Consider the following 55713-nt stretch of genomic DNA (forward strand, 5'->3'; position numbering starts at 1 on the left):
TACACCTGCACATCGAAGGCACCCTGGAGCCCGAGCTCGCCTTCGAGCTCGCCGCCCGCAACGGCGTCGAGCTGCCGTACGCCGACACCGAGGAGCTGCGCACCGCGTACTCCTTCAGCGACCTGCAGTCCTTCCTGGACCTGTACTACGCGCTGATGGCCGTGCTGCGCACCGAGGACGACTTCGCCGACCTCGCCGACGCCTACCTGGCCCGGGCCGCCGAGCAGGGCGTGCGGCACGCGGAGATCTTCTTCGACCCGCAGGCGCACACCGCCCGCGGAGTGCCGCTGGGCGTGGTGGTGGACGGGCTCACCCGGGCGCTGTCGCGCAGCGAGGAGCGGTACGGGATCAGCACCCAGCTGATCATGTGCTTCCTGCGGGACGAGTCCGCCGACTCCGCGCTGGAGACCTTCGAGGCCGCCCGCCCGTACTTCGACCGGATCGCGGGCATCGGCCTGGACTCGGCCGAGGTCGGCAACCCGCCGGCGAAGTTCCGCGAGGTGTACCGCCGGGCCGCCGAGGCCGGACTGCGGCGCGTCGCCCATGCGGGCGAGGAGGGCCCGGCCTCGTACATCACCGAGGCGCTGGACGTCCTCGGCGTCGAGCGGATCGACCACGGGCTGCGCTGCTTGGAGGACGGCGAACTGGTCGCCCGCCTGGTCCGCGAGCAGATCCCGCTGACCCTCTGCCCGCTCTCCAACGTCCGCCTGCGCTGCATCGACACGATCGCCGACCACCCGCTGCGCGAGATGCTGGACGCCGGCCTGCTGGTCACCGTCAACTCCGACGACCCCGCGTACTTCGGCGGCTACGTCGAGGACAACTTCCGTGCCGTCCGCGATGCCCTCGGACTGGACCGGGAGACCCTGCGCCGGCTGGCCGCCAACTCCTTCCGCGCCTCGTTCATCGACGACCGGCGCCGGGCCGAACTCCTGGCCGAGGTCGAGGCGTTCACCTTCTGACCGGCCCGGATCCGGTCGCCGTCGGCGGCCCGTCACCCGTCGAGGGGTGACGGGCCGTTGCGCGTGTAGTGGAGCAGGGTGACGCCGTTGGTGAAACGGTGGGTCTCGGTGACGGTGAGCGGGGTGGGGTGCTCCGTCGGGCGGAAGAAGAGCGTGCCGCGGCCGAGGACGACGGGGTGGACGTAGAGGCGGAACTCGTCGATCAGGTCCTGGGCGAGGAAGGACGCGGCCAGGTTCGCACCGCTGAGGCAGAGGTCCCCGCCCGGACCGGCGGCGAGCGCGGCGATCGACTCGGGGGTGACCTCGCGGACGACCGTGGTGTTCCAGTCGGCGTGGTCGAGGGTGCGGGAGAAGACGAACTTCGGCATCGCCCGCCAGATGCCCGCGAACTCGACCATCGGGGCGTCGGCGTCCGGGTCCTGGTCGGCGGTGGGCCAGACCGAGGCCATCAGCTCGTGCGTCACCCGGCCGGACATGAAACCACCCATCCGGGCGAGTTCCCGGTTGAAGTGGGTGTGCACCTCGTCATCGACGAGGTTCCAGCTCAGGTCGTGGTCCGGGCCCTCGAAATAGCCGTCGACCGAGACGGACACGAAGAGGACGATCCTGCGTCGCATGGCGCCCCACCAGGAGGAATGGTCCGCCGTCCGCCCGTGGCGGGAACGGGAGGACGGCGGACGGGGGATCAGATCAGGGTGCTCCAGTAGTACCAGAACCGGTTGAGGATCAGCAGCGCGATCACCGCGTACCACAGCGCCGGGACGACCCAGTGGTAGCGCGCCGCCTCCCGGACGACCACCCGCAGACGCGGACCCACCGGGATCACCCCGGTGCGCAGGTTGTGCAGCGTGGTGTACCAGAACAGCGGGATCACCGCGGCCCACACCACCATGCAGTACGGGCAGAGCGCACCGATCCGGTAGAGCGCCTGGTACATCAGCCAGGTCACGAAGCCGACCCCGAAGACCGTCCCGGCCTGCAGACCGAGCCAGAACCAGCGCCGGTACGCCGCACCCGCGAGCAGCCCGGCGCCGGCGGCGATGACGACGCCGAAGGCCACCAGCCCGATCAGCGAGTTGGGGAAGCCGAAGGCCTCGGCCTGGTCGCTGCGCATGATCGAGCCGCAGCTGATGATCGGATTGATGTTGCAGTTGGGGACGTACGACGGGTCCTTCAGCAGCCGGATCTTGTCCAGCGTGAGGACCACCGAGGCGAACAGGCCGACCGCGCCGCCGATCAGCAGCAGCCAGGCGAAGGGGCGGCTCGCGCCGTGGGCCGTCCGAGCGGCAGGGGCCTTCCGAGCGGTGCGGGCGGCGGGCGTGCGGGCGGCGGGCGTCACCCGGTCACCTGCTTGACCATCGCGGTGAACTGCTCGGGCGAGACGGCCTTGCCGTTGCTGAGGACGTCCAGCTTCCTGCCGTCCAGCTTGACCGTCGGGGTGCCGGTGACGTCGCTCTTGTTGAACTCCTCGTTGACCTTGGCCGCCCACGGCGCGTAGGTGCCCTCCCGGACGGCCTTCACGAAGCCGTCGGTCTTCAGGCCGGGCACCTGGCCGGCCAGGTCCAGGATGTGGTTGACGTCGCCGAAGGCGTCGCTGCGCTTGTCCGGCTGGTTGGCGTACAGCACGTCGTGGAACTGCTTGAACTTGTCCACGCCCTCATTCAGCGCGGCACCGGCGGCAGCCAGCGCGGTGCGCGAACCCTTGCCGCCGAGGTTGTTGTCCAGGAACGTCGCCAGGTGGTACTCGATCTTGTACGTGCCGGCGTCGGCGAGCTGCTGGACGGCCGTACCGGTGGTGGTCTCCAGCTGCTCGCAGAACGGGCAGCGGAAGTCCTCGTAGACCTCCAGGGTGTGCGGGGCGTCGGCCTTGCCGTAGGTGATCACCGTGCCGCCGGCGCCGCTCGCGTTGGCGGGGACGACCAGCGGGCCGTTCGCGGCGGCACCCGAACCGGAGCCGGAGGAGCCGCCGACGGCGACGGCCACACCCGCGGCGAGGGCGAGCACGGCGGCGAATGCGGCGCCGACCACCACCCGGCGGCGGATGCGGTCGGAGCGCTCGGCCTGGGCCCGGGCGGTGCGCATGCGGTCGGTGGCGGAGGTCTTCCGGTCGGACTTGCGGGTGTTGCTCATGGGTGTCGTCGTCCTGTGCTCTCGGGCGTGCGGGGGTGCGGGCGCGGCCGGGGTCGGGGCCTGCGCCGGGGGTGAGAGGACCGGCGGAGCGCAGCGGCTCGAGTGGAGCGCAGCGGCTCAGGCGGCCAGGGCGAACACCGGCGGACCGCGCCGGACCGCAGGACGGACGACGATGTCCTCGGCGGGGACCAGCGCACGGCTGGCCGGAGGGAACGGCACCCGCGCCACCGGCCGGGCCGGGACGGGCGCGGCGAGCAGCAGCAGCCAGCGGGCGGCCGCCGGGAAGTGCCGGTGCAGGAACTCGCCCAGCATCCGGACGGTACGGGCCGTGCCGCTCAGCGCGGCGTCCGCGCGGCGCAGCCAGTACGCGCCGACCAGCGCGATCACCGTGTGCAGCAGCAGGAGCAGCAGTACGCCGGTCTGCTGGGAGACGCCGTGGCCGAGCAGGAAGCCGCCCAGCGAACCGCCGCCGCACAGCAGCGGCTGAAGGCCGTGCCCGGCACCGGGCGGCAGGGAGGGACAGGTGGTCTGGGCGACGTCGAACAGCGCGCTGACGCCCAGCTCCAGCGGCAGGAACACCGCGGCGATCGCCGGGTAGCCGCGCTCACGGCCGGCCGGCGCGAAAGCCACCGCGAAGACCGCGACCGAGGCCAGGACCATCGGGCCCACCGGCAGCGCGCGCCCGGTGACCAGCACCTGGCCGAGCCCGGCGAGCAGCACGACCAGCGCGGCGAAGACCGCCGCGCGGAGCGTCCTGGTGACCGGGCCGATGTCCATGGCATCCGAGTCTGCCACAGGTCGAAAGCGAAACGGCCGGGCCGGAAGGGCCCTGTGAACAGCCTCACCACCCTCGCTGAGCTGGGCTTATGCGCCCCTTACGGCTCCTCACGGCTCCTGCGGGCGGTCGTCCGCGGCGCTCACCCTGGCCTCGACCAGCTCCCGGAAATGCCGCAGGTCCTCACGGACCGTGCGCTCGATCGCCCCGGCCAGGGCGAAGCCCCGCGGCCCGCCGAACACCAGGTGCACGGCCTCGGGGTCGTACTCCACCCGGATCTGCACCCGGGTGTGCCGGGCGTCGAGCGGCAGCAGCGCGAAGGCACCGCTCAACCGGAGGGAGTCAAGCGTCCGCCAGGCCATCACCCGGCCCCGCCCGCGGTCGGTGATCTCGGTGTCGACCGAACGCTCGGCGCCGCCGACCTCCACCCCGAGGTGCGCGAGGTTCCGCCCGTGCGGGTGGGCGCTGCGCACGCCGTCGACGAACCGCGGGTACTCGTGCACCCGGTGCAGCTGCTCCCAGGCGGCGAGGACGGGGACGGCGATGTCGATCTGTTCCTCAAGGGTGCTCATGGCGGCGCGGCACCTCCTCCGTTCCAGCCTGCGCTCCGGGGGCGAGGGTGGGCAAAGGGATGGGGGCGGGGCGCGGAGGGGCAAGGGGACGGGGCAGGGCGAGGGGAGGGGGACGGAGGGGACGGGGCGGTCTGGGCGAAGGGGCGGGAGGCGTGAGGGGGCGAGGGGACGGGGGCGGGGCGAGGGAGGCTCGGGCCAGGGCGCGCGGTGGGGGGTGGGCTGGGGGAGACTGGGCGCATGCCGGAGCTGCCCGAGGTCGAGGCGTTGAGCACCTTCCTGTCCGAGCGGCTGACCGGACGGGTCATCGCCCGGGTACAGCCGGTGGCGATCAGCGCGCTGAAGACGTACGACCCGCCGGTGACGGCGCTGGAGGGGCGGACGGTCGGTCCGGTGACCCGGCGCGGCAAGTTCCTGGACATCGAGGCCGGCGGACTGCACCTGGTGGTCCACCTGGCCCGGGCGGGCTGGCTGCGCTGGAAGGACAGCCTGCCCGCCGAGCCGCCGCGGCCCGGTCCGAAGAACCCGCTGGCGCTGCGGCTGCGCCTGGAGGGCGAGGCCGGGGACGGCTTCGACCTCACCGAGGCCGGGACGAAGAAGGGCCTCGCGGTCTACGTGGTGAAGGACCCCGCGGAGGTGCCGGGTGTGGCCAGGCTCGGTCCGGATCCGTTGGACCCGGGCTTCACCCTGGAGGACTTCGCCGCGCTGCTACGGGGCGACCGGCGCCGGATCAAGGGCGTGCTGCGCGACCAGAGCGTGCTGGCGGGGGTGGGCAACGCCTACTCGGACGAGGTGCTGCACGCGGCCCGGATGTCGCCGTACAAGCTGGCGTCCGCGCTGACCGAGGAGGAGACGGCCCGGCTCTACGAGGCGCTCGGCAGCACGCTGCGGGACGCGGTGGAGCGCTCGCACGGGCTGGCGGCGGGGGAGCTGAAGGCGGAGAAGAAGCTCGGGCTCCGGGTGCACGGCCGGACCGGCCTGCCGTGCCCGGTCTGCGGGGACACCGTACGGGAGGTGTCCTTCGCGGACTCCTCCCTGCAGTACTGCCCGACCTGTCAGACCGGCGGCAAGCCGCTGGCGGACCGCCGGATGTCGCGCCTGCTGAAGTGAGGCCCCCGGGGCCTCGTGCGGGCGTCGGACACCGGCGCCGGCCCCGGACGCGGGGCCCGGGGCCGGTCGGACGGGGTTCAGCGCTTGATGGCGACGCCGCCCCAGTAGTACGCGGCCTTCGGGTCGGCCGGCGGCTCGCGGTCCGGGCGCCAGGCCAGGACCGGGGCGACGCCCGGCTCGATCAGCTCCCAGCCGTCGAAGAAGCGGACCACGTCGTCGTAGCCGCGCGGGACCAGGGTCATCCCGCCGGCCCGGGCGGCTTCGGCGACCTTGCCGACGGCCTCCGGGTCGAAGTCCGGGGTGGGGGTGGTGAGGGCGAGGCAGCTGCCGACGGGCAGGGCGTCGCGCAGCGCGGCGACCCGGCCCCAGGGGTCGTCCTCGTCGGCGATCAGCATCAGTACGGCGATCATCAGCAGGCCGACCGGTTGGGTGAGGTCGAGGGTGGAGGTGAGCGCCGGGTCGGTGAACAACTCCTCCGGCTTGCGCAGGTCGGCGTGGATGTAGGTGGTGCGGCTGGCCGGGCTGGAGACCATCAGCGCGCGGGCGTGGGCCAGCACGATCGGGTCGTTGTCGACGTAGACGACCCGGGTGCCGGGGCTGACCGCCTCGGCGATCTCGTGGGTGTTGGGCGAGGTGGGGATGCCGGTGCCGAGGTCGAGGAACTGGCGGATGCCGTGCTCCCGGCCCAGGTAGCGGACGGCTCGGCCCTGGAAGGCGCGGTTGGCCTTGGCCATCTCCTTGACGCTCGGCACGGCCTGCTCGATGGCCTGCCCCATGGCGCGGTCCGGCGGGAAGTTGGTCTTGCCGCCCAGCCAGTAGTCGTACACGCGCGCGGAGTGCGGAGTGGTGGTGTCGACGCCGAACCGTTCCCACTGGGTCAGCTCGGCGGCGTCCTGCTGCGGGCCCTGCTGGGGGGAGTCCTGACTCGTCGTCATGGCCACGTCCTCTGATGGCAGATCATCACACTGGGGAAGGCACAGCGTAGCGGTCCGGACGGGAGGCGGAGCGACCGGTCGGGGGAGTGGCGGAGGGTGCGGGGAGCGGGGTGAGCGCCCGACTGCTCTCGGGCTCCCGTGGGCTGCTCCTCGGGCCGTCCTCGGGGCGGCTTCGGGTCGCCTTTGGGCCGTCGGAGTGGTGATCGGGTCCGTAGGAGTTGCCCCCGGGGAGGGGCGGTCGCGGCCGGGGCAAGCATCAAGAATGCTGTCAGATCGTCAGATTACTTCGCGAAGATTGCTGCTGGTCGCGGCCGGGATGTCCCTGCTGGGGGCGGCCGCCGGTTGCCGCAGTCCCTGGAGCGGCGACGCCGAGGGCGGTTCCGGGGAAGGGGTGGCCGAGAGCGCCCTCCCGGTGGCGCCGGCCGGGCCGGAGGGCGCGCCGGGCGCGGTGCCGGCCGCGCCGTCCCCGACGGCCTCGGCGGCGCCGCCGTCCGCCGTCCCCTCGGCCGCCTCCCCCTCCGCCGCCGCGCCGAGCGTGATGCCCGTGCACAAGATGCTCACGGAGGCGGAGAGCAAGCCGGTGTACGAGCTGGACGCGGCGCGGCGGGTGGTGGCGCTCACCATCGACGACGGGCCGGACCCCCGGCACACGCCCACCGTGCTGGCGCTGCTCCAGCAGTACGGGATCCGGGCGACCTTCTTTCTGATCGGCGAGAACGCGGTCGAACACCCGGCCCTGGTGCGAGAGATCGCGGACCGCGGCCACCACATCGCCAACCACACCTGGACCCACCCGGACCTGCGGAACCTGTCCGACACCAAGGTGCGGGACGAGCTGCAGCGCACCTCGGACCTGCTGCAGAAGACCACCGGCCGGCTGCCCACCTGGTTCCGCGCGCCGGGCGGGGACTGGTCCCCGGCGTCGCTCAAGGTGGCCGCGGACCTCGGGATGCGGAACATGGGGTGGTCGGTGGACCCGAGGGACTGGGCCCGGCCGGGGACCTCGGTGATCACGGACCGGATCCTCAAGGACGTCCGACCCGGAGCGATCGTGCTCAACCATGACGGCGGCGGGGACCGGTCGCAGACGGTGGCGGCGCTGAAGACCTACCTGCCGGTGCTCATCGACTCGGGGTACTTCTTCACGGCCCCGCCGAACTGAGAGCACCTCCAGGGGAGTCGGGGTAGCGGGCTCGGCGTTTAAACCACTCGAACGGGTGGATTGGGAGAACCGTTTCTGCATATTTGGGGGCTCTAGGGTGATCTCGCACCAATGAAACCGGGTACCGCCGGGTACCACCTGAAAGGCCCTCATTCATGCGTCTCCGTAATGCTGTTCTCGCCGTCGTCAGTGCCGTCGCCCTCGTCGTGGCTGTCCCCACCTCCGCCAACGCCGCCATCGGCGACTTCCGGTCTTCCTCGACTTCGACTGCAGCGGTGACACCTTCTACGCGATGAACCCCGGCAAGATCCTCGGCGACCGGCTGAAGCTGCGCTCCGTGGTCTTCTCCTGAGCCGCCTCCGGAGCCCCGCGCCACCGGGTGGGGTGGCGCGGGGGGACGGCGTAGCGTGAGCAGGGGGGGTGTGCCGGCCCCGCCGACGGAGGAGGAACGATGTCCGTACGGGAACTCGACACGGAGAAGCAGGAGGCCTTCGCCGGGCGTGTGGTGGAAGTCCTGAACGACGCCTGCCTGGGGCTGATGACCAGCCTCGGCCACCAGACCGGGCTGTTCGACCTGATGGCCGGGCTCCCAGCCTCGACCAGCGGGGAGATCGCGCGGGCCGCCGGGCTGGACGAGCGCTACGTGCGCGAGTGGCTGGGCGGCATGGTCGTCGGCGGGTTCGTCGAGTACGACCCCGAGCGCGGCACCTACACGCTGCCGCCCGAGCACGCGGCGTCACTGACCACGGCGGCGGGGCCGGACAACCTGGCGGGCATGATGCCCTTCCTCGCCATGATGGGCGAGGTCGAGCAGGAGCTGCTCGGCCACTTCCGCACCGGCGGCGGGATGCCGTACTCGGCCTACCCCCGCTTCCAGCACCTACAGGCCGAGGAGACCGCCCGGGTCTACGACCTGGCGATGGTGGACGAGATCGTGCCACTGGTGCCCGGGCTGGCCGAGCGGCTGCGGGCCGGGATCGACGTGGTGGACGTCGGTACCGGACAGGGGCACGCGATCACGGTGCTCGCCAAGGCGTTCCCCGCGAGCCGGTTCACCGGGATCGACATCTCCGCCGAGGGGATCGCCACCGCCCGCGAGTCGGCGGCCGAACTCGGTCTGCACAACGCCTGGTTCGAGGTCGCCGACGCCGCCGAACTGAGCGGCAAGTACGACCTGGTCACCGCCTTCGACGTGATCCACGACCTGGCCCGCCCGACCCGCACGCTGGCCGCCATCGCGGGGGCGCTGCGGCCCGAGGGCGTCTTCCTGATGTGTGACGTCGCCGCCAGCAGCAAGCTCGAGGAGAACATCGACCACCCGCTGGCGACCGCGCTCTACACCTTCTCGACCTTCTACTGCATGACCGTCTCGCTCGGTGAGGGTGGGGAGGGGCTCGGGACGGTCTGGGGCGAGCAGATGGCCCGGCGGATGCTGGCGGAGGCCGGGTTCCGGTCGGTCGACGTGAAGCGGGTCGAGGGGGACGTGCTGAACCTGTACTACGTGGCGCGGCTGGACGCCACGGCGGAGGGCTGACCGGAGCCGTTCCGGCCGGGGTGGCCCGGGCCGGGCGGGCGGCGTAGGTTCGAACTGTCCGGCCCGGTCGCCGGTGCCGACGCGCGTGCGCCGCAGTGCTCGTCCGCGTGCAGGCCGGAGCGCACACGACCGGGCGCACGTCCGCGCACGTCCGTACGTGCGGGCGCGGCGACGCGGGACGCCCACGGCAGGCAAGGAGGGCCTGGGATGACCGGCAACGGCTACGCACACCCCGAGACGCTGGTCCAGACCGAGTGGCTGGCCCACCACCTGGACGACGGCACCATCCGGGTCGTCGAGGTGGACGAGGACACCACCGCGTACGACCGGGACCACATCCCCGGTGCGGTCGGCTGGAACTGGACCACCGACCTGCACAGCCGGGTCGGCCGCGACTACGTCGACCGCGAGGGCGTCCAGCACCTGCTGCGGGCTGCCGGGGTGGAGGACGACACCACCGTGGTGCTGTACGGCGGCAACAACAACTGGTTTGCCGCGTACGCCTACTGGCTGCTGCGGCTGCGCGGCTTCGGGCCCGTGCGGCTGCTGGACGGCGGGCGCAAGAAGTGGGAGCTGGAGGAGCGCGAGCTCACCTCCGAGGTGATGGACTACCAGCACACCTCCTACCGGCTGACCGGGCCGGAGCGGCCGGAGCTGCGGGCGCTGCGGGACGAGGTACTGGCCAAGGCCGAGGTGTTCGCCAAGCCCGGGGCGGACGCGGTGCTGGTGGACGTCCGCTCGCCGGCCGAGTTCCGGGGCGAGCTGATCGCACCGCCGCACCTGCCGCAGGAGCAGGCGCAGGTGCCCGGGCACATCCCGGGCGCGGTCAACGTCCCCTGGTCGCAGGCGGCCAACGACGACGGGTCGTTCCGGTCGGCGGAGGAGCTGCGGGCGCTGTACGCGGGCAAGGGCGTGGAGGCGGAGCGCGAGGTGATCGCCTACTGCCGGATCGGCGAGCGGTCCGCGCACACCTGGTTCGCGCTCACCGAGCTGCTCGGGTACCCGCACGTGAAGAACTACGACGGCTCGTGGACGGAGTACGGCTCGCTGGTGCGGGCGCCGGTGACGCTCGGTGCCTGAGGCGCGCGCGTGGCGGGCGGGGTTCGGGTGAGGAGGCGACGGGTGGGTCCCGAATGACGGATGGGGCGGGGTGACGGCGTCGCGGCATTGCTGCGACGGCGTCATTTCGGCGCGTTTCTTTTCATGAACATCTCACAATCAGGGAGTGGAACGGGGACCTCCGGGACAAGGATCGATCCGACCCATCGTTCCGGTGATCCCTGGAGGACCACGTGCGCAAGAGGCTGATCGTCTCTGCTGCCAGCGCCCTGAGCCTGTTCCTGGCCGTCCCCGCCTCGGCATCCGACTTCCAAGCCGGCGCGGCCGGGGTCGGCGACTCCTACTACCCGACCTACGGCAACGGCGGATACAACGTCTCGCACTATGACATCCGGCTGAAGTACCAGCCCGCCACCGACGAACTCGAAGGCACCACCACCATCCTGGCCACCGCCACCCAGGACCTCTCCCGGTTCAACCTCGACTTCGCGCTGAACGTCTCGGAGGTCCGGGTCAACGGGCGGCTCGCGACCTTCGCCACCAGCGGCGAGCAGGAGCTGGAGGTCACCCCCGCCCGGCCGCTCGCCAAGGGCAGCCAGGTCACCGTCGTGGTCCGCTACAAGGGCGTGCCGTCCAGCGTGAAGAAGTACGGCTTCACCGCGTGGCTGCGCACGCCGGACGGCGGGGTGGCGGCGGGCGAGCCCGAGGGCGCGTGGTGGTGGTTCCCGAGCAACGACCACCCCAGTGACAAGGCCACCTTCGACGTCTCGGTGCTGGTGCCGGACGGCAACCAGGTGATCAGCAACGGCATCCTGACCGGCACCTCCTCCCAGGCCGGCTGGACCCGCTACAGCTGGCGCGAGAACAAGCCCCAGGCGACATATCTGGCCACGCTCGCGGTCGGCAAGTTCGACATCATGAAGGACACCACGCCGAGCGGACTGCCGGTCTACAACGCGTACAGCAAGGACCTCGGCGACAACGCGGACGCCGCCCGGGCGAGCGTCGAGCGCACCGGCGAGCTGGTCGACTGGCTGAGCGGCTACTTCGGCGAGTACCCGTTCAGCTCGGTCGGCGGCTACGTCCCCAACGTGCCGACCGGATACGCGCTGGAGAGCCAGACCCGGATCTTCTACAGCCCCCGGCAGTTCGCCAAGGGCGCCAACACCTCGGTGGTCGTGCACGAGCTGGCTCACCAGTGGTACGGCGACAGCGTCTCGCTGTCGCGCTGGAGCGACATCTGGCTGAACGAGGGCTTCGCCCGGTACTCGCAGTTCCTCTGGTCGGAGCACGAGAACGAGGGCACCGCGCAGGAGCTGGCCGACTACGTCTACGCCTCGCACCCGGCCGACGACCCGTTCTGGACCGTCAAGCCGGGCGACCCGGGCCCCGACGAGCAGTTCGCGGGCGCTGTGTACGACCGTGGGGCGGTGGCCGTCCAGGCGCTGCGCAATGCCGTCGGGGACGAGAAGTTCTTCCAGATCCTCAAGGGATGGCCCACCGAGCGCCGCTACGGCAACGCCACCATCCCGGAGTTCCAGGCGTACGCGGAGAAGGTCTCCGGCAAGCCGCTCGGCGACCTCTTCCGGACCTGGCTGTTCACCGCCGCGAAGCCCGCGATCGGTCCGGTGCCTGCGGGTACCGCGGCTGCGGCTTCGGGTGCTGCCTCGGCTTCGGCCTCGCTGGCGCCGGGTGCGGGCCAGGCGGACGGGCAGCTGCCCGCGGAGCCGAAGTCCTGGAAGAAGATCCAGGAGGCCAACTCGGCGCACGGGCACGGGCGCTGACGCCGACGCCCGGGCGTCCGGTGTGGTGGTGAGGCAAACGAGGTGAAGTGACGGGCGTGGCCCGGTCGGCCGCTCGGGCGCGAGCGGGCGGCCGGGCTACGCCGCTCCGGGGCCGTCCGTCGCCAGCAGCTCGGTGAGGCGGCGGACGGCGAAGGGTATGAGGTCGCGGACCGGGATCAGCCGGCAGGGAGCGTCGCCGACGAGCACCTCGCGGATGCCCGCCTGGGCCTCGAACTCCCGCCCCACGCGCGGGAAGTGGGTGTCGTTGTCGTCACCGACGTCCGGTGCCTCGATCCAGACCCGCTCGCCCTGGATCGCCATCGGGAAGCGGCGGAGCTTGAGTCGGCGGTTGGGCGCGAAGGTCTCGGCGTAGTGCAGGAAGGTGTTGCGGTTGTGCCCGACACCGACCAGCAGCACGTACCCGCCGAGGTCGTGGAGCGCGCCGAACGGCGACTCGCGGCCGACGGCGAAGCCGAGCGAGCGGCGGGCGGTGACCTCCCGGGCGTGCGCCCCGACGGCGGCGACCGAGACCTGCGGGTGCGTGCTGCGGCGGCTCTCCGGCAGGGCCCGCAGCGCCTCCGCCACCGCGCCCGTGCGGGAGGGGAGATCGGGCTGGAACAGCGGGACGGAGGCCCGGAGTTCGGCGATCTCCGGCGTGGGCAGGCCAGCGTGCCCGGGGGCCGGATCGCGGACCGTGTCGGTGGTGAAGGTGGGCACCACGACCGTGCCGGACGGCCCGACCGCCTCGCGCAGGCCGGCCACCACGGCCGCCGCACCGCCCTCGACCCGGCCGAGGCTGGACAGCGAGGAGTGCACGATCAGCGCCATACCCGTACGGACGCCCACCCGGCGCCAGCCCTCGACGAGGTCGGCGGTGGTGAGCGGGGTGGTGCCGGGTGTGGTCATGGTGCCCCCTGGTGAAGCCGGTGTCGGGCCCGCCGGAGCGGGAGGTGGTGCCGATGCGCCGATGGTGCGGTGGTGGTGCGGTGGTGGTGCGATCGTTCGGGGTCGACCATAGCGGGTGGCACTGACAGTGGGTCAGGACTGGGGTGCCTTCCGTCAGTCCACGACCGGGCTGCGGCGTTCGAGAAGGACGACGTCGCGCCAGCGGCCGTCCAGTCGGCCGATCCGTTCGCGGGTGCCGACCACCCGGAAGCCCAGCCGTCGGTGGAGGGCGAGGCTCGCGGTGTTCTCGGGGAAGATCCCGGCCTGCACCGTCCAGATCCCGGCGGCGTCGGTGGAGGCCAGCAGGGCCTCGACCAGGACGCGCCCGACGCCCCGGCCCCGTGCCGCCGGGGCGAGGTAGACCGAGAGATCGACCACGCCCGCGTAGGCGGAGCGGCCCGACACGGGGGAGACGGCGGCCCAGCCGAGGACGCGTTCGGCGCCGTCCGGGTCCGCCGGGGCTTCGGGGGCGAGGGCCACCAGGCGGTGGTCCGGGAGCTTGGCGGCGTCGAAGGCGTCCCAGGTGGGGGCGGTGGTCTCGAAGGTGGCGTTGCCGGTGTCGATGCCCGCCTGGAAGATCGCCAGGACGGCCTCGGCGTGCTCGGGGCGCAGCGCGGCGATGCGCGGGGCGGCGGTCGGGCCGGGGGCCGGGGCGGGGGTCATCGGGCGCCCGCCCCGGCGAGCACCGTGGCCGCCTGGTCGCCGTGGTGGGCGGTGACGCCGAGGAGGAGGGGGATCCGCATGGGCCCCACGGTAGGGCCCGGTGTCAAGCGAGGTGGGTGGGCTCCGGTCGGGCGGTGAGCCTCGGGTAGTCGGTGAGGCCGGTGGCCGTCTGGCCGTAGAGGTGGGTCGGGTCGACGGGGGTGAGCGGGGCGTGGGCGGCGAATCGTTCCGGCAGGTCGGGGTTGGCGATGAAGGCGCGACCGTAGGAGACCAGGTCGGCCAGTCCGGCGGTGAGCACCGCCTCGCCGCGCTCGCGGTCGGTGGCGGCGCGGTTCTCGCCGACGTTGCCGATCAGCGGGCCGGACCAGCGGGGGCGCAGGTCGGCCAGAGCCGGGTAGTCGTCATTGTCGGTGAGGTGGAGGTAGGCCAGGCCGAGGCCGTCCAGTTCGGCGAGCAGCGCCCGGTAGACCGGTGCCGGGTCGGCCTCCGCCATGCCGAACTGCGGGTTGCCGGGGGACAGCCGCAGGCCGAGCCGGTCGGGGCCGATCGCGTCGGCGACGGCGGCGACCAGCTCGATCGGGAAGCGCAGGCGGTCGGCGAGGGTGCGGGGGCCGTACTCGTCGGTGCGCAGGTTGGTGTTGTCGGCCAGGAACTGGTGGATCAGGTAGGAGTTGGCGCCGTGCAGTTCGACGGCGTCGAAGCCGGCGGCGAGCGCGTTGCGGGCGGCGTCGACGTGGTCGGTGACCGCCTGGCGGATCTCCGCACGGGTCATCTCGCGCGGGGTGACGGCCTCGGCCTTGCCGCCGTCCTTGACGTGCACCGGACCCGGCGCGGGAACGGCGGAGGGACCGGCCGGCAGATCGCCGAGCAGCCGGTTGAGCGGGTGGCCCTGGCGTCCGCCGTGCATCAGCTGGGCGACGATCCGCCCGCCCGCCGCGTGCACGGCCTCGGTGACGGCACGCCAGCCGGCCACGTGCGCGGGCGTCTCCAGTCCCGGTAGGTACCAGCCGGACTGGCCCCGGCTGCTGGGCCAGATGCCCTCGGTGATGATCAGTCCGGCGCTCGCGCGCTGGGCGTAGTACTCGGCGACGACGGGCAGCGGCGTACCGTCCTCGGCGGCCCGGTAGCGCGTCATCGGGGCCATGACGACGCGGTTGGGGAGGTCCAGCGAGCCGAGGCGGTACGGGCTGAGCAGGGATTCCGTGGTGGTGGTCATGCCGGTACGGTAGAACCTGACACCGGTGTCAGGTTCAAGCGCCGACGGCGTTCCCGGCGGCGGATCCGGCGGCTTCTCCGGTGCTGGGTCCGCGGTCGCTCTGGCGGCCTCGGTGAGGATCAACTCTTCCATGCCGCACAGGAAGTGCTCCATCGCGGGGCGTGGGAGCACGGACGGGTCCGCCGTCATGGTGAGGCTGATCGCCTCGGGGGACTGCAGGGCGTCCAGGGCGTCCAGGGCGTAGGTCAGGCCGGGGCGCGGCTCGAAAGGGGGGTGGAGTCCCCGGTGGACGGCGGGAAGAGCCGGGACGGGCCCAGCCGCAGCTTGCGGAGGTACTGCTTGCGGGCGGCCCCGTCCCGTCGTGCGCCGCGTTCCGAGGTCTGGAACTCCGCCTCCTCCAGCGGCTGTTGGGCGGGTTCGCGGAGGTTCGCCGGCTCCTCCGGGGCGGGGTCTGCTGGGGAGAGTGTGGCGCACGGTCGGCCGCGCGTCGAGGGTCCGGTCGGTGGGTGGCGGCTGCCCGGGGCCGGGGGTGGAGCGGGGGTTCCGCAACTCTCTCGACATGAAGTATCTTGACGTCGAGATTAATGTGGACCATCGACGGGGGCCAGCCATGCAGGGGAACGGACTGATAGCGCAGCTGCGGAAGCCGCCTGGCGGGCGGGACGCGCGGATCATGCTGCTCGCGCAGTGCGTCGACCGGACCGGGACCGGGGTGTGGGCAGCCGCCTCGGTGCTGTACTTCACCTACGTGTGCGGCATGGACGCCCGGCAGCTCGGCCTGCTGCTGGGGGTGGGAGCGGCGGCCGGGATCGCCGGGTCCCCGCTGGCCGGGCGGGCCGCCGAGCGGCTGCCGGTGCGGTGGCTGCTGATCGGGTGCCACCTGCTGCGGCTCGGGACGATGGGCCTGCTGCTGGTGGTCGACGACTTCGCCGCGCTGCTCCCCGCGGTCGCCCTGACCTGCATGGCCGAGCGCGGTGCCAAGACCCTGGAGATGCTGTTCGCCACCCGGGTCGCGGGCGAGCGGCGCGGCACCTACCAGGCGCTGTTCCGCAGCGTGGCCAACGCCGGGTGCGCACTCGGCGCGGGCGTCTCGGCGATCGGTCTGGCCGTGGGCACCACCACCGCCTACCGCGTGCTGATCCTCGCCAACGGGCTCTCCTACGTCCTGGCCGCCGTGCTGATCTGGCGCACCCGGGAGCCGGCCGGGCACGGCCTGGTCGCGGCGGCCGCCGGGTCGACCGATGCCGGGTCGACCGCCGGTGAGCCGACCGCCGCCGACCCGACCGCCCCGCCGAGCCCCTGGCGCGACCGCGGCTACCTGCTCTTCGTCCTGCTGGACATGCCGCTGAGCCTGGACGACTCGATCCTCAACGTCGGTCTGCCGCTCTGGCTCGTCCACCACACCGGCGCGCCGCACGCCGTCGTCCCGGTCTTCCTGGTCCTCAACACGGTGCTCGTGGTGCTGCTGCAGCTGCGCGTCTCGGCGCTGGCGGAGGGCCCGCGCGGGGCGGCCGCGGCGGTGGGCTGGTACGGGGCGACGCTGCTCGGCAGCTGCCTGCTGATCGTGCTCGCCACCGACGGCGGGCCGTGGACGGCCTCGATCGCGCTGCTGGCCGCGGCGATGCTGGTCACCCTGGCGGAGCTGATGCGGTCGGTGACCTCCTGGGAGCTCGCGGTCTCCCTGGCACCGCCGGGCGCCCAGGCCTCCTACCTGGGGGTGGCCGGGATGTCCCAGTCGGTGCAGAAGTCGGTGGGGCCGCTGCTGCTGACCGGGGTGGTGATGGCGGCCGGTCCGGTCGGCTGGCTGGGCCTCGGCGCGGCGACAGTCGGCCTCGGCGCGCTCCAGCGCCGGGCGAGCCTGCGCCGGCTGGCGGCCCTGGCCGGTCCGGCGGCCAAGACGGCCGGGCCCGCGGGGGTGCCGGTCGGCTGAGCGGGGGCGGGGAATCGGGGGCGGGATGCCGGGCGGCGGCGGCGACCGGGCGGGTGCGCAGGATCCGGTGCTGGCGCTGATGGCGCAGGGCCGGTCGAACGCGGCGGTCTGCCGGGAGCTGGTGGTGTCGGAGGCGGCGGTGAGCAAGCACATCGGCAAGGCCGACCCGCACCATGTCGGCGAGGCCGCCGACGACGGTCAACCGGGCCATCGCGTAGAGCAGTTCGGAGCGGACGAAGCGCTGCGCTCGGTCCTCGATGTCGCAGCCGACGACCAACACGGTGCGCGAGCGGTGGACAACGCGGTCCTGGACGCCGCGAACCTGCTGGATGCCGGTGGGGCACCACAAGAGGACGGCGCCGAAGCGCCGCAGGTTGTGCTCCTGCCAGCCGGCCGGTGCTCGCGGGCAGGCCGCGGGCTGGGGTGAGGACGGCGCCGGTGAAGCCGGCCTCCTCCAGCAGGGCGACGGCCTTGGTCTGCCATCCCGGGCGGCCGGCGCCGGAACGCTCCCGGTAGAGCGACGGGCCGGCGTCGGGGACGAAGGGCTGCGGGTACTCGACCAGCCTCATCGGGCACCGCCGCCAGCAGAGACCGGGCCGGGCCGCTCAAGCAGTAGGACCACGACGATGGCCCGGGTGCGGTCGGCGATGCCCTGGCTCTTCATCACCTTCGACATGAGGTTGGACGCGGCGCTGGCGGAGCAGCCGACCCGCTCGGCGATGTCGTCGTAGGTGTGCCCGAGGGCGAGCTGGAGGGCCACGTCATGCTGGCGCTGGCTGATCATGTCGGCGGCCTTGGACGCCACGCGGAGAGAACCGGAGCTGCTGATCAGCACACGGCGTGCGCTACTGGCCCGGGCCTCGCGCAGGGCCGGATCGGCCGCGATGACCAGGCAGCCCTCGGTTCCGTGGTCGCGCTGCTCCGGGGCGCCGGCGCAGGCGGACCACACGTTGGGGACGCGCTGAGTGGTGAGCATGCTGGCCGCGTGGCGGCCGAGCCGTTCGGTGACCAGATCGGCGAGGGCCGCGGCGTCGGCGAGGACGCCCACACGGTTGGTCAGGTGGAGTCGGCACCGTCCACGGCGCTGTCTGTCACAGCATTGCCTTCTGCGGTTCGGTGGGGACGACGATGACCATGGGCAGGTCGGCGGTCAACACCTCCTCGAACGCGCGCTCCAGGTCCTTCACGGTCTGCGCCTCCACCCCGCGGCTCGCCGAAATTCGGTCGGCGAGCCGCGCAGCCGCTCGGGGTCGGGCATGACCCGGCCCTCGGCGCGGCGGATCCGGTCGTCGGCAAGCGGGCGGTCCCAGTCGTCGAGCGGGACCGAGAGCACCAGCAAGGTCACACCCTCCGGCGTAGACAGAGAGTGTCCAAGCGCAGGGTGGATTCCAACCTCTGGATGCTCCCGATCGCTCTGCCCGTCTGACCAACGACAATCACACACGGTCAGAACTCAGGCCCGTTCCTCGTGAGTGCATACCTTCGCGGTCCACAGCCCGACGAGATCGCGGTAGAGAGCGGACTCCGCGAGCATCCGATCGTGGCTCCCGATCTGCGGGATCCCGCCGTCCAGCACCATCACCCGATCCGCGGCCCGGGCCGAGCTGATCCGGTGGGCGATGACGAACAACGTGCCAGGGCGCTCCCGCATCGCCTCCTCTGCACGGGCCTCCGCCGCTGGGTCCATATGGCACGTTGCCTCATCAAGCACGATCAGCCGGGCCGGCGAGAGGTAGGCGCGTGCCAGGGCGATCAGCTGGCGCTGGCCGGCGGAGAGGGCATCGGGGTCCACGAGACCGTCGTAGCCATCGGTCGTGGACACCAGGTCCGTCAGGCCGAACTCCGTGACCGCGCGGTTCATCCGGTGGTCGTCCGCTGGACCGTCTGCCAGGTAGCCGAGGTTCTCACGGAACGTCCCGGTGAAGACGTACGCCTCCTGTGGCAGATAGGCCCGCAGCGCGGCCTGCTGGACGGGCGCGAGTGAGGTGAGGTCGACGCCGTCGAGGAGGACCCGGCCGCGGGTGGGCCCGTAGGTGCCGGCCAGCAGGGAAGCCAGTGTCGACTTGCCGATACCACTGGGGCCCACGACCGCGATGTGCTCGCCGGGCGCCACGTGCAGGTCGATGCCGCTGAGGACGTCGTTCGCGGCCCCCGGATAGGAGAAGGACACCGACTCCAGGACCACCTCGATCCCGGCGTCTCCCTCCCCGACTCCAGTGGAGGATACAGAGGCGGGGACAGCCGGTGCGGGCGCCGGCCCGGCGCCGCCCGGCCGCGGACCCGGGGCATCCAGCAGACGCCCGAGCGTGACGAATAGCCTGATGCCCGTAGTGCCCAGGCCCTGGACCAGGGTCTGCACCGCAGGGCGCAGGCTCTGCGCGAGATAGGTCAGTATGCCCAGGATCGTGCCCGCGCTCATGGCCTGGGCTCCCCACTGTGCCCACAGCAGGACCAGGACTAGCGGCACCCAGCCGCCCACCCCGAGAGCGACGGTGCGTAGCGCGGTCAGGCGGGCGAGGACGGTCTCCGCGCACGCGTTCTCCTCCGCCGCGTCGTCGAGCCGCCGCAGAGCCTGTTCCTCCAAGCCGTATGCGGTGATGTCCCGCAGTCCCGCAGAGAGCTGCCAGGCCTCGTGTGCGAGGGATTCGGTCGCCAGGGTGCTGCGCATCTGGGTGCGGACCACCCCGCGCAGGGACACCAGATAGCAGCCGACGCCGACGGCCATGGGGGCGAAGACCAGCAGGGCAACCGTCGGCTCCAGTGTGAGGGTGCCGACGCACACACCGACGAAGGAGAAGGCGAAGCGGCCCACCACCGCCACCAGGCTGCCCGCCGCTTCCCGCACGATCTCGACCTGGCGGGTGAGCCGTGCGACGCCGGAGCGGTCCTGCTCCACGCGGCCGCCGGTCAGCGCGTGTCGCAGTGTGCCCTCCACCGTGCGGGTCACCAGCGCGTCACGCAGGGGCTCGACGAGGGCCGCGGTACTCAGGAGCGCTCCACGGGCCCCGAACGCACCCACCGCTGAGGACGCGGCGAGCAGAGTCAGCCACCCAAGGCCCGCCAAGGGTTCACCGGCCAGAAATCCCCGGTCGATGGCCAAGGCCACGACGTGCCCGGCCGCGAAGGCGGGCAGGGACTCCACACCTGTCCACACCAGGACGCGGAACAGCGTGCGGCGGTTGCCACGCAGCCGCTGCAGCAGATATCGCCCCGCAGTGTGGTTACCGGCGGAGCTCATCGGGTCGCTCCCGCTGCGTCCAGGGGTGTGCGGGTCTCGGGCCGTTCCTGGAATATCGCCCGGTATCCGGGTAGTTCCCACAGCTCGCTGTGCGTTCCGGTCGCGCGTACCTGCCCCGCGTCAAGCCAGACCACGGTGTCGGCGCGGGCCGCGCTGGAGGCCCGGTGGGCGACGACCACCCGCGTTGCCCCCGAGGTGTCGGCGGCCAGCGCCCGGTCGATCTCGTACTCCGTGGCCATGTCCAGGCTCGATGTGGCGTCGTCGAGCAGCACGAGCCGGGTGGGCCGTACAAAGGTCCGGGCCAGGCCGATCCGCTGCATCTCGCCGCCCGACAGGGCCACGGACTCGACGCCGGTGCCGTATCCGTCCGGCATCTTCTCGATGAAGGACGCGGCGCGGGCGAGCCCAGCGGCGCGGGCCACGTCGTCGAGCGTGGCCTTGGGCGCGCCGACCGCGATGGTGTCCGCGATGGTGTCACCGATCAGCTCGGGCCGCTCGAAGGCGAAGACGACCGAGCGCCGCAGCGCGGTCCTCGACAGTGTCCGCACGGGCACACCGTCCAGGTACACGGCGCCGCCGTCGGGGTCGAAGAGGCGGCCCATGAGTGCCGCCACCGTGGACTTTCCCGAGCCCGATCGCCCGACGAGCGCCACCACCCCTCCGGGCGGTACGGCGACGTCGAGGCCCGACAGGACGGTGCGCCCGGCGCGCCGTACGGTCACGTTCTTGAGTTCGACGCCCAGGCCCGTGGAGGTGACGGGCCCGGGTAGGTCTGCCTCGCCGTACTCCAGGGCCGGCAGTGCCGCGTACGTCGCCAGTTGCTCCGCTCCGGACCGGGCCCGGGCGAGTTGGTTGACGAACAGCACGGTCATGCCGAGGCCGGTGCCGATGGCCGCGTACTCCGATGCTGCCAGCATTTGCCCGGAGGAGATGCGGCCGCGGCAGAGTTCGAGCCCGGCGGTCGCGACGACAACGATGTGCAGAAGGGGGAACAGCACATGGCCCTGCGCGGTGACCTTGGCCTGGAGCCGCCAGAGCGCGTCCCCGCTACGGCGCAGCTGCGGCAGCGGCTCCACCACGCGGGCCACTTCGCGCTCCAGGGTGTGGGACGCGGCGATGGTGCGAGCACCGCCGAGCGCCTCCGCGAGCCGGCTCGACACCGCGCTCTGCTCCTCCAGGTAACGGGTGACCAGGAGGGAGCTGTCCGCGGCGAACGACCTGAGGCACCAGGCGACCACGGGCAGGCCGCAGGTGAAGACGAGCCCGATCCACACGTCCGTCGACCACAGCATGAACAGGCTCACCAGCGCCGGAAGCAGGGAAAGCACCAGCCACACCGCCGCGTTGGTCCCCATGGCTGCCGCGGCGGCGCTTTCCAGGACGCAGGCCGCGAAGCCGCCCGGCCCTCCGCCGGTCCGCGGGCGCGGTCCCGCATCCACGAGCCGTCTGGCGGCCGTCCGCCGGTAGAAGAGCGCCGAGCGCGCCTGCACCACGCCGGCCCGGTAATCGCTGTACGCCTCGAACGCGACGTAGACCACCACCAGGGCCAGGCAGGTCGCCAGCCACCGGCCGAGGTCGATGCCGTCGACGAGTGCGTCGACGGCCTTGCCCAGCACGGCCGGCAGGGCGAGCTGGGCGGCGGCGCTCACACATCCGGTGGCGGCGAGCACGGCGGCGCCAGCGGCCTGGGCGCGCGCCGCGGTGCGCAGCAGTCGTATCCCCGTACCACCCACCACTGGTCTCCACCTCGTTCGTGCGGATCACGGCGGCTGAGCGCCGGCCCCTGATGTGGCGAGCGCCTCGGGGACTTGTCGTCTCCCCGAGGCGCTGCCGGAAGTCCGGGCGGCGGCGGTCGCCGTGGGCTGCCGTCCACCCGGACGAACATCTCGATCAGCCTCAGCAGAACACCCAGCTGTGGCTGGAACAAGTCGCGCTGTTCGAGCTGCCCAGCGGCTGCGCGGACGTGTCCGGCAGCTCAAGCCCCTGAAGGTCGAGGATCGCCATGAGTCTTCCCTCCCCTCGGTTCATCTCTCGTCGTCACGGCCCGTACGGCCGTGAGCCGACTCGGGATCAGCAGAAGATGTAACTGGAGTTGCTGCAGTTGTTGCTGACGCCGCTCATGGGCGCTGCCATGTCGTTGCCCTCGGGCAGCTCAAGTCCCTGAAGGTCGAGCACCATCGGGTTCACCTCCCTTCGTGGGTCGATCCGTGCCGTCCCACCCGTGGTCCGGGTGGGAAGTCTTGGGGGTGCCGCTGGGGAGGACGGTGGACAGCAGGGGGAGTCCGGGGTGCTCCCGGCCCAGGGCCACCGCCAGGGCGGTGAGCACGCCGGCGTTGCCGGTCGACAGGTCCATGGACAGCCGCATGAGCATTTCGCCGGGGAAGGCGAGGCCGTCCTCGTAGGACAGGGCGTGCAGGTTGAGGAGGCCGATCTGGCGGTCGAGATCGGCACGACTTGCCTCACTGGGGCGCGTCCTGCCGCGTTCGGCGAGGTACAGGATGATTCCGGCCCGCCCGTTGAACAGGTCGGACTGCACGTAGAACTGGGACGAGGCGGCGCGGGCGATCGCGTCCGAGGCGGTGACGAGCCGTTCGTCCGAGTCGTGCCGGAGGTACTGGTCCAGGACCAGACCGATGCCGACGCTGCCGGTCGAGAGGTACGGCATGGTCCGCCATCCCTCGTTCACGTGCATCATCCCGTTGTCGCGTGTGGTGCAGCGGCGCAGGTCCTGTTCGAGGGCGGTGCGGGACAGCCGCAGGTACTCGCGGTCGCCGGTCTTCTCGTACAGACGAAGGAAGAAGAGGGCCGGTCCGGAGGAGCCGCGCATCAGCCCGGCGTAGGCGTGTGCGCCTCCGCTGGTGGTGGCGACGGAGTCGGCCGTGCCCAGCCGGTCGGAGATGAGCTCGGCAGCGCGCAGGTACTCGGTGTCGCCCGTCCTCCGGCTGAACGCCAGGAGGTTGAGCCCGATGCCGGCCAGACCGCCTTTGAGGTCGCTGCCGAGCATCTCCCACTTCTCCTTGAGGCACGCGGCGAGCAGCTCGCGCGCGGTGTCCTCTTCGCCGAGCCTCAGCAGGGCGTGGGCCACTCCGTGCATGCCGTCGTACAGGCCGAGCCGGTCCTGCGGGCGGGGCGTCAAAGCGCGTTGTGCGAGCCACGTGCGGTATTCGGGCGGAAAGTCGACCCCGGCGTCGAGGAGTGCGAGGAGCACGCCGGCGGCCCCGTGCTGAAGGTTCAGAGCCCCGGTGTGGAACTGCTCGATGTCACCGGGGAACAGCCGGTCGTCGCGCGAGGGGGTCGCGCTGCGCAGAACGGCCCGGCCGAGCGCGTCGCGCAGCCGCGGCCACTGCTCGGGGTCGGCGGTGATCCGCGGCATCCGGTCCAGCGCGGTCTGCGGCCGGCGACGCACGGTGGGCGTCGGGCTGGCGGTGATCCTTTCGACAGCCTCGTCGAGGTAACCCGGGGGCAGCGGGAACACCTGCCGGATGTACTCGACGAAGTGGTGTGCCTTCCCGAAGTCGTGTCGGAGCAGGGTGGTGAGCGGCATGAACAGCGAGAGCCGCAGGCAGCCGAGTGCGTAGTGGTCATGGTCGAATCCGGTGCGGTCGGCCGGCGCCGCGAACGCGGGGTTCACCAGGCTGGGCTTCACCCCTGCCTCGGCATCCGATGCCACTTCGTAGTCGATCAGCGAGACTGTGCCGTCTTCGCCCACCAGGATGTTGAAGGGGTGCAGGTCTCCGAAGACGATGCCACGCTCGTGGATCTCGGCGACGATGGCCTCGGTCTGCCGTGACACCTCCAGGGCCCACTCCGTGTAACGCGCCGCTTCGGCGGGGTCGGTCTCCCCCTCGTTGAGCGGGTAGCGCCGGGCGAAGGTCCTGCTGAGCGTCTCCCCCTCGACGAACTCCTGCACGAGGAAGTGGTGCCCTCCCCATTCGAAGTAGTCGATGAGTTCGGGTACACCCGTGACACCCCTGAGCCGCTCCAGGATGTCCCGCTCGTGACGCAACCGGTGCACCGCGTCCGCCGCATCCATGGTCAGCCCGGCATGGGGGCGGGCCTCCTTGAGGATCACCTTGCGGCCGCTCTCCCGGTGCCGGGCCTCGTACAGTCCGCCCGCGTTGGAGAAGTGGACGGCGCGTTCGATGGTGTAGGCGATGTCGTCCGTGGTGCCGCTCTTGCGTGCCTCGATGTGGGGGGCGAAGAACTCCGGCACTGTGACCCACGCCGGGACGTGGAATACCGGGTCACGGCGGTCGGGCACCAGGGTGCCGTGGTCGTCCTCGATAGCGCCGACGAGTGCGCCCGTCTCCGATATGCAGTGCCGCTCGATGAATCCGCCGTAACGTACGTACAGCGGACCGTTTCCCCAGCGCAAGTCACTCAGAATGTACGGCCCTTCCTGGCCGTCGAGCTCCTGGCCGAGCTCTTCAAGAGTAGTCCGCAGAATCCGCTCGTCCAGCGGGTAGATGGTGATGAACTTCCCGCTGGACCCGCGGTCGGAGTACTTGAGATTCCGATTCTTCAGGACGTGGCGCCCGGAAAGGTACTTGAAGGATATGTCGCGCGGCACGCAGTAGCGGTACACGGATTCCAGCACGGCATCTGCGTTGTCGCCTGTCGCCGAGACGTGAATCTTCCATCCCTGCATCGGAAGCCGCTGCTCAGGCGGATTGCAGACGATCCAGTCCTCCTTGGCGAACTTGGTCCATCCAGGAGGGAGTTCGATGGAATCCGCGGCGAAGCCGAGTTTGGCGACCTCTTCGGCGCTCGCCTTCCGATCCGACAGGTCGTAGAAATAGCGGTCTGCCAGACAGTAGACGTCGTAGCGCTTGTCCACCATTCCCCCTGGGATCTCCCGGTGTTTCACTGACAGGAATATCTTCACCCGTCGAGAGGTGTCGAACAAGTGTGTTCCCCACGGCTGTGCACATGGATTATCCATGAGGGGCGAGCCGGTTCACAGATCTGCCGCGGGGCGGATTTCAGGGCAGCACAAAAAGCCGCCGGCCCGAACGGATCCCACCGCTCGGGCCGACGGCCCTGTTCTGTCGGGCCTGCGCGGCCCGCCCGTTACTCGGCTCCGCGCAGCGCGGCGGACGGACGCTGGCGAAGGGCGATGCGCGTGGTGGACACGCCGGTGGCAAGAGCAAGGACGCCCGCACCGCCCAGGATGAGGGCGAGCGTGGCGCCTTCGAGGCGCGGGTACGACGAGCCGGTCAGGGCCTGGCTGAACGCCGCGAGAACGGCCCCCGCGACCAGCGATCCGACCAGGAGCGCGATCAGCACGATCACGGCGGTCTCCAGGAGCATCATGCGGGCGACCTGTCTGCGGGTGGCGCCCACGAGACGCAGCAGGGCGAACTCTCCGGAGCGTTCCATCGTCGTCATCACCAGCGTGTTCACGACCGAGATCGAAGTGAAGACCGTCACCACCCCGAGGAGCAGGTAGGTGACGGTCATCGAGGTGTCCTGGCGGCGCAGGGCCTCGGCCCGGTAGGCCTCGCGGTCGAGCACCTGCCAGGACGGCTCGGCCCGGCGCAGTGACGCGAGGCTGTCGTCCACCTGCCGCTCCCAGCCGGGCTGGGCGCGCACGTACACCGCGTCCAGGAGGAGCGGCCTGTCGTACAGGTGCCCGGCCGCGAGAGGCTGAGGCAGGACGGCATCGCCAAAGCCGCGGGAGCGGCTGTACACGGCGGCGACCCTGGCCTTCGCAACCTGGTTGTCCTCCAGGGTGACGCGCACCTCGTCGCCCGCCCGAACGTGGGCGCGCCGGGCCAGGTCCTCGCTCAGCGCGATCTCCCCCGCGCCCAGTTGGCCCATGCGGCCCTGGACGACGCCCAGGTCGAGGACCTCGTCCAGCGGTCCGTCCGAGACGATCTGTGCGATGCCGCCGGGGCCCGACTGCCGGGACTCGGAGTCGCCGACGACCTTCACATAGCTGCCCGTGGTGGCAACCGCGGTACCAACTCCCGCAGCACCGCCGATCGTTGCTGCAGCCGAGTCCGGAAGTCCGTCACCGGCCCTCTGCACGATCCGCTCGGCCACCATGCGCTGCCGGTCCTGCTCCGACACTTCGTGCCACTTCATCTGCGGTACGAACAGGGCCACGGCGGCGAACGCGACGGTGAGGGCGAGCGGAGTGGCAGCGGTGCCGAGTCGGCGGAAGGCCGTGGTGAGGTTGGTCTTCACCAGCAGTCCCATCACCGGGAACAGGAGCTGGCAGAGCAGGCCGAGCACGCTGCCGGCCAGCTTGCCGATCAAGGGGGCGAGCAGTCCGACGGCGGTCATCAGCACCATGACCATGGCCCCGGCCGTGGTCGCGGCGTCGGAGCCCCCCGAACTCCTGATCGCGGTGAGCCCCCAGACACCCCCGACCAGGACCGCGAGCCCGAGGCACGTACGGACCGCACCCACCCGGCGGCGCGGCACCGAGGCCTCGCCCAGAGCCTGGACGGCGCGCACCCGAGACGCCCGCCGACCGCTGCTCCACACCGCGGCCTCGGCGGTCACCCAGCAGATCAGCACCGCGATCGAGATGCTCGCCGGCCCGAACTGGAGACGGAAGGCGCCGGGGATCAGGCCCTGGGCCACCAGAAAGGCCCGCAGTCCCACGGCGAGCAGCAGGCCGAGCCCACAGCCTGGGACGGCGGCGAGGACGGTCACGACGAGCGCCTCGTAGGCGACCATCCGACGGACCTGGCCGGGGGTCGCGGCGACGGCCCGCAGCAGGGCGATCTCCCTGGTTCGCTGCTGGACGGACAGGGCGAAGGCGCCTGAGATCGCGAAGGCTATGACGAACATGCAGATGAAACCGAAGGGCACGACGAACGACACCACGTCCGCGCCGCCCTGCCCCGGCGCGGCCCGGTGGCCGGAGTCGAGCAGCACCCCGCAGGCCGTGACCAGTGCCTGCGCGCAGAGCATGGCCACAAGGGATCCGGCGAACGAGACCTTACGGGTGTGGACGGACCACCACGCTAGGAGGAACAGCATGGATCAGGCCCCCAGTCCCGCCATGTGCTCGGCGATGGTGCCGGCGGACGCCCCGTGCAGGACCTCGGTGACCTTGCCGTCCGCCAGGATCAGTACGGAGTCGGTGTACGAGGCGGCCACCGGGTCGTGAGTGACCATCAGGACCGTCTGGCCGACGTCGTCCACGAGACCGCGGAGCAGTTCGAGGACCTTGCGGGCCGAGGTGGTGTCCAGGGCGCCGGTGGGCTCGTCGGCGAAGACCACCTCGGGGCGGGTGATCAACGCACGGGCGATGGCCACCCGTTGCTGCTGGCCGCCGGAGAGTTCGGCCGGCCGGTGACCGCGCCGATCGGCGAGCCCGGTGTAGTCGAGCAGTTCCTCCAGCCAGGGCCGGTCGAGCTGGACGCGCCGGCCGGCCAGCCGCACCGGAAGCGTGATGTTCTGCTCGGCGGTCAGCGCGGGCAGCAGGTTGAACCCCTGGAACACGAAGCCGATCCGCTCGCGCCGCAGCACGGTCAACTCCCGTTCACCCAGCGGCCCCAGATCCCGGCCACCGATCTCGACGGTGCCGTGGTCGGGGCGGTCCAGACCCGACGCGCAGTGCAGGAAGGTGCTCTTGCCGGAGCCGGAGGGTCCCATCACGGCGGTGAACGTCCCGTACGGCAGTTGCGCGGTGACCCCGTCGAGCGCCGTCACGGCGGACCCGCCGCTTCCGTGCACCTTGCGCACGCCATCGAGGCGCACCGCCCAGGGCCGCTCCCTCGGCGGCGGTTCGGCACCATCCCGCGACCGGTGCTGTGCGGCCCGTCCTAAGTGATGGCCCGCTCCGGTGCCTGCGTGCTCGCTCACGTGCGCTCTCTCTCGCTTCAGTACGTACTGCCTGGTGACCGCCGGCCACCCGCACAAGATTCCGTTCGTCGTGACACGACTGCCATCACGCGGTCGTGCCGAGCCGGGGGCGCGGGGCGGCCGGAAGTCGGTTCACCGCACGGACCGCGCCAGGACTCGGACGAACCGGGGCACGTCGACCGTACCCCAGCCACTGGCCGTGTCGAAGCCAGGGCCCGCAGTGAACCCGGGGACCTCGGCATAGGTGTTGGAGCCCTCGGTGACATCGACGATTCCGGCGGCGGGCCCGGCCGCTCCCAGCCGGTAGAGCGTGGGGGTGATGTCGCCCATCGGCCCGTGGTGCAGCTGCACCGCGAGGGCGAGCACACCGGCGAAGAGCGGTGCCGACTGGGAGGTGCCGGCCGCCCCCTGCATCACGATATCCGGGACCGAACGGCCGGATTCCACGTCACCGGCCGTGGTCGAGCGTTGCCATTCCGGGCGCGCGAACAGCGACGAGTGCCCGGCCCCCGACTTGGGCCACAGCGTGTCGGGAGAGGTGCGATGGCCCTGCCCATCGACGTGCAGCAGGGACCCTCCGACGGCGGTCACCCGGGGGTCGGATGCGGGCCAGGCCACTACGCGCCGGGGGTGGTGCTGGTCGGGGTGGTCACGCAGCGGGCCGCTGGCCCCCGTGTCCCCCGAGGAGGCGACCAGGGTCATGCCCGCCGCGCGCGCCCGGTCGAACGCGGCACCGTAGGCGAGCATGGACGCGGGGTCCGCGAAGTTCTGCTCGACGGAGCCGAAACTCATGGACACCACGTCCGCCAGGCGGTGCCGCGTGAGGTGGTCCAGGACATGCATCATCTCGGGCATGCCGCTCTCGCCCTGCGTCTCGTCCACGGGCGAGGCGGCGACCACGATGCGGGCCTGCGGGGCCAGCGAGTGAATCATGGCGACATCGAGCCGGGTCTCCGACACCCACGCCTGACAGTTCTTCGTGTCGACGCCGGGAGAGGTGCAGGACGGCGGCTTCCCCAACGGCTCGACCCGCCGGATGTCGACAGCGGGAAGCCCGTACTGCGCGTCGTAGTCCGCCATGAACTGCTCCAGGCTCGGGTCCCCGTACGACACGAGCACCGCGACTGTGGTGCCGCGGCCCGTGACCCCCTGCCGCCACAGCTCGTCCACGCGGTAGGGCACGGCTATCGAGGGCTCGCGCACGCCAGGGTCGTCGGCTGCCCGCGCGCGGCCGACGGTGTCCGCCGAGGCCGGACCGATACCGGCAAAGAGCAGGCCAACTACGGCGAACAGACCGCCAATGCACCGCCATGTACCTCCACCGCGCACGCTCCTTCTCCCGGACCCCATATCGCTGTCTCCCCTCACCCGACGCGTCCTGTCATTACAGGATCGATCCGCCGGGCGGCCGGGATACGACTCGGCGGCACACTCGTGGGTTATCCACGGGGAGTTGCACACCGCCCCGTAGCCAGTGCGACCACGGCCGGTGCGAGTCAGTGGCCAAGGCGGGACATTGCCTGCTCCGGACGGCGGCCACCGGCTACCGCACTGTCCGGCACCGTGTTCCACAGCATCCTCGCGTTGCCAAGCTCCTGGCAGGTATCCAGCATTGTCGCCCTCCACCACATCCCTGGTGAAGAGCCAGCTCGGCCATCGCGCCGACCGTCTCCTCAATGGGAGTCGCGGGATCGCGGCGGTCTACGCCATCCACGCGGCCCGACTCCGGGTGGTGGCGCAGCCCAAACCTCGCGGCCAGTACGACACGGCTCCGCTCGGAGGCCCGGCGCCGCAGCCAGGTGCCTGAGTCCGCCTGCCGGGCGCGCGCCTCGCCAGCATGATTGTCTCAAAAAGGTGGTTCAACTTGGCGGCGCACGAACGCTCACCGACGCTCTCTACGTCAGCCACATCGAACCTCCACCTCCGCTTCATTGTGCCGGTACACCCCGTGTGCACCTCGATGCGCCATCTCAGACACACGAGTTGACGGACGTGGACGATCGACTTAGCATCCTGCGGGTCAATCAATTCTTGTTTGAGGACTGGGACTTGACTAAGTATCAGCCTGTGAAGCAAAGGTGTGCGACGCCCAGCGCGAACCCCGGCCGAGCATGTGCCTGACTTTCTCTAGTTTGGGGGGGGAATTTCGTGAGCATCACGCAAAGCGGAGCAGGCCGACAGAGCCACGCGGCATATGGGGCGAAACCTTCATTGCTGGCTGCGGGCCAACTGCCGGGCAGCACCGAACTAGACACTATCGGCGTACTGATTCTCGCCCAGGGGACCCTCACACGCAGCGGCATCGCTGCCATGGTCTCCTCCCGGGCGGGCATCCGGGTGCTTGGGGACGCGGAGGACGTCACCTCTGCGCCGGGTGACAGCCTGCTGAACCCCGATGTGGTGGTTCTCTGTCTCGCCGATGACAGCAGAGCCGCGTTCGAGAGGCTCCGCAGAGCACGCGAGGCCTTCCGAGCGAGCGCAATCCTTCTGGTCATAGGAGCGCTCTCAGCGGGCGGCACACAGCGCGCCCTCAAGGCCGACGTGTCAGGAGTGATCTCCGACGACGTCACTGCCGACGAACTCGTCGAGGTGATCAGGCACCTGAGCTGCGGTCGGCGCATCGTCGGCACCGACATTGCCGTCATGGGCAGCGTACAGACGCCGAACCCACTGACCCCGCGGGAGTCCGAGATCCTCGGTCTGGCGGCCGAGGGCGAGAGTCCCGCGGACACAGCGGACCACCTCCACCTGTCCGTTGGGACCGTACGCAACCATCTACTGTCCGCCGTGCAGAAGACGGGCGCCAGAAACCGCATGGATGCGGTCCGGATCGCCCGCGCCAGGTCCTGGCTCTGACTCGTCTGGTCCTACTCTCTTCGGGACGGGCGAATAACGTCGGCCTGCCCCCGCCATGGCCCGTACGGTCCTGCTTGGCCCAGCCCCGCAGCCCTTCCGGGCTCACACCCAGCTCCCGCACGATCTCGGCGACGTTCCGGTGCGGCGAGGATCGGCCGCAACCGGATCCTCGCCGACGGCAAGTGCCGCTGGGCCGTCGAGGTGCTGCACCACCTGGTCTTCGCCGCCCCGCACGACGCCGAGGCCAAGGATCTCCAGGCCGACGCCTACGATCAGCTCGGCTACCCGCAGGAGAAGGCCCCGGAGGGCTTGCAACGCGACGACCCACGCGCCGTCGATGATGCTCTGGCGCGTCGTTCTCAGCCCTGGAGGGCTTGTAACAGGCACAGTGTCGGCTGGGCCCGCCCGCAGCAGCTACGGACGGGCTCAGGTCCAACCCCAGCGTCAGATGCGGATGGCGGTGACGACGTGGTAGTCGAGGAGGCCGTCGCGCCAGGCGGTGAGGAAGTGGCGGGTCCAGTGGGCGGGTGGGACGGTGTCGGCGAGGTAGCGGTCGAGGCCGGGCCAGACGTCGGCGCCGATGGACTCGGTGGTGACGCCGGTGAAGCCGAAGCGGGTGAGGGCGGCGGTGAAGTCGTCGAGGGGGTGGGCGACGTCGAGGCCGTCGGCGAAGCTGGCGAGCATGATCTTGAGGCGTTCGGCGGCGTCGGGGCCGGGGGCGGTGAAGAAGGTGGTGACGACGAGGCGGCCGCCCGGGCGCAGAATGCGGGCGGACTCGCGGGCGAAGCCGGTCAGCTCGCGGAAGTGCTGGGCCGCCTCGACGGAGAAGACACCGTCCAGGTAGCCGTCGGAAAACGGGAGTTCGTCCGCTGAGCCCAGGGTGTACGCCAGCCGATCGGGGTACGTCGCCAGGGCTCTCGCGTTGACGGCACGGGCCCGCTCGATCTGGTCCGGGTGGATGTCCACCCCCGTCACCGCCGCGAAGCGGAACTCCCGCAACGCCAATGCCGCACCCAGCCCCCGCCCGCAGCCCACCTCCGCCAGCCGCAACCGCTCCCGCGGCTCCGGGAACTCCCGCAACACCCGCCGGTACATCTGCTCCTGGCTGCGCACCCGGTCCTCTGGGGTCGGGGCGGCGAGATCGATGCCCTGCCAGTAGCCGAAGTTGATGAATCCGCCTGCGAAGCTGGCCGCCTGGGCCAGATCGTCGGTGCCGTAGGTCCGGCGCACGGTCGGGGGGATGCGGTCCTGGTTCATGGCTTTAGGTTCCTCGGGACGGCGAGTGGTTGGGGACTTTGGGGGCGGAGTGGAACGGGTTCCGTGCTGATGCTGCTGCCATGAGCGCAGGTCAGCTATGGTGCAAGGGTGTCCCACCGCCCAATGACGGCGCGGTGCTGAGATCGTCGGCGCCGTAGGTCTGGCGCACGGTCGGGGGGATGCGGTTGTGGTCCATGGTCCGCTGGGTCTCCTGCTCGGTGGGCGCCCGGCCGTCGGGCGCGCCGAGGTACGTACCCAAACTGGTGTCGGTCCGAACACGGTACGTGATGGGCGGGTGTGCTCGGTGGGAAAGGGGCGCGGCGGTGTCCCGAGGGGGCTCGGAACACCGCCGCGCGACCGGGGGCGGCTACCGGGTCGGGCCGGCGGCCGGGAGGGGCGGCTACCGGGCGAGGGCGGCCGGGGTGTCGAGCCGGGTCAGCTTCTGCGGGTTGCGCACGATGTAGACCCGGGTGACCCGGCCGTCCTCCACCGCGACGCTGACCACCGACAGGTCGCCGCCGAGGTCGATCCGGCCGGCGGGCGCGCCGTTGAGCCACACGGTCGCGGTGTCGAACTCGACCGGCGCCCGGTGGGCGCGCGAGAGCAAGGCCGCGACCGCCTCGGCGCCGTGCAGCGGGGCCAGCAGGGCCGCCGCGATCCCCCCGCCGTCGGCGATCAGGACGACGTCCGGGGCGAGGACCTCCATCAGGTCCTGCAGCCGCCCGGTGCGCAGGGTCCGCAGGAAGCGCTCCACCACCTGCTCCTGCTCGGAGCGGGTCACCCGGACCCGGGGCCGCCGCGCGGCGACGTGGCCGCGGGCCCGCCGGGCGACCTGCCGGACGGCGGCCGCGGTCTTGCCGAGGGCCTCGGCGATCTCCTCGTACGGCAGCTCGAAGACCTCGCGCAGCACGAACACCGCCCGCTCGGTGGGCCCGAGGGTCTCCAGCACGGTGAGCATCGCGAACGAGACGCTCTCCGCGAGTTCGACGTCCTCGGCGATGTCGGGGCTGGTGAGCAGCGGCTCCGGCAGCCACTCGCCGACGTACTGCTCGCGTCTGCGGGACAGCGTCCGCAGCCGGTTGAGCGACTGGCGGGTGACGATCCGGATGAGGTACGCCCGCGCCTCCCACACGTGCGACGGGTCGACCTCGGCCCACCGCAGCCAGGACTCCTGCAGCACGTCCTCCGCGTCGGCGGCCGAGCCGAGCAACTCGTAGGCGACGGTGAAGAGCAGGCTGCGGTGGGTGACGAAGGGGTCGTCGGCCGGGGCCTCGGTCATGACTGCGGCTCTTCGGCGGCGGCACGCGCAGCGAGCGGGATCTCGCAGGAGTCGGAGAAGCCCTGCGAGGTGACGCCGTTGGCGATGTTGTTCCGGGCGGCCATGTTGACGAAGGCGACGTAGGCGGTGAGTTCGACCATCGCCGCCTCGCCGAGCACGTCGAGCAGACCCCCGTACTGCTCGTCGGTGACGGTCGGCGGGGTGGCGGACATGGCCTCGGCGTAGTCCATCACGTCCCGTTCCAGCGGCGTGAACACCTCCGAGGCCCGCCAGTTCGGCACCTGGCTGGCCTTGGCGAGGTCCAGGCCCAGGTTCTGTGCCTGGAAGTAGTTGATGTCCAGGCACCAGCTGCAGCCGATCTGCGCGGCCACGGCCATGTGGGCGAAGGACTTGAGGCTGTCGTCGAGTGCGTCCCACCCGGCGACCTTGCCCGCGAGCTCCGTGTTCGCGGCGGCGACCTTGGGGTTGTGCCAGATCACCTCGGTGGGCTCGAAGACGGCGCCGAACGCCTTGATCATGTTCTCGCTGAGCTCGGCGGGCAGCTGGGCCTTCGGCAGACGGAGTGCCATGGTGTGTCCTCCTGGTGTGGTGGCTCGTTCGGGCATGAAGACACCGGAGGGCGGCGGAACGTGACAGGCGCCGTGTCCGTCGAGGAAAAAAATCCTTTTCGGACGGTGCCGCAGGTTCGCTACAGTCCGCGAGGATTCCGCGACCTCGACGAGGTCCCGACGGCCCTGAGGAGCTACGACCGTGAACGTTCCCGACGAACGCCCCGCACCGCCGCTGACCGGCGGCGAGCGCGAGATGCTGCGCGGCTTCCTCGACTTCCACCGGGCGACCCTCGCCATGAAGTGCGAGGGTCTGGGCGACGAGCAGCTGCGGCAGCGCTCCAGCCCGCCGTCCACCCTGACCCTGCTCGGACTGGTCCGGCACATGGCGGAGGTGGAGCGCACCTGGTTCCGCCGGGTGATCAACGGCGAGGACCTCCCGCTGGTCTGGTCCGCGGACGGCGACTACCAGGCCGCGTACGACGCCTCCGGCGCCACCCGGGCCGAGGCCTTCGCCGCCTGGCAGGCCGAGGTCGAGCACTCCCGCCGCATCGAGCTCGCCGCGGAGTCCCTCGACGTCACCGGGTACCAGGCCCGGTGGGACGCCGAGGTGTCGCTGCGGCTGGTGATGCTGCACCTGATCCACGAGTACGCCCGGCACAACGGGCACGCCGACTTCCTGCGGGAGGCGATCGACGGGGTGGTCGGAGCGTAGGGCAGGGCAGGCCCCGGCAGGTCCCGGCGGGGCTACCAGCCGAGGAGGTGGGTGCGGCGGGTGAGGGCGGTGAGGACGGACTCGGCGGTGGTCTCGTGGGTGAGAGCGCTGGTGTCGAGGGCGTGCGAGGCGTCCTCGGGTGCCGGGCCGGCGTGGAGGACGACGTAGTGGAGCGCGGCGCCGGTGGTGCGGCTCTCGCGGCGGAAGGTGTCCAGTGCGGCAGGCTCGGCCGGGGACTCCACCACGACCTGGTAGCCGCGGGTGGCATAGGCGAAGGCGGCCTGCGCGGCGGCGGCCAGCGCGGTGGCGTTCTGGCGGCCCGCCTCCGGCAGGTGCGGCTGCAGCCGGCCGCTGCGGATGACCCGCAGGAAGTCGTCCGTCCGCAGGTGGACGCTCGGGTGCAGCTCCCGGGCCAGCAGCTCCGCGACCGGGCTGTTCCCCGCCCCGGACGGGTCGACGAGGACGAGGACACCCCCGGCGCCCCGGCCGCCCCCGAGCTCCGGCCCACCTACGGTCGTACGAGTCACAGCTGCTGATCCCTTCGCGGGCCGGGGACGGGCGGGGTAGCCGGGGCGCGGCGGTCGGAGTGCGAAGGAGCGGTCCGGCCCATATCCGGACAGCCGACCGCCTCGTCCCTACGACTGATGCGTTCCGGGGATCAACCTAGTCCAAACGGGTGCCCCGAGTCGTCCCCCACCTGGTGCGCCGGCGGTCGCCGCGGCCGGTCGGTGACCGTCCGGTGAGCGCGCGGTGACCGGCCGGTGTCGGCCGCCGCGGCAGGGCGCTCAGCGCCCCTCGGCGCGCAGGACGATCGGGTTGGTGAGCGCCGCCATCGGGCCCCAGGGCAGGTCCGGGCCCATCGCGTTGCCGCTGCCCGGCGTGCCGTCCGGCTTCGGGTGGCGCACCTCGGCCCGGACGTACGCGGCGAGCGAGGCCGTGGTGCGCCACACCACCGTGCCGGAGCCGCCGGCGGGCAGTGACTCCTGGTGCATCTGCCCCTCGTCGGTGATCAGCCGGACGGTGCCGCCGGGCACGCCGGAGACGGCGAGCCGGACGTCCAGCGGCGCGTCGGCCGGGACGGTCAGCTCCTCGCCGATGCCCGCCTGCCGGCCGTGCCCGGTGACGGTGAACTCCAGCTCGACGGCCCTGGATTCGGCGAGCCAGCTGCGCCCGTCGCGCAGCCCGTCGAGGACCGCGTCCCGGGTGAGGTCCTCGGCCAGCACCACGTTGTGCGGGGAGCCGATCACCTGCGGTTCGCTGTGCGCGTCACTGTTGCCGAGGGCGGGCAGCCAGGAGCGGCCCTCGCGCAGGGCGACGGCGAGCCGGCCGTCCCAGGTGTCCACCGCGGACTCGTCGTCGTACGTCCAGGGGCCGTTCCACACCTCGACGGCGTCGGCCTGCTCGTAGCCGAACTTCCACTGGCAGGCGACGTACGGGCAGTACGGGTGCGCGGGCACCACCAGGCCGCCGGAGCGGTGGACCTGGCGCACGAAGCGCGGGAACTCCTCGTCGCGCGAGCGGTAGCGCCAGTCGACGAACCGGCCGCCCTCCAGGCCGAGGGCCAGCCAGTGGCCGTTGCGGGTGGTGACCTCCTCGCCGGGGACGATCAGCAGGTCCGGACCGGCCAGCGGGCCCCAGACGGCGTGCGAGGAGCTGGTGTTGTGGTCGGTGGAGACGATGAAGTCCAGTCCGGCCGCGCGGGCCCCGGCGGCGACCTCCTCGGGTCGGCGCCGACCGTCGGAGTGGACGGTGTGCAGGTGGCAGTCGCCGCGGTACCAGGCCCGGCCGCGCCCGCGGGCCCGCTCTGCCGGGTAGTGCGGGGTGAACAGCGGCCCGGGCGCGCCGAAGCGCAGGGTGACCTGGACGTGGTAGTCCAGGCCCTGCGGGGCGACCTGGTACGGGCCCAGGACGATGTGCCAGGTACCGGGGTTGACCGGGCCGGGCAGGTAGCCGGGGGTGGCGGCGGAGCGGGAGAGGCTGAACTCGGTGCGGAAGCCGCCGGACCAGCCGCGGAAGCCGGGGCCGCCGAGTTCGGTGCCGCGCTCGTCGAAGATGCCGATGTCGCAGGAGTTCCCGGGGGTGCCGGCCGGGACCGGCGGCTTGTCGTAGCCGTAGGACACGGCGATCTCGCGGACGCCCTCGGGGACTTCGACCGGGAGGTAGACGAAGTCGGGGGCGCCGGTGGGGAGATGGCCGGTGACCGTGAAGGTGCGGTCGGCGGCGGCGGTGGGATCGGCTTCGGGGTCCGCGGTGGCCTCGCCGGTGGTGGCGGCGAGGCCCAGCGCGGTGGCGGCGCCGGTGGCGAGGCCGGTGCGGAGCAGGTCGCGGCGGGCGGGGCGCGGGGTGTTGGGCTCGGTCGGCATCGAGGTCTCCGGATCGGGGCGGGCGGGTCGCTCGCGTGCCTACCCGGGCGAGTGAACCGGGGGTGAGTCGGGGCCCACGGGGGCGGGGCGGGCCGGTGAAGAGGGGCCCGGAGGGGGTGGGGGCGAGTTGCGGGGAGTGACGAATGGCCGGTTCATAGTCCTGTAATAGGTAGATATGACTAACTATGGACCGGGAGGCAGGCGTGGCGGTGAGTCGGCGGACGCTGCTCATGGTGGTGGCCGGGGGAGCACTGGCGGGGTGTGGGGCCAAGGCGTCGCCGACGCCGGTCTCCGCGCAGCTCTCCGCCCCGGTGGCGCCCCCCGCCGGGCCGTCCGCGACGCTGACCGGCATATCCGAGGAGGCCGACGCCACGCCGTCGGCCCCGGCCACGCCCGCGCCGACGCCCGAGCCCACGAAACAGCCGCCGCGCGAGGCCACCCGGGCGGAGATCGTCGACCGGTACGGTGCCGTGACCCCGACCGACTGGGGGCTGGAGGTCGCGGGAGTGATCACCGAGCTGCCCGCGGGCGAGCGCGCGACGGCACTCACCTTCGACGCCTGCGGCGGCCCCGGAGGCAACGGCTACGACGCCGCCCTGATCGACTTCCTGCGGTCGTACGCCGTCCCGGCCACGCTCTTCCTGAACGCCCGCTGGATCGACGCCAACCCGGACGAGTTCGAGCAGCTCGCCGCCGACCCGCTGTTCGAGATCGGCAACCACGGCACCGTCCACCGCCCGCTCTCCGTCACCGGCCGCGCCGCCTACGGCATCGCCGGCACCAGCGGCGTTGGCGAGGTGTACGACGAGGTGGCGGGCAACGCGCAGAAGCTCGCGGCGCTGCTCGGGCACCCGCCCCGCTTCTTCCGCTCCGGCACCGCGCACTACGACGACGTCGCCACCCGGGTGGTCGCCGACCTGGGCCAGCAGGTGGCCGGCTTCACCGTGAACGGGGACGGCGGCGCGACGCTCGGCGCGTCCGAGGTGCGCCAGGAGGTCGGGTCCGCCCCGCCGGGCGCGATCGTGATCGGCCACCTGAACCACCCCGGCGGCGGCACCGCCCCCGGCGTGGCGGCGGCGGTGCCGGGGATGCTGGCGGCCGGGCGGCGCTTCGTCCGGCTCTCGGACGTGCTGTGAGGGCTCGGCTCCCGGACCTGCCGTGAGGGGCGGCGGCAGGCTCTCGGGTCAGGAGAGCCGGAGGCCCCCCGGGTGCTCGTCCTCGATGATCCGCACCAGCCAGTCGAAGACCGTCGGCCCCCTGCCCGCCCGGGCGGCGGCCAGCTCGGCGGCGACCTGCTCGCGGTTGGTGGGGTGGCAGCGGCCCAGCCGCAGCTCCAGCCGGCGGACCGTCTCCGGGTAGCCGAGGGTGCGGCGGGACGTCTCGTGGTCGCGCCACTCGATGACCCAGTCCCCGTCGTCGGGTGTGCCGTAGCCGCCGCGAAGGCAGTCGGCGAAGGCGTCGAGGTTGCGGCCGAAGTAGCCGTCCACGCCGATCTCCTGCCCGACGGCGTCCCAGAAGTCCTCCAGGGTGCCGATCCTGCTGCCGTCGATCACGTAGGTCACCGTCACGGGGTCGAGGATATGCCCGAGCGCGGGGGAGTCACGGCTCGACGGCGATGGCGGTGGCGAGCAGCCCGTCCCGGACGGTCCAGCGGCCGTCGAAGCCCTCGACGCTGCGCCCGCCGACCACCGGGCCGGGGACCAGCAGGCGGGCGGTGAAGGTGCCGTCGGCGGCGAGGTCCAGCTCGGCCTCGCTGAACTCCAGGAAGAGCCGGGTCAGCGGGAACCAGGCCTTGTACACCGACTCCTTGGCGCTGAACAGCACGCGGTCCCACGGGGTGTCCGGGTGGGCGGCGGACAGCTCGGCGATCCGCTTCTGCTCGAAGGGCAGCGCGATGGCGTCCAGCACGCCCTCGGGCAGCGGCAGCGCGGGTTCGGCGTCGATGCCGACGGAGGCGAGGGCGCCGGACCGGGCCACGGCGGCCGCGCGGAAGCCGTCGCAGTGGGTGAGGCTGCCGACGACGCCGTCCGGCCAGCCCGGTGCGCCGCGCAGGCCCGGGACGATCGGGCGGTAGGGGACGCCGAGCCGGGCGAGGGCGGCCCGGGCGCAGTGGCGGACGGTGGTGAACTCGCGGCGCCGCTTGTCGACGGCCCGGGTGAGGACCGCCTCCTCCTCGGGCTCCAGCCGGGCCTCCGGGGGGTCGTCGTACGCCACCTCGGTCGCCACGCCGTCCGGCAGCAGGTCCCCTATCACCCGTTCCCCCTCGGTCGGTCCGCGCGGGACCGTCGCCCGCGGAACGAGGGTAACCCGGGCGGGGGTGCCCGGTGGGCGGAACGGGGACTGCTGCCGGGGCCCGGCGCGCAGCAGCCGCTACTCGAAGGCGGCCGCCGCCTCGCGCAGCGCCCGGGCGACCGTCTCCGGGTCGTACGGCGCGGGTTCGCCGGGCAGATAGGTGACCGAGTGCAGTGCGCCGGTGTAGCGGAAGGAGCGGTGGCGCTCGTGCACCGGCCAGGAGACCGGGGACTTGCGGTCGATGCCGATGCTGATGCCCTGGAACGGCGCCATGCCGATCAGCTGGTGGACCGGTCCGAGCCGCCCGCCGCCGCCTCGGGGCGCGGCGCCATCCACGAGCAGCCGGAACTCCCACGTGAGGTCGGCGACCGCAGTGGCCTCCAAGGTGACCAGCCGGGTGCCGGGCGGCAGCGGGCCGGCGTCCGCCTCCAGCAGTTCGCCGTACTGGTTGTAGGCGAGGCGCAGCCGCCCGTCCTCGACGTAGAGGCTGTAACCGCCGCCCTGGTCGCCGTGCGAGACCAGGACGCCCTGGTCGCCCGCGCGGTAGCCCTCGAGCGCGACCTCGACGGTGAAGGAGCGGAAGGAGATCAGCCGGGAGGAACGGTAGCGCTCCAGCTCGGGGGTGCCGGGCAGCAGGGTGACGGGTCGGCGCAGCCGCTCCGCCTCGGGGCCGCGCAGGGCGAGGGCGCCGCTGCCGTCGGCGAGCGGGAAGACGCCGTTGCGCCAGGCGGCTTCCTCCCAGGCGGCCGACAACTCTTTGACCAGCTCAGGGTGTTCGGCGGCGACGTCGTGGATCTCGGTGGGGTCGGTGCGCAGGTCGTACAGCGCCCACTCGCCGTCGTCGTACTCCGCGCCGGGGCGGTGCAGGGTGACCAGCTTCCAGCCGTCGCGGTAGTAGCTGCGGTTGCCGGTCATCTCGCAGTACTGCTCGTGGTGGGTGCCGGGCGCCGCGCCGTCGCGCAGGACGGAGGCGAAGCCGATGCCGTCGAGCTCCTGGACCGGGCGGTCGCGGCGCTCCGACGGCCTTTCCACGCCCGCGAGTTCGAGCAGCGTGGGGAGCAGGTCGGTGACGTACTGGTACTGGGTGCGGACGCCGCTGTCGCCCTCGGCGCGCGGCAGCCCGGCCGGCCAGGAGAGCACGAAGGGGACGCGGACGCCGCCCGCGTAGGTCTGGCCCTTGTAGAGGCGGAACGGGGTGTTGGAGGCCATGCCCCAGCCGCGCGGGTAGTGGACCAGGCTCTGCGGGCCACCGATGAGGTCGATCTCGCGCCGGACGTCCGGGTTCCAGTCCTCGGGGAGGTTCGGGTGGTGGACGAAGCGGCTGAAGTAGCTGCGGGTGCCCTCGGCGCCGCCCTCGCCGGTTCCGCCGTTGTCGCTGGTGAACACGATGACGGTGTTGTCGAGTTCGCCGAGGGCGGCCAGGGTGTCGGTGAGCCGGCCGAGGTTCTGGTCGATGTTGTCGACCATCGCCGCGTACACCTCCATGTAGCGGGCGTACAACTTCTTCTGCACGTCGGTGAGTTCGTCCCAGGGGCCGACCTCATACCCGGCCTCGGAGTTGCGCTCGGGCAGTTCGGTGCCGGGCGGGAAGTGGCCGGCGGCGAGCTGGCGGGCGAAGCGGGTGCGGCGCAGCTCGTCCCAGCCGCCGTCGTAGCGGCCGCGGTGGCGGGCGAGGTCGGCGGGCTTGGCCTGCAGCGGGCCGTGCACGGCGTTGTGGGCGAGGTAGAGGAAGAAGGGCTTGTCGGAGTCGTGGGCGCGCAGCGACTTGACCATCTTGACGGCCTGGTCGGTGAGGTCGTCGGTGTAGTAGTAGTCGTCGGGGAACTCGTCGATGTCCAAGGGGCTGTTGTCGCGGACGAGTTGGTGCGGGTGGAAGAGGCTGGTCAGGCCCTCCAGAACACCGTAGTACTGGTCGAAGCCCTTCTGCAGCGGCCAGTTGGAGCGGTCGTCGGCGGCGTTGGAGGCGGAGTCGCGGGTGAGGTGCCACTTGCCGACGGCGTAGGTGGCGTACCCGGCGTCGTGCAGCAGCTCGGCCAGGGTGGGGATGTCCCCGGCGACCTCCATGCCGTAGCCGGGGAAGCCCGGGTCGGCGTTGGCGACGAAGGAGTAGCCGACCCGGTGCGGGTTGAGGCCGGTGAGCAGGGCCGCCCGGGCGGGGGAGCAGAGCGGCATGGTGTGGTAGTTGGTGAGCTTGACGCCGGTGGCGGCGAGGCGGTCCAGGGTCGGGGTGGGGATCTCGGCGCCGAACGGGCCGATGTCGCTGTAGCCCATGTCGTCGATCAGGACGACGACGATGTTGGGCGCGCCCTCGCGTGGGCGGACCGGCTCCGGCCAGGCGGGGGTGGACTGGCGGAAGGTGCGTCCGACGGTGCCGGGGAAGCCGGCGTACGGGTCGCGGCGGTGCGGGTTGCCTTCGGGTTCGGCGGTCGTGTCGGCGGTCGTGTCGGCGGTCATGCGGTGCTCCGGGTGGTGGCTCGGGTGGGGTGAGTGGCACGAGCGGGCTCCAGGCGCGGGACGGCGGCCAGGAGCTCGGCGGTGTACGGGTGTTCGGGCGCGGTGACGACGCGGTCGGCCGGGCCGGTCTCGACGATCCGGCCGCGGTGCATCACGGCGATCCGGTGGCTGACCCGGCGGACGACGGCCAGGTCGTGGGCGATGAAGAGGACGGCCAGGCCGAGTTCGCGCTGCAGTCGGGCGAGTAGTTCGATCACCTGGGCCTGGACCGAGACGTCCAGCGCGGAGACCGGCTCGTCGCAGACCAGCACGCTGGGCTCGGGCGCCAACGCCCGGGCGATGCCGATGCGTTGGCGCTGTCCGCCGGAGAAGGCGCGCGGGTGGCGGTCGGCCATGGCCGGGTCCAGTCCGACCTGGGTCAGCAACTCGGCGACCCGGGCGGAGCGTTGGGTGCGGTCGCCGAGACGGTGGGCGACCAGCGGCTCGGCGATGATCTGCCCGGCGGTCATCCGGGGGTTGAGCGAGGAGTACGGATCCTGGAAGACCAGTTGGATGTCCCGGCGCGGCCCGCTGCGATGCCGCCGGTGGTCCGGCTCCTCGCCGTGGAAGCGGATGCTGCCCGCCGTGGGCGGGTGCGCCTGGACCAGTGCCCGGGCGAGGGTGGACTTGCCGGAGCCGGACTCGCCGACCAGGCCGAGGGTCTCGCCGGGGTGTAGGTCGAGGTCGACGCCGTGCAGCGCGGTGACGGCGCGCCGCCGGGTGCCGTAGGTCTTGCTCAATCCCCGCACGGTGAGCAGGGGTCGTGACCCGGGGGTGCTGTTGGCGGCGGCGCGGGAGGGTTCGTCCAGGCGGGGGACGGCGGCCAGCAGCTCGCGGGTGTACGGGTGCCGGGGCGCGGTGAGGAGCTCGGCCGTGGCACCCCGTTCGACCACCCGGCCGTGCCGCATGACCAGCAGCCGGCGGCAGGTCTGGGCGATCACCCCGAGGTCGTGGCTGATCACCACCAGTGCGGTGCCGGTCTCCCGGTTGATCCGGGTCAGCAGGCGCAGGATCTGCTGCTGGACGGTCGGGTCGAGCGCGGTGGTCGGCTCGTCGGCGACCAGCACCTCGGCGTCGTGGGCCAGTGCGAGGGCGATCATGACGCGCTGGCGCTGTCCGCCGGAGAACTGGTGCGGGTGGTCGCGCAGCCGTCCGGCGGCGTCCGGGATGCCGACCAGGTCGAGCAACTCGGCGGCCCGGGCCAGGCGTTCGGCCTTCCGTAGTCGGCTGCCGTGGGCGCGCAGCGCTTCGTCCAGCTGCCTGCCGATGGTGAGGACCGGGTTGAGCGAGGACATCGGGTCCTGGAAGACCATGGCGATCCGCCGGCCGCGCAGGGCGCGCAGCGCCTCCTCGGGGAGGCCGGCGAGGTCCTGCCTGCCGAGCACGACGGAGCCGGCGGTGATCCGGCCGCCGGGCGGCAGCATCCGCAGCAGGGCGAGGGCGGTGGTGGACTTGCCGGAGCCGGACTCGCCGACGATGCCGAGGGTGTCGCCCGGCGCGAGTGTGAAGTCGACGCCGTCGACGGCGGTGGTGTCGCCGAACCGGACGGTGAGGCCGGTGACGTGGAGGAGGTCGGGTGCGCTGGGTGCGTCGGGTGCGTCGGGTGCGTCGGGTGCGTCGGGCAGGTCGGGCGCGGCGGGCACGGTGGTCATCGGCGGATCCCCCGGTTCAGGGCCTCGGCGACCAGGGTGAAGCCGAGCACCAGTGCGGTGGTGACGGCCAGCGGGGCGGCCGCGAAGGTCGGGTCGGTGGCGAGGTAGGCGACGGACTGGCTGAGGATGCTGCCCAGGGTGGGCTCCGGCGGGCGGACCCCGAGGCCGAGGAAGCTCATCGCACCCTCGATGAACACGCCGAGCGAGAGCGCGATGGCGGTCTGCACGATCAGCGGGTCGACGGCGTTGGGCACCACGTGCCGCAGCAGCACCCGGGTGCGGGAGGCACCCCCGACGCGCGCCGCCAGGGCGTATTCGCGCTCCCGCTGGACCAGGATCCCGGCTCGCAACTGCCGTCCAAAGCCCGGGATTTCGGCCAGCGCGATGACGATCACCACCGGCCAGCGGCCGGGGCCGAGGACCGCGGTCACGGCGAGCGCGAGGATCAGCCCGGGGAAGGCGAGCAGCAGGTCGAAGGCCCGCTGGACGGCGAGGTCGGCCCACCGGGAGGTGGCGGCGAGCAGCGCGGCCGAGCAGCCGAGCAGCGCGCCGACCGGGACGGCGGTGACGATCAGGGTGAGGTCGGTGCCGATGCCGTGCAGCACCCGGCTGAACAGGTCGCGGCCCAGGTCGTCGGTGCCGAAGGGGTGCTCGGCGCTCGGACCGGCCAGGGCGAGCGCGCTCTGGGCGTTCGGGGCGGCGCCGGTGAGCACCGGTGCGAGCAGCCCGGCGAGGGCGATCGCGCCGACCAGGGCGAGCCCGGTCAGGCCGCGCCAGGTGCGCAGGGACGAGAGGTGACGGCGCTGCTGCGTACGGGTTTTGAGGGAAAGGGTGGCGGTGGTCATCGGGTCACTCCCAGCGGATCCGGGGGTCGAGCCAGGCGTACGCGAGGTCGGTGAGCAGCTGGACGGCGACGTACACCGCCACCACGAGCAGCAGCAGGTCCTGCACCACCGGGTAGTCCCGCCGGGCCACGCCCTGCTCGATCAGCCGGCCGAGGCCCGGCCAGGCGAAGATCCGTTCCACCAGGACGGCGCCGGCGATGAGGTGGCCGATCTGCAGGCCGAGGACGGTGACGGCGGAGGGCAGGGCGTTGGGCAGTGCGTGCCGGCAGACGATCCGCCGCCGGGAGACGCCGAGCGCGGTCGCGGTGCGGACGTAGTCCTCGGCGAGGGCGCGCTCGATGCCGTCCCTGAGGTAGCGGGCGAGCACGGCGGCGCTGGGCAGGGCCAGGCAGAGCGCGGGCATCGCCAGGTACTGGACGGCGAGGTCCGGTGCGTCCAGCAGGGATTCGTGGCCGCCGGCCGGGAGCAGCCCGAGCGAGACCGCGAACACCAGGACCAGGACGACACCGGTGACGAAGGGCGGGACGGCGAGTACGGCCGTGGTGACCGCCTGGATCACGGCGGCGATCGGGCGGCGCCGGGTGGTCGCCCCGGCCACCGCCAGCGGCAGTGCGATCAGGACGACCAGCAGCAGCGCGCCGAGGGCGAGTTGGGCGGTGGCGCCGAGACCGTTGCCGATCAGGTCGGAGACCTGTCCGCCGATCGCGTAGCTCGGCCCGAGGTCGCCGCTCAGCAGTCGGCCGAGCCAGTCGACGTACTGTCCGAACAGCGGCCGGTCCAAGCCGAGTTGGGTGCGAATGGCCGCGACGGCGGCGGGGGCGGCGTCGGGCCCGGCGAGGGAGGTGGCCGGGTCGCCGGGGATCAGCCGGAGGATGAGGAAGACCAGAAAGGACGCGAGGGCCAGTACCAGCAGTGCGCTGGGGAGGCGTTTGAGGAGGAAGGCGCCCATGGGTTGGGTTCCGGACCGTCCTGCTCAGGCCGTCAGATGGGCGTCGTCGAGGTTGAGGTAGCCGAACTTGTTGAGCGTGGCGCCCCGGGCCTTGCGGCCGGCGACCTCGACCAGCCCGGCGATGGCGAGGTCGATCACGAACTCCTCGTCCAGCAGCACGTCGGTGATCTGCTGGTAGAGCGCCTTGGCCTCGGGACTGTCGCTGTCGCTGCGGGCCCAGGCGCGCTGGACCACGTCGGTGTAGGCGGGGGAGGCGAAGTGCGAGCTGTTCCTGGCCTCGTTGAAGGGGTAGGCGCTGACCGCGAGGGTGGCCGGGTGGAGCTGCGCGAAGCCGTGGCTGAGCGTCCACAGCGCGGGCATGGACTGGGAGATGAGCTGCTTCTGCATGGTCGGCGAGTCGGTGGGCTGGAGCACCGTGTCGATGCCGACCTGCTGGAGGTCGTACTGCAGGATCTGGGCGATCGCGGTCGGCCCGGGCTCGCTGGAGTGCGCGAAGGGCAGGGTGATCCGCTCCAGGCCGGCCTCCTTGAGCAGGGCGCGGGCCTTCTCCGGGTCGTGGCGGTAGTGGGCGGCGCCGGCCTCGGTGTGGGCGGGGGAGGACTTGGGCCAGGGCACGGAGGAGACGCTGCCGTAACCGCCGAGGGCCTGCTGGACGAAGCGCTCGCGGTCGATCGCCCAGGCGATGGCCTGGCGCACCCGCTTGTCGCCGACGTGCTCGGCGGTGACGTTGACGCCGATGTAGTAGGCGCCGGCGCCGGTGTCGTACTGGGTGATCCGGAACTGCGGGTCGTCGCGGAGGGCGGCGACGTCCTTGCCGCGGACGTTGTAGGACAGATGGGTCTGACCGGTCTTGAGGGAGGACAGCAGCGACTCGGCCTGCGGGACTATCCGGATCTCCACGCCGTCGAGGTATGGGCTCCCCGGGTTCCAGTACCGCTCGTTGCGGGCGAAGGAGAGCGAGGAGCCGGGCTTGCGGTCGGTGAAGGTGAACGGGCCGGTCCCGATCAGCCTGGTGCCGGTGACGGCGTCCTCGACGGAGCCGGCGTCCGGGATGATCATGAACTCGAAGAGGTCGAAGAGGTTGCTGACCGGGTGGGCGAGCACCAGCGTCAGCTCGAAGTCGCCGTTCTTGCGGAAGTCGGTGACGGTCGCGGCGGTGGAGCGCAACTGGGCCGAGCGGGAAGGGTTCTGGAGGTTCCTGACCGCGAAGACCACGTCATCCGCTGTGAACCGGCGGCCGTTGTGGAAGAGCACGTCCTCGCGCAGCCTGAGCGTGACGCTGGTGCCGTCCGGCGCGACCTCCCAGGCGGTGGCGAGTTCGGGCTGCGGGCGGAGCCGGTCGTCGTACCGGGTGAGGGTGTTGAAGACCAGGCGCTGGACGAGGGTGTTGGCGCTCTGGGCGAACAGCAGGCTCGGGGTGAAGTCGATGCCGGTGGCGACGGAGAGGACACCGCCCCGGCGCGGGGCCTCCGAACTGCCCGCGGAGCCCGCGGCGTTGGCGGTCTCGTCGACGGCGGACCGGCAGGCCGCGAGCGTCAGCAGGCCGGCACCGGCGAGGCCCGCGCGCAGCAGGGCGCGGCGGCTCGGGGCGGGGGGACGGGTGAGCGCGGTCATGGCGGTCCTTCGGGGTTGCGGATGGCAGGTCAGAGGTGGTGGGACAGTGCGCGGACCGGCCGGGCGTACAGCTCGCCGAGCACCGGGGTGCCGGCGGCCACCGCGAGCACGTCGGGGCCGCGTCGCTGGGCGGTCAGCAGCGCGGCGTCCCGGCGCAGGTGCGAGCGGAGGGCGAACTCGGCGCGGACGACGTCGAGGTAGCCGGGGTCGAGCAGCGCGAAGGTCTCGGTGAGGACCAGCAGGTCCGGGTTGACCACGTCGGCGAGCAGCGCCAGGGCGCGGCCGAGGATCCGGGCGCGGTTGCGGACCAGCCGGTCCGCCCGCGGGTCGCCGCGCTTCACGGCGGCGATCAGCTGGGCCCGGTCGGGCTCGGTGGTGACGCCCTCGGCGGCGGCCGCCTCGAACAGCGTAGTGTCGGAGGCGGCCACCGAGAGGCAGCCGAGCCGGCCGCAGTGGCAGCGCGCGCCGCTCTGCGCGTCCGGGTCGGTGACGGTGCCGGTGACCGGGAAGTGGCCGAGGTCGCCCATGGCCGAGGGCGGGCCCTGGTGGACCGTACCCGCGACCGCCAGCGCCGCGTCCACCACATGGCCGACGAACAGCTGGACCATGCTGCGGCGCGCCGCCGGGTGGCCGAAGAGGATCTCGGCCTGGGTGAGCGCCCGGGCGTGGTTGTCCACCTGGACCGGCAGCCCGGTGGCGTCCCGCAGCAGTGCACGCAGCGGCAGGTCGCGCCAGTCCAGCGGCCCGTGCCGCAGCACCAGCCCGCGCTCCGGATCGACCGAGCCGCCGCAGACGGCGCCCAGCCCGACCACGGTGCGGCCGCCGCGCAGCGCCTCGATCAGGCGGGGCAGGCGCGCCGACAGCGGTGCCAGCACGGCGGATCCGGTCCGGCCGCGGTTGGCGATCTCCTTCCGCCGCAGCACCCGGCCGCGCAGGTCGAGCAGCGCGAAGGTGGTGTACGGGACGCCGATGTGCAGCCCGGCGACGGCGAGTTGCTCGGTGTCCACGGCGAGCGGGAGCTGCGGGCGGCCGACCGTACCGGCGCCGCCGCCCGCCAACTCCGGTCGCTCGCAGAGGAGTCCGAGCCGGACCAGGTCCAGTGTCTGCCGGGAGACGGCCGCCGCGCTGAGCCCGGTCAGCGCGGCGACCCGGCTCCGGGCGATCGGCCCGTGGTCGAGCACCGCGCGCAGGACGGCGGCGGCATTGGCGTCCCGGCGGTCGTCGCCGGCGCGGAGGGGCGTGGACACGGTCGGGCTCCGGCGGCTTCGCTGCGCCTCAGTTCGCCGTGAGCCGGTCCGCCGTGAGCCGGTCTGCCGTGAGCCGGTCCGCCGCGGGGCCGTCCGCCGTGGGTCGGTCCGCCTCCGCGAGCTCCTCGGCGGGCACCAGGCCGGGCACCCGCGGCGGGTCGGCGGGCTCCAGCAGGCGGCTCGGGACACCGTCCACGCCGACCGGCAGGTCGCCGTCCAGGGTGATCCGGCGCACCAGGCGCGGCTCGTCGCCGTAGTCCGCGACCGCGTAGTGCTGGGTGGCGCGGTTGTCCCAGATCGCCACGTCGCCGACCTGCCAGTCCCAGCGGACGGTGTTCTCCAGCCGCTCGACGTAGCGCTGGAAGAGGTCGATCAGCGCCTTGCTGTCGTCGCCCGGGAGGAGCTGGATGCGCTGCGCGAAGGCGCCCAGCAGGAGGGTCCTCTCGCCGGTCGCCGGGTGGACCCGGACCACCGGGTGCTCGGTCTTGAAGGCGGTGGAGACGAAGACGTCCCGGAACAGCCTGGCGACCTCGGCGTTGTCCGCCAGCTCCGGGCGCAGGGCGAGCCGGGCGGCGTAGTCGTAGTCGTTGGTGTGGACGGCGCGCAGGCTCTCGGCGAGCGTCTTCAGCGGTGCGGGCAGGTCCTGGTAGGCGGCCGCGGTGTTGGCCCAGACGGTGCTGCCGCCGGCCGGGGGGACCTCCAGGGCGCGCAGGATCGAGGCCTTCGGGTAGGACGGGACGAAGGTGACGTCGGTGTGCCAGCTGTTGGCGCGCACGCCCTTGGTGGCGTCCAGCTCGAAGATGTAACGGCCGTCCGCACTGGGCACGGTGGGGTGGCCGACCGGGTGGCCGAGGAGGCGGGCGAAGGCCTCCTGCCCGGCGTCGTCGAGGTGCTGCTGGCCGCGGAAGAAGAGCACCTTGTGCTCGTACAGGGCGGCCTCGAGGGCGGCGACGGTCTCGGCGGGGAGGTCGCCGCCGAGGCGTATGTCGTGCACGAGCGCGCCGATGCGGCCGGCCACGGGGGTGAGGCGGAGGGCGGTGGGGGTGGCGGGGGCGGTCCGGGCGGTGGTGGTCATGGCGAGTCCCTCTCGGGGTGTGGTGACGGTGAGTGATGGCGTGTGGCCGTGCGGCCGGGCAGGCACGGGGCGTACGGCGCGGCGTCGGGGGAGGTGCGCGGAAGGGGACGGTCCGGTGTGGCGGACGGTCAGAGCGCGAGCGCGCCGCGACAACAGCGGCGTCGGCAGCGGCGGGGAACGGGGCGGACGGCGGTGTGCATCGGCCCTCCTTCCGGCTCGCTGGGTGTGGGCTCGGGCTTCATCGTGCTGAAGCGCACGGGTGCCTGTCAATCGTCATCTTGCCTGGTGGGAAAGGGTGTTGCCGCTTCGTTTCGGCTGCGTGCGGATTCTTGCGGCCGGTTGCGGCGCGTTTCGGTCCGTTGTGGCGGATGACGGGGGGATGGCGGGCGTGCTGCGGGCCGGCCCTCGGCCTTGTGGCGCGGACGTGGGGTTACTAGTTTTCGGAGCGGAAGTAATCCGGGCCGGCACGGACGGTTCCCGTGCCGGGGCCGACGCCTGGGCGGATCCGTACGGTCGTGACGTTTTGTCACTGCCCCAGGAGTCGGGCGAAGTCCAGTCCGAGGCTGCCGAGGGCGGGCAGCGCGCCGAGGTCGGTCACGCCGCCGACCGGGATGCTGTAGCCCTGGTTCACCTCGCGGGGCGCGGACCCGGGTGCGGCCTCGGCTACGGCGGGGACGGCGCCGGCCGTGGCCAGGGCGGCGCCGAGGAGCAGGGCGGCAAGAGCGGCGCGCATGTGAGGGGACCTCCAGGGCAGGCGCACGGATGACGGTCTGTCAACACCCTCCGTGGCGGAGCGGTCACGTATCTTCGCCCTTTCGGGCGCATTAGTAAAGATTCTTGCCTTGTGTTCATGCCAACATCATGGAGGTCTGGACCATCCCGAGGACGAGCGCATACGTTCCTTTTCCAAGGGCGGGCGTCGAGTCTCCGAACTGTCGGGCAGGCGTGGTGACTTGTGGCTGTCATGGCCATGACTTGAGCCGCCCGCCGTCAGCACTGCAACCGGAGGGAACGAACCATGCGCGCCATCGGCAAGAACCTCAGGATCCTCGCGGGCGCCCCGCTCGCCGCAGCCGCTCTCATCGCCTTCACGGCCGGCACCGCCAGCGCCGCGATTCCGATCAACAAGCCCATGACCGGCAAGGCCACCTACTACACCGACTCGGGCTACGGCGCCTGCGGCACCCAGATCAACGCCTCCTCGCAGATGCTGGTCGCCGTCTCGCACACCTGGTGGACCACCGCCAACCCGAACAACGACCCGGTCTGTAAGGGCATTTCGGTCAAGGTGACCTACCAGGGCAAGACCATCACCGTCCCGGTGAAGGACCAGTGCCCCTCCTGCGACTCCACCCACATCGACCTCAGCCAGCCGGCCTTCGCCAAGCTGGCCCCGCTGGACAAGGGCGTCATCAGCGGCCTCACCTGGCAGTTCGTCAAGACCGGCCTGAAGGGCGAGACCGTCGAGCTCTCCGCCCCGATCGCAGGCTCCACCATCGGCTGAGACCGGCCGGTGTGACACGGCCGTGCCCGCCCCCGTTCGGCATGACGGGGGCGGGCACCGCCGACTCGCCCGGCGCGGAGCAGGGCGGCAGGCGACGTGCGTGGCCGTTCGGTGACACGGAACGCCCGATTCCGTCGACTGTTCGTACTAGCTTCGATCGTGCACGCTGCCCCGGTGCCGCCCGGTCCCCGTACGAGCAGGAGCGGTCAACGTGCGTGTCCTCACCCGTATTCCCTCATCGGCGGCGTCGGCCGCACGCCCGCCCCGGCGTACCGGCCCCTGCCCCGGCCCGAGGAGCACCACGGCTGGGCCGTCCTGTCCGACCGGCCGTTCGTGACCTTCACCGCGCTCTACGGCGCCATGGGCCTGCAGTACCAGACCGTGTCGCTGCTCCTGCCGATGTGGCTCTCCGCCCACTCCGACGCGCCCCGCTGGACCGTGGCGGCGGTCTACGCGGTCAACAGCGGCGTGTGCGTGCTGCTCCAGAGCAGGATCGGCTCCCGGGTGGAAACACCGCGTCAGGGCGGCCGGGCCTTCCGCCTCGCCGGGCTGTTGTTCCTGGTCAGCTGTCCCTTGATGGCCCTGACCGCGGACGTTCCGGCGTGGGTCGCACCGGCGCTCGCCGTCCTCGCCGTCTGCGTGCACAGTCTGGGCGAGGTCTGGGAGTCCTCGGGCGGCTACGCGCTCGGCTTCGGTCTCGCCCCCGACCACGCCCAGGGGCAGTACCAGGGCCTCTTCGGCATCGCCTTCGACGCGGGGCAGGCCCTGGCGCCGGTGGTTCTCACGACAGCGGTCCTCGGCCTCGGTCACACGGGCTGGCTGCTGCTCGGCGCGTTCTTCGCGGCTCTGGGCGCGGCGGGCCCGCCGGTCGCCGCATGGGCGGAGCGCACCCGGCGCCCGAGCCACGACGCGGCCCCGGTTCCCGACACCGTCTAGGACCAACGCCTCGGCCCCGTCCATCCGTTGGGCGGGGCCGACGCGCAGGTGCACCCGTGTGCACCCGTGGGTTCCCGCGTGCCCCGGTCAGAACCAGTGCAGGCAGTGCGGCGGGCGCTCGGTGCGGAAGAGGGCGTCGGCGAGGGCGGCCGCGCCCGGGCGGTGCGCCCGGATGTGGCCGGCGCGCACCAGCGTGCTCGGGGCGGTGCCGCCGAGGTAGACCGAGCCCAGGTCGCGCACGTCCAGGGACAGGTCCGGCTCGCGGTCCGTCGGGACGCAGTCGGCCTTGCCGTCGCGGACGGTCAGCAGGTAGCGGCCGTGCTCGCCGAGGAACGGGTCGTCCACGTCGAGGATTAGCTCGCCGTCCGCGAACCAGCCGCGCGAGGTGAGCGCGCGCGGGATGTCCAGGATCCGCACCCACAGCCAGTCGGTGTGGTTGCTGAGCTTCCCGGCGTTGAAGTCCGCGAGCTGCCAGCGCAGCGGGTGCTCGGGCGGGAGGTGCCTGACCACGACCTCGGACACCAGGTCGTGGTCGAGAACGAACCGGGCCAGGGCGGTGTAGGCGGCGTCATCGGTGGTGACGGTCTCGTCCACCGTCAGGGTGTCGTCGCCGAGCGAGTAGCTGGCGTACCCGTCCGGGACGCCGTCCGCGTTCCGGTGTACGGCGACGTAGCGCGGCGCCCGGGCGATCGGGGGCTGTCCCGCGCCCGAGGCCCACCAGCGGCGCGGCCGGGACAGCGCGCCGGGCTGGGCACGGCGGTAGCGGTCGTAGACCTCTTCCAGGATCTCGCCGCACTCGGCCCGTCGCAGCACCTCCACCGAGCCGGTGTCCGTCCCGCCCGCCGCCCGGGGCGCGGCGAAGGCGCCCTGGTGGCGCTGCACCGTCAGGCGCTGCGTGTACGTCGCCGGCCCGTAGCCGAACCTGCCGTAGATCGTCGCCTCGGAGGCGAGGAGGACGGAGAGGAACTCCCCGCGCTCCCGCAGTTCGGCGAGCTGGTGCCGCATCATGGCCGTCAGCACGCCCCGGCGCCGGTGCGTGGGCAGCACGCCGACACAACTGATCGCGGCTGCCGGGACGATGGTCTCGCCGGGGAGGGTGAGCTCGAAGGAGTACGCGCAGGCGGTGCCGACGGGCTTGTCGTCCGGGGTGTAGGCGAGCAGAGCGCGGTCGATCTCGAGCGCCGACCACCAGACCCCGCTGCCGTCCTCGGCCGGGGTTTCGGGGAAGCGTCCGAACGCGGCATGGAGCGTGTCGACGAAGACACCGCGGTCCTGGTCGGTGGTGGTACGAATGTGCATTGCTGCCGCTGCCTCCCCTGGAACCGGGCACCACGGCGTACAGCGCCCCCGCCACAGTGCAGCGCCGCCGTTCCTCGGGCAAACGATTTACCGGGCGGGGGCGTCGGGGTGCGGCGGCGGCGTTTGGGAAGGTGGTGCATGCCGATCTCGTGGTGAGTCGGTGTGCTGAGAAGGGGAGTGCTGGGGATGGCGGCGAAACCGGTGCTGTACGTCGTGGTGTGTGCGGCGGGGGTGGCCGGCGGGGTGGGGGAGTTGATTGCGGCTGCTCGGGCGCAGGGGTGGGAGGTGGGCGTCGTGGCGACTCCGGACGCCATGGGGTTCATCGACGTTGACGCGATCACCGCGCAGACGGGGTACCCGATCCGTTCCGCCTGGCGGAAGCCGGGGGACCCCAGGCCGCTGCCGGACCCGGACGCGATCGTGGTCTCCCCGGCGACGTTCAACACGATCAACAAGTGGGCCCTGGGCATCTCGGACACGCTCGCCCTCGGAATCCTCTGCGAGTCGTACGGGTGGGGGATCCCCGTCGCGGTTCAGCCCTGCCTCAGTACCGCGCAGGCGGCGCACCCCGCGTACGAGGAGAGCCTGGCGAAGCTGCGGGCGATGGGCGTGCGCGTCGCGGACTTCGTGCCCGGCTCGTACAGCTGGACGCGGGCTCTGGAGCTGCTGCGGGACTGACAGGGTGGCTGATCGGACGCGGGAGGTGGAGACGGTCCGCCAGCTGCGCGCGATCCTGAACCGTTTCTTCCCCGCCGCCGCGCAGGCCCGGATCGACCACGCCTGGGCGGGCGTGCTCGGCGTCCCCCGGGACTGGTGCGCCACCGTGGAACTGGACCGGGTGAGCGGGCTCCCCCGAGCCCCGGAAGGCCCACCGTTCGGGCGCGCCGTGGAGCGGATCCGCCCCGCAGCCCGGACGGTGAAGGCGTGACGCGGAGAACCCTGCCGGCCCTGTGCCTCGCCCTGCTGCTGTGCGTGCCCGCCGCCCCGGTGGAGGTGCGGTCGCCGGGCCGGCAGGTCGCCGTCGTGGACCAGGCTTCCCGCCGGGTGCTGGTCCTGCGGAGCGCCGAGGAGCTGCCGGCGCACCGGGGCCCGGGCCGGCTGCCGGTGGTCTGGGAGTGGAGTGCCGACCGGGCGCCGGAGTTGGCGGACCTCGCCCCCGCGCGCAGCTGGACGGCCCCGGACGAGGTGAAGAGCCGGGTCCGGCAGGGCCGCCGCCACCTGCTGACGACCGCCAGTGGCGGGCTCGCCGCCGTCGTGGAGACCGCCACCGGCCGGACCCGCTGGGCGGCGGACGTCGGGCCGGCCGCCAACCCGCACAGCATCGAGCTGCTGCCGGACGGCAATGTCGCCGTCGCCGCGAGCACCGGCGGCTGGGTGCGGCTGTACGCGGCTTCACAGGGCCCGAGGACAGCCGCGTACGCGGAGTTCCGGCTGGCCGACGCGCACGGCGTGCACTGGGACGGGCGGACCGGCCTGCTCTGGGCGCTCGGTGGCTCCGCGCTGACCGCGCTGCGGGTCGGTGGCACCCCGGCCGCGCCCACGCTCACCGAAGTCCGGAGCACCCCGCTGCCGGGCCGGGGCGGCCACGACCTGGCGCCTGTGCTGGCCGCTCCCGGGCGGTTCTGGGTGAGCACGCTGGCGGGTCTGTGGAGCTACGACCCCGCCGCCGACCGCTTCACCCCCGTCCACCTGACCGATCCGGCGGCCGAGCGGGACGTCAAGAGCGTCGGCGACGAACCCGGGCACACCGGCCGTCTGCTCACCATGACCCCCGAGCACACCGGTCCGTGCGACTGGTGCACCAGCGCGCTGACCCTCCACCGGCCGGAGGGCACCCGGGTGTTGGCCGGGACGCACCTCTACAAGGCGAGGTGGTGGGGAGGCTACTAGCAGATCCGTGACGCTGGGTAGTCGATCTTGGGCGTCGAGTCGGCGATACCACTCGAATTGCGGACAGCGTTCGGCTGATGGGGCATATTGTGTACCCCGGCAAACTACTCCGATGGAAGTCAGTTTCCCGTCGCGGTCCGAAAACCATCTGCCGACCCCCGTCGACTGGGATAGCGTCGAAGGCGTCGGGGGGTCGACACCGATCCGGTGTATTCGAACGCTGGCTACCGGGCCGTAATGGCCGATTGAGTCCTGGAGAAAAACATGCGAAATTTCCCTTCGGAAAACCGGCCGGAGACACTCGACGATCTGCAGCTCGCAGTGGACTCGCTGGCCGCCTTTCCGTCCCGGAACGCGGCGGGCGGTTCGGATGTGACCGAGCGGCTCGCGGCGGTCGCCGAATTGTGCCGGTCGGTCGACGCGGTGCTCGACAGCCTCGTCGTCCAGGCGGCCGCGGAGGCCGCCGAGGAGGGTTGGACCGCGGCCCGGATGGCGGCCGAACACTCCGCGTACTACGCCAGGTTGCGGCGCGCGCTGCTTCCCGCCGGGGCCGGCGCCGGGCTGACGCAGCAGTGAGCGCGATGCACCCGGGCGCGCACGTGCTGGCCTGCCCGACCCGGTGGAGCGATGTCGACGAGAACGGGCACATCAACAACGCCCGGCTGGTCGGCTACATCCAGGAGGGGATTTACGACCTGTTCTGCCACCACGCGACCGCCGTCCGGGAATCGCTGTTCCCGTCCGGATTCATTATCGCGCGGCACGAGATCGATTATCTGGAACAGTTGCACCACCGGCCCGAGCCATTGTCGGTGCGGCTCACCGTGGAACGGCTCGGACGGAGTTCCGCGCACGTCGAGGTGAATGTCTGCCGGGATCCGCTCACCTTTATGCGGGCGCGGACCGTGGTGGTCGCGCGGGACCGCGAATCCGGCCGCTCGCGCACCCTGAGCCCGAACGAGCGGCGCTTTCTCTCGGCGTTTATGCCGGACCCGACGCGTGCCGAGGGCGCCCTGGCCACCGCGACGGCGCCGGCGCAGCGGGTGTCGTCGGGCGCCGCGGGCGG

The 55713-nt window shown here is 72.3% G+C and carries 51 protein-coding genes and 2 pseudogenes (2 of these 53 running past the window's edge); 19 read left to right on the forward strand and 34 right to left on the reverse strand.

All coding sequences use genetic code 11. The features are described from left to right. On the forward strand, positions 1–962 hold the 3' portion of the coding sequence (locus ACZ3TI_RS12900) for an adenosine deaminase (RefSeq protein WP_465726243.1). Its footprint begins 22 nt before the window's first position; 962 of the gene's 984 nt are visible here — the last part of the coding sequence; its start codon lies off the left edge, out of view; the stop codon is at positions 960–962. A gap of 32 nt (positions 963–994) precedes the next feature. On the opposite strand, the gene ACZ3TI_RS12905 is transcribed toward ACZ3TI_RS12900, so the two are convergent. The 5 genes from ACZ3TI_RS12905 to ACZ3TI_RS12925 form a co-directional block, all read right to left on the reverse strand. Beyond that, entirely contained in the window at positions 995–1579 is a 585-nt protein-coding gene (locus ACZ3TI_RS12905) for a dihydrofolate reductase family protein (protein WP_465726244.1), read from the reverse strand. Positions 1580–1647: 68 nt separating this feature from the next. Continuing rightward, positions 1648–2301 (reverse strand): vitamin K epoxide reductase family protein, encoded by a 654-nt coding sequence (locus tag ACZ3TI_RS12910; protein WP_465726245.1) that lies wholly within the window; start codon positions 2299–2301, stop codon positions 1648–1650. Further along, entirely contained in the window at positions 2298–3092 is a 795-nt protein-coding gene (locus tag ACZ3TI_RS12915; RefSeq protein ID WP_465726246.1) for a DsbA family protein, read from the reverse strand. The genes ACZ3TI_RS12910 and ACZ3TI_RS12915 overlap by 4 nt, the downstream gene beginning before the upstream one ends. A 117-nt stretch (positions 3093–3209) precedes the next feature. Beyond that, the gene (locus ACZ3TI_RS12920; protein ID WP_465726247.1) at positions 3210–3869 is read right to left on the reverse strand and encodes a hypothetical protein; all 660 of its coding nucleotides are present in this window, start codon (positions 3867–3869) and stop codon (positions 3210–3212) included. 108 nt (positions 3870–3977) lie between these two features. Next, positions 3978–4439, reverse strand: a complete 462-nt coding sequence (locus ACZ3TI_RS12925) for an SRPBCC family protein (RefSeq protein ID WP_465726248.1) — start codon at positions 4437–4439, stop codon at positions 3978–3980. Between the two features lie 237 nt (positions 4440–4676). Here ACZ3TI_RS12925 and ACZ3TI_RS12930 point away from each other — a divergent pair, with 237 nt between their 5' ends. Further along, positions 4677–5546: an Fpg/Nei family DNA glycosylase gene (locus ACZ3TI_RS12930; protein WP_465726249.1), complete on the forward strand. Its 870-nt coding sequence runs from the start codon at positions 4677–4679 to the stop codon at positions 5544–5546. 77 nt (positions 5547–5623) lie between these two features. Here the strand turns inward: ACZ3TI_RS12930 and ACZ3TI_RS12935 are convergent, their stop codons facing one another. After that, on the reverse strand, positions 5624–6481 hold the full coding sequence (locus ACZ3TI_RS12935; protein ID WP_465726250.1) for an SAM-dependent methyltransferase: 858 nt from the start codon (positions 6479–6481) through the stop codon (positions 5624–5626). Between the two features lie 262 nt (positions 6482–6743). Between ACZ3TI_RS12935 and ACZ3TI_RS12940 the strand changes: the two genes are divergently transcribed. The 4 genes from ACZ3TI_RS12940 to ACZ3TI_RS12955 all read left to right on the forward strand — a co-directional run bounded on the left by ACZ3TI_RS12940 (position 6744) and on the right by ACZ3TI_RS12955 (position 12020). Further along, positions 6744–7643, forward strand: coding sequence for a polysaccharide deacetylase family protein (locus ACZ3TI_RS12940; protein WP_465726251.1), 900 nt, complete (start codon positions 6744–6746; stop codon positions 7641–7643). Positions 7644–8094: 451 nt separating this feature from the next. After that, a complete protein-coding gene (locus ACZ3TI_RS12945; RefSeq protein WP_465726252.1) occupies positions 8095–9177 on the forward strand; it encodes a class I SAM-dependent methyltransferase in 1083 nt (360 codons plus the stop codon). Positions 9178–9384: 207 nt separating this feature from the next. Further along, entirely contained in the window at positions 9385–10257 is an 873-nt protein-coding gene (locus tag ACZ3TI_RS12950) for a sulfurtransferase (protein WP_465726253.1), read from the forward strand. Positions 10258–10469: 212 nt separating this feature from the next. Then, positions 10470–12020, forward strand: a complete 1551-nt coding sequence (locus ACZ3TI_RS12955; protein ID WP_465726254.1) for a M1 family metallopeptidase — start codon at positions 10470–10472, stop codon at positions 12018–12020. A gap of 96 nt (positions 12021–12116) precedes the next feature. On the opposite strand, the gene ACZ3TI_RS12960 is transcribed toward ACZ3TI_RS12955, so the two are convergent. From ACZ3TI_RS12960 to ACZ3TI_RS12970, 3 genes are all read right to left on the reverse strand, one after another. Next, positions 12117–12926 carry an AAC(3) family N-acetyltransferase gene (locus ACZ3TI_RS12960; RefSeq protein WP_465726255.1) on the reverse strand — a complete coding sequence of 270 codons (810 nt, stop codon included), beginning with the start codon at positions 12924–12926 and terminating at the stop codon, positions 12117–12119. 153 nt (positions 12927–13079) lie between these two features. Continuing rightward, the gene (locus ACZ3TI_RS12965; RefSeq protein WP_465726256.1) at positions 13080–13628 is read right to left on the reverse strand and encodes a GNAT family N-acetyltransferase; all 549 of its coding nucleotides are present in this window, start codon (positions 13626–13628) and stop codon (positions 13080–13082) included. A gap of 103 nt (positions 13629–13731) precedes the next feature. Next, a complete protein-coding gene (locus ACZ3TI_RS12970) occupies positions 13732–14844 on the reverse strand; it encodes an alkene reductase (RefSeq protein WP_465726257.1) in 1113 nt (370 codons plus the stop codon). 610 nt (positions 14845–15454) lie between these two features. Between ACZ3TI_RS12970 and ACZ3TI_RS12975 the strand changes: the two genes are divergently transcribed. Beyond that, a complete protein-coding gene (locus tag ACZ3TI_RS12975; protein WP_465726258.1) occupies positions 15455–16774 on the forward strand; it encodes an MFS transporter in 1320 nt (439 codons plus the stop codon). A gap of 67 nt (positions 16775–16841) precedes the next feature. Beyond that, positions 16842–16931 (forward strand): annotated as a pseudogene (locus ACZ3TI_RS12980) (LuxR C-terminal-related transcriptional regulator); the annotation flags it as partial. A gap of 408 nt (positions 16932–17339) precedes the next feature. Here the strand turns inward: ACZ3TI_RS12980 and ACZ3TI_RS12985 are convergent. The 9 genes from ACZ3TI_RS12985 to ACZ3TI_RS13025 form a co-directional block, all read right to left on the reverse strand. Then, complete coding sequence (locus tag ACZ3TI_RS12985; protein ID WP_465726259.1) at positions 17340–17822, reverse strand: hypothetical protein; 483 nt, start codon at positions 17820–17822, stop codon at positions 17340–17342. 135 nt (positions 17823–17957) lie between these two features. Then, positions 17958–18119, reverse strand: coding sequence for a hypothetical protein (locus tag ACZ3TI_RS12990; protein ID WP_465726260.1), 162 nt, complete (start codon positions 18117–18119; stop codon positions 17958–17960). 108 nt (positions 18120–18227) lie between these two features. Then, positions 18228–20012 (reverse strand): ABC transporter ATP-binding protein, encoded by a 1785-nt coding sequence (locus ACZ3TI_RS12995; protein WP_465726261.1) that lies wholly within the window; start codon positions 20010–20012, stop codon positions 18228–18230. Continuing rightward, entirely contained in the window at positions 20009–21748 is a 1740-nt protein-coding gene (locus ACZ3TI_RS13000) for an ABC transporter ATP-binding protein (protein ID WP_465726262.1), read from the reverse strand. The genes ACZ3TI_RS12995 and ACZ3TI_RS13000 overlap by 4 nt, the downstream gene beginning before the upstream one ends. Positions 21749–21908: 160 nt before the next feature. Next, positions 21909–22016: a SapB/AmfS family lanthipeptide gene (locus ACZ3TI_RS13005; RefSeq protein WP_360349727.1), complete on the reverse strand. Its 108-nt coding sequence runs from the start codon at positions 22014–22016 to the stop codon at positions 21909–21911. A 148-nt stretch (positions 22017–22164) separates the two neighbouring features. Beyond that, positions 22165–24852 (reverse strand): class III lanthionine synthetase LanKC, encoded by a 2688-nt coding sequence (lanKC, locus tag ACZ3TI_RS13010; protein ID WP_465726263.1) that lies wholly within the window; start codon positions 24850–24852, stop codon positions 22165–22167. 230 nt (positions 24853–25082) lie between these two features. After that, positions 25083–27005 carry an FtsX-like permease family protein gene (locus ACZ3TI_RS13015; protein WP_465726264.1) on the reverse strand — a complete coding sequence of 641 codons (1923 nt, stop codon included), beginning with the start codon at positions 27003–27005 and terminating at the stop codon, positions 25083–25085. 3 nt (positions 27006–27008) lie between these two features. Next, complete coding sequence (locus ACZ3TI_RS13020; protein WP_465726347.1) at positions 27009–27854, reverse strand: ABC transporter ATP-binding protein; 846 nt, start codon at positions 27852–27854, stop codon at positions 27009–27011. A 111-nt stretch (positions 27855–27965) separates the two neighbouring features. Further along, complete coding sequence (locus tag ACZ3TI_RS13025) at positions 27966–29201, reverse strand: S53 family peptidase (RefSeq protein WP_465726265.1); 1236 nt, start codon at positions 29199–29201, stop codon at positions 27966–27968. Positions 29202–30143: 942 nt separating this feature from the next. On the opposite strand from ACZ3TI_RS13025, the gene ACZ3TI_RS13030 reads away from it, so the two are divergent. Together ACZ3TI_RS13030 and ACZ3TI_RS13035 are read left to right on the forward strand one after the other, a co-directional pair. Beyond that, positions 30144–30689, forward strand: coding sequence for a helix-turn-helix transcriptional regulator (locus tag ACZ3TI_RS13030; protein WP_465726266.1), 546 nt, complete (start codon positions 30144–30146; stop codon positions 30687–30689). 165 nt (positions 30690–30854) lie between these two features. Next, positions 30855–30977, forward strand: a pseudogene (locus ACZ3TI_RS13035) (alkyl sulfatase dimerization domain-containing protein); the annotation flags it as partial. 156 nt (positions 30978–31133) lie between these two features. Here ACZ3TI_RS13035 and ACZ3TI_RS13040 read toward each other — a convergent pair. From ACZ3TI_RS13040 to ACZ3TI_RS13050, 3 genes are all read right to left on the reverse strand, one after another. Then, positions 31134–31946 carry a class I SAM-dependent methyltransferase gene (locus ACZ3TI_RS13040; RefSeq protein ID WP_465726267.1) on the reverse strand — a complete coding sequence of 271 codons (813 nt, stop codon included), beginning with the start codon at positions 31944–31946 and terminating at the stop codon, positions 31134–31136. Positions 31947–32346: 400 nt separating this feature from the next. Then, on the reverse strand, positions 32347–33225 hold the full coding sequence (locus ACZ3TI_RS13045) for an RNA polymerase sigma-70 factor (protein WP_465726268.1): 879 nt from the start codon (positions 33223–33225) through the stop codon (positions 32347–32349). Then, positions 33222–33794, reverse strand: coding sequence for a carboxymuconolactone decarboxylase family protein (locus ACZ3TI_RS13050; RefSeq protein WP_465726269.1), 573 nt, complete (start codon positions 33792–33794; stop codon positions 33222–33224). Before ACZ3TI_RS13050 ends, ACZ3TI_RS13045 begins: the two co-directional genes overlap by 4 nt. A 235-nt stretch (positions 33795–34029) precedes the next feature. On the opposite strand from ACZ3TI_RS13050, the gene ACZ3TI_RS13055 reads away from it, so the two are divergent. Beyond that, complete coding sequence (locus ACZ3TI_RS13055) at positions 34030–34488, forward strand: DinB family protein (RefSeq protein WP_465726348.1); 459 nt, start codon at positions 34030–34032, stop codon at positions 34486–34488. A gap of 32 nt (positions 34489–34520) precedes the next feature. Here ACZ3TI_RS13055 and ACZ3TI_RS13060 read toward each other — a convergent pair whose 3' ends face one another. Next, positions 34521–35015, reverse strand: coding sequence for a hypothetical protein (locus ACZ3TI_RS13060; protein ID WP_465726270.1), 495 nt, complete (start codon positions 35013–35015; stop codon positions 34521–34523). A 258-nt stretch (positions 35016–35273) separates the two neighbouring features. Next, complete coding sequence (locus ACZ3TI_RS13065; protein WP_465726271.1) at positions 35274–36851, reverse strand: CehA/McbA family metallohydrolase; 1578 nt, start codon at positions 36849–36851, stop codon at positions 35274–35276. 203 nt (positions 36852–37054) lie between these two features. Between ACZ3TI_RS13065 and ACZ3TI_RS13070 the strand changes: the two genes are divergently transcribed. Then, positions 37055–37987, forward strand: a complete 933-nt coding sequence (locus ACZ3TI_RS13070; protein WP_465726272.1) for a polysaccharide deacetylase family protein — start codon at positions 37055–37057, stop codon at positions 37985–37987. Between the two features lie 48 nt (positions 37988–38035). On the opposite strand, the gene ACZ3TI_RS13075 is transcribed toward ACZ3TI_RS13070, so the two are convergent. From ACZ3TI_RS13075 to ACZ3TI_RS13120, 10 genes are all read right to left on the reverse strand, one after another. Next, positions 38036–38419 (reverse strand): barstar family protein, encoded by a 384-nt coding sequence (locus ACZ3TI_RS13075; RefSeq protein WP_465726273.1) that lies wholly within the window; start codon positions 38417–38419, stop codon positions 38036–38038. Between the two features lie 31 nt (positions 38420–38450). Then, positions 38451–39104, reverse strand: coding sequence for a 4'-phosphopantetheinyl transferase family protein (locus ACZ3TI_RS13080; RefSeq protein ID WP_465726274.1), 654 nt, complete (start codon positions 39102–39104; stop codon positions 38451–38453). Positions 39105–39221: 117 nt separating this feature from the next. Next, positions 39222–41597 (reverse strand): arylsulfatase, encoded by a 2376-nt coding sequence (locus ACZ3TI_RS13085; RefSeq protein WP_465726275.1) that lies wholly within the window; start codon positions 41595–41597, stop codon positions 39222–39224. Then, a complete protein-coding gene (locus ACZ3TI_RS13090; RefSeq protein ID WP_465726276.1) occupies positions 41594–43288 on the reverse strand; it encodes an ABC transporter ATP-binding protein in 1695 nt (564 codons plus the stop codon). The genes ACZ3TI_RS13085 and ACZ3TI_RS13090 overlap by 4 nt, the downstream gene beginning before the upstream one ends. Further along, positions 43285–44133 carry an ABC transporter permease gene (locus tag ACZ3TI_RS13095; protein ID WP_465726277.1) on the reverse strand — a complete coding sequence of 283 codons (849 nt, stop codon included), beginning with the start codon at positions 44131–44133 and terminating at the stop codon, positions 43285–43287. Before ACZ3TI_RS13095 ends, ACZ3TI_RS13090 begins: the two co-directional genes overlap by 4 nt. A 4-nt stretch (positions 44134–44137) precedes the next feature. After that, positions 44138–45082, reverse strand: coding sequence for an ABC transporter permease (locus tag ACZ3TI_RS13100; RefSeq protein ID WP_465726278.1), 945 nt, complete (start codon positions 45080–45082; stop codon positions 44138–44140). A gap of 24 nt (positions 45083–45106) precedes the next feature. After that, positions 45107–46696 (reverse strand): ABC transporter substrate-binding protein, encoded by a 1590-nt coding sequence (locus ACZ3TI_RS13105; protein WP_465726279.1) that lies wholly within the window; start codon positions 46694–46696, stop codon positions 45107–45109. A 29-nt stretch (positions 46697–46725) separates the two neighbouring features. Continuing rightward, entirely contained in the window at positions 46726–47943 is a 1218-nt protein-coding gene (locus tag ACZ3TI_RS13110; RefSeq protein ID WP_465726280.1) for an ROK family protein, read from the reverse strand. 28 nt (positions 47944–47971) lie between these two features. Beyond that, positions 47972–49018: a TauD/TfdA dioxygenase family protein gene (locus ACZ3TI_RS13115; RefSeq protein ID WP_465726281.1), complete on the reverse strand. Its 1047-nt coding sequence runs from the start codon at positions 49016–49018 to the stop codon at positions 47972–47974. A 526-nt stretch (positions 49019–49544) separates the two neighbouring features. Next, positions 49545–49751, reverse strand: a complete 207-nt coding sequence (locus tag ACZ3TI_RS13120) for a hypothetical protein (RefSeq protein ID WP_465726282.1) — start codon at positions 49749–49751, stop codon at positions 49545–49547. 285 nt (positions 49752–50036) lie between these two features. Here ACZ3TI_RS13120 and ACZ3TI_RS13125 point away from each other — a divergent pair, with 285 nt between their 5' ends. Both ACZ3TI_RS13125 and ACZ3TI_RS13130 read left to right on the forward strand, forming a co-directional pair. Next, positions 50037–50522 (forward strand): cysteine/serine endopeptidase inhibitor, encoded by a 486-nt coding sequence (locus tag ACZ3TI_RS13125; protein WP_465726283.1) that lies wholly within the window; start codon positions 50037–50039, stop codon positions 50520–50522. A 174-nt stretch (positions 50523–50696) separates the two neighbouring features. Next, positions 50697–51458, forward strand: a complete 762-nt coding sequence (locus tag ACZ3TI_RS13130; protein WP_465726284.1) for an MFS transporter — start codon at positions 50697–50699, stop codon at positions 51456–51458. An 87-nt stretch (positions 51459–51545) separates the two neighbouring features. Here the strand turns inward: ACZ3TI_RS13130 and ACZ3TI_RS13135 are convergent, their stop codons facing one another. Next, on the reverse strand, positions 51546–52757 hold the full coding sequence (locus tag ACZ3TI_RS13135; protein WP_465726285.1) for a GNAT family N-acetyltransferase: 1212 nt from the start codon (positions 52755–52757) through the stop codon (positions 51546–51548). 186 nt (positions 52758–52943) lie between these two features. On the opposite strand from ACZ3TI_RS13135, the gene ACZ3TI_RS13140 reads away from it, so the two are divergent. The 5 genes from ACZ3TI_RS13140 to ACZ3TI_RS13160 form a co-directional block, all read left to right on the forward strand. Next, on the forward strand, positions 52944–53435 hold the full coding sequence (locus ACZ3TI_RS13140) for a flavoprotein (RefSeq protein ID WP_465726286.1): 492 nt from the start codon (positions 52944–52946) through the stop codon (positions 53433–53435). A 4-nt stretch (positions 53436–53439) separates the two neighbouring features. Then, entirely contained in the window at positions 53440–53685 is a 246-nt protein-coding gene (locus ACZ3TI_RS13145) for a hypothetical protein (RefSeq protein WP_465726287.1), read from the forward strand. Further along, a complete protein-coding gene (locus ACZ3TI_RS13150; RefSeq protein ID WP_465726288.1) occupies positions 53682–54647 on the forward strand; it encodes a DUF6528 family protein in 966 nt (321 codons plus the stop codon). The genes ACZ3TI_RS13145 and ACZ3TI_RS13150 overlap by 4 nt, the downstream gene beginning before the upstream one ends. Positions 54648–54911: 264 nt before the next feature. Next, positions 54912–55223: a hypothetical protein gene (locus ACZ3TI_RS13155; RefSeq protein WP_465726289.1), complete on the forward strand. Its 312-nt coding sequence runs from the start codon at positions 54912–54914 to the stop codon at positions 55221–55223. Positions 55224–55228: 5 nt separating this feature from the next. Next, a protein-coding gene (locus tag ACZ3TI_RS13160; RefSeq protein WP_465726349.1) for an acyl-CoA thioesterase crosses the window boundary here: on the forward strand, positions 55229–55713 show its 5' portion. It continues 52 nt past the right edge of the window; the window shows 485 of its 537 coding nt (coding positions 1–485); the start codon lies at positions 55229–55231; the stop codon falls past the right edge of the window.

The sequence above is a fragment of the Kitasatospora sp. NPDC023120 genome (assembly GCF_055560835.1).

What these genes read in the sequence shown, in the direction of transcription:
- ACZ3TI_RS12905 (WP_465726244.1), bottom strand. Translation starts at nt 1,579, where the DNA reads ATGCGACGCAGGATCGTCCTCTTCGTGTCCGTCTCGGTCGACGGCTAT.
- ACZ3TI_RS12915 (WP_465726246.1), bottom strand. Translation starts at nt 3,092, where the DNA reads ATGAGCAACACCCGCAAGTCCGACCGGAAGACCTCCGCCACCGACCGC.
- ACZ3TI_RS12920 (WP_465726247.1), bottom strand. Translation starts at nt 3,869, where the DNA reads ATGGACATCGGCCCGGTCACCAGGACGCTCCGCGCGGCGGTCTTCGCC.
- ACZ3TI_RS12925 (WP_465726248.1), bottom strand. Translation starts at nt 4,439, where the DNA reads ATGAGCACCCTTGAGGAACAGATCGACATCGCCGTCCCCGTCCTCGCC.
- ACZ3TI_RS12930 (WP_465726249.1), top strand. Translation starts at nt 4,677, where the DNA reads ATGCCGGAGCTGCCCGAGGTCGAGGCGTTGAGCACCTTCCTGTCCGAG.
- ACZ3TI_RS12935 (WP_465726250.1), bottom strand. Translation starts at nt 6,481, where the DNA reads ATGACGACGAGTCAGGACTCCCCCCAGCAGGGCCCGCAGCAGGACGCC.
- ACZ3TI_RS12940 (WP_465726251.1), top strand. Translation starts at nt 6,744, where the DNA reads ATGCTGTCAGATCGTCAGATTACTTCGCGAAGATTGCTGCTGGTCGCG.
- ACZ3TI_RS12945 (WP_465726252.1), top strand. Translation starts at nt 8,095, where the DNA reads ATGTCCGTACGGGAACTCGACACGGAGAAGCAGGAGGCCTTCGCCGGG.
- ACZ3TI_RS12950 (WP_465726253.1), top strand. Translation starts at nt 9,385, where the DNA reads ATGACCGGCAACGGCTACGCACACCCCGAGACGCTGGTCCAGACCGAG.
- ACZ3TI_RS12960 (WP_465726255.1), bottom strand. Translation starts at nt 12,926, where the DNA reads ATGACCACACCCGGCACCACCCCGCTCACCACCGCCGACCTCGTCGAG.
- ACZ3TI_RS12965 (WP_465726256.1), bottom strand. Translation starts at nt 13,628, where the DNA reads ATGACCCCCGCCCCGGCCCCCGGCCCGACCGCCGCCCCGCGCATCGCC.
- ACZ3TI_RS12970 (WP_465726257.1), bottom strand. Translation starts at nt 14,844, where the DNA reads ATGACCACCACCACGGAATCCCTGCTCAGCCCGTACCGCCTCGGCTCG.
- ACZ3TI_RS12975 (WP_465726258.1), top strand. Translation starts at nt 15,455, where the DNA reads ATGCAGGGGAACGGACTGATAGCGCAGCTGCGGAAGCCGCCTGGCGGG.
- ACZ3TI_RS12995 (WP_465726261.1), bottom strand. Translation starts at nt 20,012, where the DNA reads ATGAGCTCCGCCGGTAACCACACTGCGGGGCGATATCTGCTGCAGCGG.
- ACZ3TI_RS13005 (WP_360349727.1), bottom strand. Translation starts at nt 22,016, where the DNA reads ATGGCGATCCTCGACCTTCAGGGGCTTGAGCTGCCGGACACGTCCGCG.
- lanKC (WP_465726263.1), bottom strand. Translation starts at nt 24,852, where the DNA reads ATGGTGGACAAGCGCTACGACGTCTACTGTCTGGCAGACCGCTATTTC.
- ACZ3TI_RS13015 (WP_465726264.1), bottom strand. Translation starts at nt 27,005, where the DNA reads ATGCTGTTCCTCCTAGCGTGGTGGTCCGTCCACACCCGTAAGGTCTCG.
- ACZ3TI_RS13030 (WP_465726266.1), top strand. Translation starts at nt 30,144, where the DNA reads ATGGTCTCCTCCCGGGCGGGCATCCGGGTGCTTGGGGACGCGGAGGAC.
- ACZ3TI_RS13040 (WP_465726267.1), bottom strand. Translation starts at nt 31,946, where the DNA reads ATGAACCAGGACCGCATCCCCCCGACCGTGCGCCGGACCTACGGCACC.
- ACZ3TI_RS13045 (WP_465726268.1), bottom strand. Translation starts at nt 33,225, where the DNA reads ATGACCGAGGCCCCGGCCGACGACCCCTTCGTCACCCACCGCAGCCTG.
- ACZ3TI_RS13050 (WP_465726269.1), bottom strand. Translation starts at nt 33,794, where the DNA reads ATGGCACTCCGTCTGCCGAAGGCCCAGCTGCCCGCCGAGCTCAGCGAG.
- ACZ3TI_RS13055 (WP_465726348.1), top strand. Translation starts at nt 34,030, where the DNA reads ATGCTGCGCGGCTTCCTCGACTTCCACCGGGCGACCCTCGCCATGAAG.
- ACZ3TI_RS13065 (WP_465726271.1), bottom strand. Translation starts at nt 36,851, where the DNA reads ATGCCGACCGAGCCCAACACCCCGCGCCCCGCCCGCCGCGACCTGCTC.
- ACZ3TI_RS13085 (WP_465726275.1), bottom strand. Translation starts at nt 41,597, where the DNA reads ATGACCGCCGACACGACCGCCGACACGACCGCCGAACCCGAAGGCAAC.
- ACZ3TI_RS13090 (WP_465726276.1), bottom strand. Translation starts at nt 43,288, where the DNA reads ATGACCACCGTGCCCGCCGCGCCCGACCTGCCCGACGCACCCGACGCA.
- ACZ3TI_RS13095 (WP_465726277.1), bottom strand. Translation starts at nt 44,133, where the DNA reads ATGACCACCGCCACCCTTTCCCTCAAAACCCGTACGCAGCAGCGCCGT.
- ACZ3TI_RS13100 (WP_465726278.1), bottom strand. Translation starts at nt 45,082, where the DNA reads ATGGGCGCCTTCCTCCTCAAACGCCTCCCCAGCGCACTGCTGGTACTG.
- ACZ3TI_RS13105 (WP_465726279.1), bottom strand. Translation starts at nt 46,696, where the DNA reads ATGACCGCGCTCACCCGTCCCCCCGCCCCGAGCCGCCGCGCCCTGCTG.
- ACZ3TI_RS13115 (WP_465726281.1), bottom strand. Translation starts at nt 49,018, where the DNA reads ATGACCACCACCGCCCGGACCGCCCCCGCCACCCCCACCGCCCTCCGC.
- ACZ3TI_RS13120 (WP_465726282.1), bottom strand. Translation starts at nt 49,751, where the DNA reads ATGCGCGCCGCTCTTGCCGCCCTGCTCCTCGGCGCCGCCCTGGCCACG.
- ACZ3TI_RS13125 (WP_465726283.1), top strand. Translation starts at nt 50,037, where the DNA reads ATGCGCGCCATCGGCAAGAACCTCAGGATCCTCGCGGGCGCCCCGCTC.
- ACZ3TI_RS13135 (WP_465726285.1), bottom strand. Translation starts at nt 52,757, where the DNA reads ATGCACATTCGTACCACCACCGACCAGGACCGCGGTGTCTTCGTCGAC.
- ACZ3TI_RS13140 (WP_465726286.1), top strand. Translation starts at nt 52,944, where the DNA reads ATGGCGGCGAAACCGGTGCTGTACGTCGTGGTGTGTGCGGCGGGGGTG.
- ACZ3TI_RS13155 (WP_465726289.1), top strand. Translation starts at nt 54,912, where the DNA reads ATGCGAAATTTCCCTTCGGAAAACCGGCCGGAGACACTCGACGATCTG.